The organism is Acinetobacter sp. Marseille-Q1623 (genome assembly GCF_902809895.1).
Classification (GTDB): Bacteria; Pseudomonadota; Gammaproteobacteria; order Pseudomonadales; family Moraxellaceae; genus Acinetobacter; species Acinetobacter piscicola_A.
In genome coordinates, this window is record NZ_CADDWG010000001.1 from 2,593,455 (window position 1) to 2,638,019 (window position 44,565).

Here is a 44,565-nt window from a genome sequence, read left to right on the forward strand (position 1 = left end):
AATGGGACTCTCGTGAAATGATTGATAAGATCGAAAGTGAAGTCGGTGGGGACTTGCACATGATTCGAGTCAATGGCGTGGTGGTAGGTGCTTTTATCGGTCTAACTTTAGGTGTGATTCGTGCGGTGATTGATTATTTGATTTGATGGTTTTCATTAATTCTATGGGAGATGACTTATTTTATAAGGATGGAACGTGAATCTTCATTTTAAAATCGCCATTCATCCATAATTTCTGTAGATAATGTTAATGTTAAGGATAAAATTTGAGCCTTGTAAGCCTAAACGTACAACACTTTAAGGCATTGCCGAATATACAGATCCACCGCACTTTCCTATCATGAACCCATAGCGAGCAGGATGCTCCAGACAACAATAAGAAAAGACAGCAATGGACATGCAGGTTCGACAGGAGTCAAACCAAAGCATCAAATATGTAAAAAAGCCCAACAGGATGTTGGGCTTTTTTATTTTCACCAATAAAAACCATAAGTTAAAAAATCAAAAGAGATAACTATTTAGCTCATAAAACCGACCTGCTACACTCACTGAAACACCTTAAAAATCCGCATCATCATGATCACAATCAATTCCAAACTGCCTGCACAAGGGGTCACTATTTTCAGTACGATGAGTGCGATGGCTCAGCGCTTGAATGCACTCAACCTTTCACAAGGCTTCCCTGATTTCCCTGCCCCACCTGAACTTTTATATGCCCTCAGTCAAGCCACTTTAGAGGGACATAACCAATATGCTGCTGGTGATGGATTACTGAGTTTAAGAGAACAAGTCGCAGTACAATTTCAAAAAAGAGACCAACTGAAGCTCGATCCAATCACAGAAATCACCATCACACCTGGCGCAACCATTGGCATATTTTCAGCAATCCAAGCCATCGTGCATGCAGGTGATGAAGTGATTATTTTCGACCCAAGCTATGACAGCTATGCACCTAGTGTGCAATTGGTCGGTGCGAAAGCCATTCATATTGCACTACAAACATCTGACTTTTCAGTGGATTGGAATCAGGTCAAAGCAGCAATGACCGACAAAACCCGTATGATTATTGTCAATACACCACATAATCCCACAGGAGCAATTTGGTCAAAGCAAGATTGGTTAAACCTAATTGATTTAATTCAAGATAAAAATATTGTGGTGCTGTCTGATGAAGTCTATGAACATCTCATTTTTGATGGGCAAAAACACTACTCTGCTTTGTCATTTCCTGAACTGAGGGAACGGAGTTTTGTAATTGGTTCTTTTGGAAAGACTTTTCATGTTACAGGTTGGAAAACCGGCTATTGTGTGGCTACCCCTGAACTCATGAAAGTATTTCGCCAAGTCTATCAATTTGCTAACTTTTGCGGGGTTACACCTGTACAGATTGCACTTGCCAATTTTATGCAACAGCATCCTGAACATATTGAGAATTTATCGAGTTTTTATCAACAAAAACGAGATTATTTTAATATCGGCTTACAGCGATCTCGTTTTAAATTTACGCCCTCACAAGGGACTTATTTTCAAAATATCGATTATTCCGAAATTCGCCCTGATTTAAATGATGTCGAGATGTGCAAGTTTTTAGCAGAACAACATAAAATCGTGGCGATTCCCGTATCCGTTTTTTATCAAACTGCTCCACAAGATTTACGTTTAATTCGCTTTTGTTTTGCCAAAAAGGAAGCCACCTTGACACAAGCGTGTGAAATTTTGAGCCAAGTTTAAGCACATATTTGCAGTAAAATATGAAGCCTTAGTTACTTAAAAGCTAAGGCTTTTTTTTATAATTATGATATTTTGAGGAATAAAATAATTTCAATGGATTGGACAAAATAGCAAAAATGTCAGCAAAAGATAATTTATTGCATCATCAAAAATTTTGGAAAGGTTTCCTTATTTTTTTAGTTCCTTTGATTGCAACCAATATTCTACAAAACCTCTCAGGCACGATGAATACCATCTTTGTTGGACAAATGATGGGGGTAAATGCGATTGCTGCAATTTCAGTATTTTTTCCAATTTTGTTTTTCTTGTTGGCTTTTGTGATTGGACTGTCCGCAGGCACGACTGTTTTAGTGGGACAAGCATGGGGAGCAAAAAACCTTGAAAAAGTTAAAATGGTGGTCGGTTCAACGCTGTTTATGACCTTGATTGGCGGTTGTATGATTGGTTTACTCGGGGTGATCAGTGCCAAACAAATTTTACTACTTTTAGGCACCGACCCTGATGTCATGCATTTGTCTTTGCCTTATGTACAATGGATGCTTGCAGGTAGTCCATTATTGTTTATTTATATTATCTATACCTCGATTTTACGTGGTGTAGGTGACAGTACCACACCATTGATTGCTTCTGGTCTGACCATTGTTATCGGTGTGATTGTGACACCTATTTTGATTGCAGGTTATTTTGGCTTTCCTCAACTTGGCATCATCGCTCCAGCCATTGCGACCAGTATTGGTTATATCGCCGTTTTAGGATTTTTAGCTTTTTATCTTCATTATCGTGATCATGCTTTAAAACTTGATAAAGCCTTGCTCAGCCATATTCGATATCATCCTGAACTCAGCAAAATTATTTTACGTTTAGGTATCCCAACAGGGATCCAAATGGTGACGACCTCTGCTGCAGGTCTCGTGATTATTGGGCTGGTGAATCATTATGGTTCTCATGCCACCGCTGCATACGGCGCAGTCAATCAAGTGCTCAATTACATTCAGTTCCCTGCTTTATCCATTTCAATCGCAGCATCAATTTTTGCTGCTCAAGCCATCGGTGCAGGAAAATCAGAACTACTACGTAAAGTGACACGTACGTCATTGATTATGAATGTTGTGATCACAGGCAGTTTGGTGATTTTGGCATATTTATTTTCTAAATATTTAATGGCGCTATTTATTACAGATCCAAGTGTGATCGAACTTGGACAAAGTTTATTATTTATTGTGCTATGGTCGATTCTATTTTTTGGTGCGGGTTCAATTTTTGCATCGATTATGCGTGCCAGTGGTACAGTGACTGTACCGATGATTTTAAATATCTGCGCTATTTTACTGATCGAAGTGCCTGCCGCTTATTTGTTTAGTGAATGGTGGGGCTTAAAAGGTATTTGGTATGCATATGCTTTGGCTTTTATATCATTATGTTTAATGCAAGCTCTTTATTATCAATTTGTTTGGAAGAAAAAAGCGATTCAAACGTTGATTTAATGGATTTAATCTAAAGAATCAGATCGTTATACTTCTAAAAATAAAAAATGCCCTTTCATGAGCATTTTTTATTTACTCAATTGACTTTACCATGCCAGCCCGTAACGCTCTAACTCATGCGGCTCAGATCTCACCTGCTGAGCTGTAAAATCCTGCAAAATGTCATGTTTTAAAGCTGTCAAACGATAATCCTCTCGACGTCGAGGACGCTCCAAATCAACATTCACAATACGTTTAATTCGCCCCGGATTTGGTTGCATCACCACAATACGATCACCCAACAACACAGCTTCCTCAACATCATGGGTTACTAAAATCGTGGTGACTTTTTCTGACAATAAAATACTTTGTAGTTCTTGTTGTAAATTAGAACGTGTCAATGCATCTAAAGCACCAAAGGGCTCATCCAATAATAAAATACGTGGACGATTCACTAAACTACGTGCAATTGCTACACGTTGACTCATCCCACCTGAGAGTTGACTCGGGTAGGTATGTTTAAATGCAGTGAGCTGTACAAGTGCTAAGTGATAATCGATCAACTCTTGTTTTTCAGCCGCTGTAAATGGGCTTTTTTCCAATGCTAATGCAATGTTTTGTTCAACCGTCAACCATGGAAATAAGCGGTGATCTTGAAAAACAATGCCACGATCCAAACTTGTTCCCTGAATCGGTTGATGATCAATTTCAATAGAGCCTTCAAAATCGGCATCTAGACCGACCAATAATCTCAGTAAAGTCGATTTTCCACAGCCACTATTGCCCACGATGCTGATAAATTCGCCGGCAGCAATGTCTAAATTAATATGTTCAAGTACATGTAAATCTTGCTGCTGACCGTGAAAAGATTTATTTAAATTTTGAATGCTAACCTGTCCTGCAACACTCTCTTTCTGCTTCATGTTCTATCCTCTTATTTGTGTGTGCCTTGGCGCCAACGTAAATTATAATTTTCAAAATATTGTGCAATTTTTGAAAAGACCAAACCCACCAAAGCAATGATGCTCATCCCATACAGTACGGTTTCCATTTGGAAGAGATTCTGTCCATCTAAAATAGGATTAACCACACCTGGTGCTGCCACAAAGAAATATTCTGCACCAATGGTAGCGACCCAAGAAAACACCAAGGCAATGTTTAAACCCGCAAAAATACTCGGTGCCGCCGAAGGTAAAATCACTTTAAAAAAGCGGGTCGAACGACTCAATTGAAAAATTTGTGCAACTTCTTTATTTTTTTCTGAGACATTTTTCACCCCATCATAGGTATTAAAAAATACGGGATAAAACACCACTAGTGCAATAAAAATAATTTTGGAGAGTTCACCATTACCAAACCACATGATCATCAGTGGAATCCAAGCAAAGACTGCCACATGTTTAATGGCATTTAGGGTCGGTGAAAAAAAACGATCTGCCCAAATATTTAAGCCTAAAAACAATCCCAAAGCTGCACCTAAAATGCCACCTGCAATAAAGCCCGTGGTATTACGCAGCAAACTATAGGCAATATTTTCAAACAGCTCTTTAGACTGCCAACTGTCTAAAAAAACCTGCCATACGTCTTGTGGTAAGGGCAACAAGGCACGATCCACCCAATTTTTATTGCTGACAACAGTCCAAATGAACAATAAAATGAGCGGAATCACCCATGCTCTCAAGTCTATTTTTTTCATCATTTTCTCCATTATTTTTGGGTTGTCCATGCTGAAAAACACTTCTGAATCAAACGAATAATCAAATCAAAAGCAAAACCCACTACACCAATCACAATGACGGTTGCCATCACCACATCAAGCTGAAAGATTTGTCGCCCATAGACCATGAGATAACCAATGCCCTCACTCGATGCAAGCAGCTCGACTGCAACCAATGCCCCCCATGCGCTAGCGAGAGATAAGCGTAATCCCCCGATAAAACTTAAAAATGCCCCAGGTAATACTAGATATTTAAAGCGAGACCATGTATTGAGTTGATAGACATTCGCCACCTCTGTCAGTGCAGTGGGAATATTGCGTACACCTTTAAACACATTAATGGTCATTGGCACTAAAGCAGATTTTGCAATTAAGACAATTTTTAAGGCTTCATCTATGCCAACCAATAAGATCAGCAAAGGAATCCACCCCACCACAGGAATCAAATTAATCACTTTAAATGTCGGCCATACATAGGCTTCGACTGTATGAGAAAGCCCCATGCTCAAACCTAAAATAAGCGCAATCACGATTCCTGCACTAAATCCGTAAGCGATTCTTGTCAGGCTAATACTTAAATTTGCCCATAACTCACCACTACGATACAAATCCTTCAGGGCAGTCCAAACTAAGTCGGGTGCAGGTAAAAGCAATGGATTGACCCAATTTTTTTCAACTGAAATATGCCAAAGCCACAGCACAACCAAAGGGAAAATTGCACCAACTACCCAACTCAATAGAAGTTTATTTTTCAAAAAGAAAGTCAAAGAAGTTGTTTTTGCCGATACTATTTGAGTGTTATGTACAGTGCTTTGTTTTAAAAGAATATCCTGAGACATTTTTAAATCTCCTGTCACAAAAAATACGAGGGCTTATTTAGCACTCGCACCTTGAGGTGTCCAAAATGTCTGTAAATTCAGTATTTTCAATGCATTATTAACATATTTAGGCTCAATCCAACGATCAACATCAATATTGCCACGAATCAATTTAAGGTCTTGCCCTGCTTTTAATTTTTGCTTGATCAGTGCAACGTTATAGCCATCAAAAATAGGAGAACTATGTCGTTTCAAATCTACACCTGCGTATGCTTTGTCAAAGTTGGCATAAGGCAAGCCTGATTTTGACCAGAGTTTAAAAAGCTCGGTTTTATTGGCAGGATTACTTTCCCAAGCAGCTTGTTTCACCAATACATTAACAATCCGTTGTACAGTTTCGGGGTATTTCTGTTCAAATTTTGAGTTAACTAAGACATAGCCTGAAAGCCGATTTACCGCAGGTTCTTGTTTGGTGCTATAAATAATTTTGGCAATTCCTCGATCGACAACAGGAAATAAAGTCTGATTACTCCAAATCGCATCTAAATCACCACTCGCTAAAGCTGAATAACCCACTGGCCCATCGGTATTCACAAAACGGAAGTCTTTTTCAGATAAACCTTGTCTTTTCAATGTACTAATCAAAGATAAATGGATATTTGTACCTTTAAAGAAACCAATTTTTTTACCTTTTAAATCGGTAAATGACTTCGCAGTTGAACCTGTTGGCACAGCTAAATAGGCATTGTCATTACTTCCGCCTACAGCGATTAAACGTGTATCTAAACGACTGGCTTTACCAATTAAAGACGGTAAGTCACCTAACCAAGTGATATCCACGAGACCATTGGCAAAAGACTCATTAATTGCAGGACCTGCACCCTTAAAGTTATTCCACTGAATCTTGATACCATCTTTTTGAAATTCTTTTTCAATCAAGCCTAATGTTTGTGTGGTTGAATAATAATTACTATAGCCCACAGGTCGATTACCTGTACCGACATAAGGGGTGGCTAAACGAATGACTGTTGGCTTTACTTCTGCGGCAAAAATCTGTGCGCTTGAAAATAAAGTCGTTGTTGCCAATACACTACCTACGAGTATTTTTGACCATGCTGACATTGTATATTCCTCTTTAGATTTTAAAATTTTGACTAAAAGCCATATTGGAACTGCGCAACCAGTTCGTTATATTTTTGGTTGATAATTTGATTGTCTACGTGATTAAAATTGAGCTGAAATTTAGTGGTTTCAGCAAAAAATGCATTTAAACCAATACTGTGAATATCTATCTTTTGATGATCTAGATGGGTATCTCGGTCGATGCTGTCAAAACGGTAAAAGCTTTGATAGGATTTCGGCCACCAGTCGTCATAGCGACCTTGATTACGGAAACCTTTGACAAATTGCTCACCAAAATTCCAAAATAACGTACCTGTATGTGCTTCACTTTTACGGTTATAGACACCGCCTGTGGCATTAATGAAAGTATCGTCTTCACCCTGTACATATTCATAGGTCACGCCAAAAGGATGGTGGTTGTAATAAATATCAAAACCTTTACGTAGGACATCACCTTTGCCTGCAAAGCTCGCTTCAGTACCACTTAAATCAAATAAATTGCTTTTGCCCTGATACCAAGACACGCCAAAGCTCAGTTCACGTAACCACGAGTTATATTCAGCAGGTAAGGTGTAACGTAAACGCCCAACAAAATTTTTATCATCATTGTCATCTGACTTATTTGCTCCATTACCATTGACCAAACCAAAGGCATAACTCAACATCGGTGAACGGTAGTTATAGCCATAATCTACAGTTGGAAATGCATCACCACGCACAATCAAACCCACTTCCCGCAGTGCCAAACCGTAGCCATAACCTGGTAAGCTAAACAGTGCGTTGTTAATGGTTGGTTTTAAGTCTTCAGTTGCTTGTACTTCTTGCCCAAAAGGCAAAAGTTGCTGACCCAAAGTGGCACTCAAACGTCCTGTGTCTAAACTTATGGTGGGTAATATGTTATAGATCAGCTGTGCATCTAATAAATTTAAATAACTGTTATTTGTACCTGACTGCGGTGAAGTACCAAAACGCAAATTAAAGTCTAAGTTTTTTCCCTCGTTATAATCTTTATATAAATTGCCACTAAAACCAATTTGCACCGCACCCAAATCAAAGGATGAATGACGATCATTCACCGCTGTCGTCGTATTTTTGCCATTGGGGTTGATATGTTGTGATTCATCCACATAAGCAGCTTTGGCTTGCACTACCCCATTGATCAACAACTGACGGGTTGACAACGCCGTCTTGGTGTCTCGTTCACGTTGAACTTGGTACTTATAATTTTCCAAATCACTTTGCATGCCTTGAAATTCAGCCTGCGTGACATAACGCTGATCTGCGTTTTCAGCTAAATTTTCCGTAGCAAGATCTGTAGTAGATGGTTCTATCGATTCTGCAACGGAAGTCACTGGTGAATTTTGTTCAGTCGATTGATTTTTTAAACGGTTAATTTCACTTTTTAACTGTTGTAATGAACTTTCGAGTTGTGCAACCTGCTGTTGTAACTGCTGAACATCGCTATCGGCATGGCTTAATGAAATACTGGCACTCAATAAACTCACCGTTGTGAGAACATATTTAAAATTTTTCTTCATCAAACGTATACACCTACAGCTTTGCAAGTGATACATCAGTCGATTTAATCAGCACAATCACTTGGCTTCCGACTTGTAACTCAAGTTGTTCCACAGAACGAGTCGTAATGACTGAAGTAAAAATACCTGATGCCGTAACGACATCGACCTCAGAAACGACATCACCTTTAATAATTTCTTGGATTGTACCTTTTAACTGATTTCTAACATTGATAGATTGAATGGTCATCATTAACTCCTAATTTAACTTAGAAATTAATATGTAATATTTTCATAATATTCAAAAATAATATAAAAATATTTTAATATCACTTTTAATAAAATAAAAAATTAATATTTTAAATATCATTGACTTTATATTTCAAATACTGAAGATCTTTAATAACAATATTTTCATACTGCCACTCAATAATATTTAAACCCACTAGGTTTTTTATTTCTTTATTAATTGTTTGTCTGGAAGTAGATAATAAATCGGCTAAATCATGCTGTGATATTTTTAAATAAATTTCTATCCCTAAAGGATGATGCAGACCATATTGCAATGCCAAATTTAACAAAGTCTTACAAATTTTTTGATGTAAATTAGCAACATGCAAAAACTTAATTTCGGCAATAAGGTGATGCATTCTGAGTGCAATAAGGTCAAACACATCTTGATTTAAACCATTGTTATTCTTTAATTCTTCTAAAAAAATCTGCTTTGGAATCACCAAAACACGCACTTGATTAAATGCATAATAGTCATAATCAATAATGTGCCCTTTTAAACAAGGCAGTGCATTGATTAAATTTTTTTCTGAAAAATAATTAAAAGCATGAAAACGTCCAGATGCACTTAAATATCCAATATGAATAATACCATCCATAGAATATAAAGTGCTTCCGAACAATTTTCTTTATTTAAAATTAATTCATTTTTTGATATTTTTAATATAAGCATAATCCAAAATATATTTAATATTATCTCCTGACAAACTTTTAAAAATATTTTTTAAAACATCAAAATTAGAAACAGAGTTTAAGTCATAATATTGCATAAAAGTATCCATCTAATATTTTATTTAATATTAGATGGAGAATAAAAATCGATCTAATGATTTATTCCGCTATTCAACGCTTATTTTATGCAAAGTTATTTTAAATTTTATCTGTACTTATGAAACTTTTTCATATACCCCTTCTTCACTCAAACGATAATCCTTGATATCAAATTTTTCTTCTTTCACAATTGTTTGACTTAAACGTCCATCCACGCCGACAGGAATATCACCTTCTAAGGTCACACGGCGTACTACACGGTGTTGATCACCATAATCATTGATTGCGCGATGCTGTGTTGCACGGTTGTCCCAAATTGCAACATCACCTGCTTCCCAACGCCAACGGACAATATTTTCCTGTTTTACGACATAACTTTGAAATAAATCAAATAATTTACGTGAGTCTTTGCTATTAAAACCGACAAAACGTTTGAAAAAATGCCCTAAGACCAAGGTTTTTTCACCTGTTTCAGGATGTACACGTACCAAAGGATGTTCGGTTTCATATTCTGTAGATTTAAAGAAATTTCTATACTTTGCCAACGCTTCTTTATTAATGGTCAGCTCACCACTGGCATAATCATAATCGTTACTGTGTACAGCACGAAGCGTATCAGCCAAGGCTTTTAAAGGTTCAGGTAATGATGCATATGCCGATGTAGTATTTGCCCAAACAGTATCACCACCTGCTTCAGGTGCAATCACACTACGTAAAATCGAGGCTTTAGGGTAAGCATCTAAAAAAGTAATATCGGTATGCCAACTATCTGCACGTGCACCGTGCGCTGAATCTAACTCTAAAATATGTTTAGAACCATTTTTAATGGGTACAGTAGGATGATTCAGTGGTGTTCCCAAACGTGCAGCAAATGCTTCTTGTTCTGCATCATCCAAATGCTGCTGTGCTTTAAAGAAAATCGCTTTGTATTGCAACAATGCTTGATTAATTTCAGCAATAACCTGATCCTCTAATTGTCCAGATAATTTTACACCCGAAATTTCCGCACCGATTCGACCTGTGATGGGTTTGACTTGAATGTGTTGATAGCTATAGCTCATTGTTATTTCCTCAAAATTTTATCATTAAATAAGAACAAAATTGTCTATGGCTTGATCTTGCCAAAAGTCCTTATTCCAATCTGTCAAATAAGTGACATTTTTATGCTGTATTTTGAATAAATAAAAAAATTAAAATGATTTAGCGCTCAAGCCACTCACACAATTAAGAAAATCATCTAAATTAATCTTGTCAAAAATGAATTTTGCAGCAAATTTTTTGATTATTTTGCAGTAATTTAAATCCTTTCCTGTCTTTACGTGGCGAAAAAAAAACCGTCATAAATGACGGTTTTTTTGTGGTCTAAACCTATTATTTTGGTTCAAAACGCTTGGTTAATTTGGTCAAACCCGTAGCCAGTTTCTGATAACCTGTTGGTAATAAACGTTGTGCCAAATCGACAATTACCGCATCGCCACCAATCAATAAACGGCGTTTGTCTGCTAAAACTGCATCCAAAATTTCTTGTGCAGCTTCGACCGCAGGTTTACGCAACAGTTTATTAAATGCTTTCGCTGATTTATCAGGATTCATACCCAATGATTTTAAGCTGTCGTTCATACGCGCATCATTGGCAATGTTGGTACGAATACCCCCTGGGTGTACACATAGTGCACTCACGCCACATTTTTCAATATCAAGTTCTTGGCGTAAAGACTCAGTAAAACCACGTACCGCGAACTTCGTTGCGTTATAACCTGACTGCGTTGGCTGAGCAGTTAAACCAAAGATACTTGAAGTATTGATGATATGCCCCTCACCTGTTTGCTTAATGTATGGTAAAAACTCTTTCGTACCATAAACCACGCCCCAAAAGTTAATCCCCACGATCCACTCTAATTCTTCGTATGTTTCACCCTCGACGGTTGCACCCAGCGCTACACCGGCATTATTAAAGATCATGTTGACAGAGCCATGATCTTTAACAGTTTCTTCTGCCCAAGCCTTAACTTCAGGCTGTTTTGCTACGTTTACTTTTTTTGATGTTACTCGTACATCATATGCTTTTAATAATTCAACAGTTTCGGCCAAGCCCTTTTCATTGACATCACTGATGGACAAATGACAACCTGCTTTTGCTAATAGAACTGCCAATTGTTGTCCCATACCTGAGCCTGCACCTGTAATTGCAGCGACTTTATTTTTAAAATTTTTCATTGAGTTTCCTTGTTTGAATTCTTTCTGTATGTACTTTTTCTATACATACACTCACAGCTACACTATAATTTTGACAATGACTATTGTCAATATAATATGTTAAGCTTTTCAATGTTGATGAGTTGCTCAGAAGTATGACGTAAATTTCAACTATTTTTATTGATCAAATATTGCTATTTGCACACTTAATTTGGCACAAATTCATATGACTACACACGTATTAAATGAAACGATGCAACATGCTCAGAACGAAAATACATCTAAAAAAATGGTAAAAGAAAGACAATTTAAAGGTATGTCTCTTTCTGAACGAAAGTTAGCTCGCCGTGAAAAACTGATTGAAGCGGGTATTGAAACCTATGGCACACAAGGATTTTTTTCAGTTACCGTGAAAGACGTCTGTAACGAAGCTAAACTGACTGAACGCTATTTCTATGAATCTTTTAAAAAAAGCGAAGAACTATTTCAAACCATCTTTTTACAATTGATTGATCAATTACAACACAATGTAATGCAAGGGGTCATGCAAGCTTCTCCTGAGCCTAAAAAAATGATTCATTCGGGCTTATTTGCATTATTTTCTATGCTCAAAGCTGACCCACGTATGGCACGCATCATTTATGTCGATGCGATGTTGGTGCAAGAGTTGCACAATCAGGCAACAATCCATGAAACCATGAGTCGCTTTGACCGTATGATTCAAGCTTTTGTCATGTTAATGATGCCGCAGATCAACCACAGCGAACAGGAAATTTCATTGGTCTCGACTGGCTTAAATGGCTATGTTACACAAATTGCAGTACGTTGGGTCATGGGTGGTTTTAAACTTTCTGTCGAACAAGTGGTCTTTGCCTGTGAAGCGGTATTTTTTTCATTATTAGAATCTTTTTCTGAAAAACAAAGTGCTTAAATATACCTGAACTTCTCAACCTTTAAATTTTTCATCCCGATATGAAAAATCAATGTCGACCATTATTTTATGGATTTAGCATACAAATTCAAAAGTTTTGTCACAAAGTTTTGCAAAAAATAGCCAATATGTTTTTTTTGCAATGATACTGTCATAATTAATCTTTGTAATAAGCCTGTCATAAATAATAAAACGGTACACCGTTCATACATAGGATATTGCGTTGTGAAAGATGACTATATTTTAATCGTCGATGACGAACTTCCAATTCGCGAAATGATCCATACCTCATTAGATATGGCAGGTTTCCAATGCTTACAAGCAGAAGATGCCAAACAAGCACATCAAATGATTGTCGATCAACGCCCTTCTCTAATTCTATTGGATTGGATGATGCCTGGCGGAATTAGTGGTGTGGACTTGTGCCGCCGCTTAAAACGTGATGAGAATTTAGCTGAAATCCCTGTAATTATGCTCACTGCACGAGGTGAAGAAGATCATAAAGTGCAAGGCTTAGATGCAGGGGCTGATGACTATATGACTAAACCCTTTTCAACGCGTGAATTGGTTTCTCGTATTAAAGCCGTGCTACGTCGTGCCAATGCACTTAGTGGTGAAAAATCGATTGATGCCAATGGTCTAATCCTCGACCCTGTCAGTCAACGTGTCAGCTTTGGTGACAGTATTTTAGAAATGGGACCAACAGAATACCGTTTATTGGCTTTCTTTATGACTCATCCTGAACGAGCATATACACGTGCACAGTTGCTTGACCAAGTATGGGGCGGTAACGTCTATATTGAAGACCGTACTATTGATGTACATATCCGCCGTTTGCGCAAAGTATTAGAACCCTATGCTGCAGATCGTTACGTACAAACCGTTCGTGGTACAGGCTATCGTTTTTCGACACGTGCTGATGTCGCTTTAGGCTAAATTTAGGTCAGTTTTTTTATGTATGAACCCTACCCCGTCCCAGATCTTGCACGTGAACATAAACGATTTCGTTACAGCAGTTTATGGACTTTTGCTAAACAAGATTTAAGACTGTTAGCATTTTTATTCGTCATCGGATGCTTTATCGGTTTTGGGATTGGGTACTTTTGGCTCTGTATTTCTTTGTCTTTTGCAATTTTTTTTATTTTGCAACTTCGCTCGTTATATTTGGTCAATGAGTGGATTTCTAACCGTCCTTATGATGTACCACCGAATTTAAATGGAATTTGGGGTGCATTGCTATTTAATGTGTATCGTGCCCAACGTCAAGAACGTGTTGTTCAAGCCGAAATGGTCGGGTTAATTGATCGGGCACAATCATCCTTGGTTGCGTTAGCAGAAGCTGTCGTTTTAACTGACGAGTTACATCAAATCGAATGGTGGAATCCTGCGGCTGAAAAATTACTTGGCATCCAAATGCTTGATCGTGGTCGCAATTTATTGACCATTATTCGCCAACCTGGATTTATTGAATATTTTAACAATATTGACCAATATCCTGACGGAATAAAAATAAAATCAATGGTTTACGACGAACATTATGTACAGATCAAACTCACTCGCTTCGGCAGTGAAAGTCGTTTATTGGTCGCTTATGACGTAACCCGAATTCATAACTTAGAACAAATGCGTAAAGACTTTGTCGATAATATTTCACATGAATTACGCACACCGCTCACGGTTCTCAGTGGTTATATTGAAACATTTACTGATCAAGAAGATTTAAACCCACGTTGGAAACGTGCTTTTGATCAAATGCAATCACAAACGCGACGTATGAATGCCCTAGTGAATGATTTATTGCTCTTGTCACGTCTTGAAGGCAATAAACAAATTGCTAAAAATCAAATCATTGAAATGCCAAGTTTAATGAATCAATTATTTGATGATGCACAAGCCTATAATGTCGATTATGGACATACGCTCAATTTAGACATCGACAGCCATTGTGACTTGATCGGCTCTGATACTGAACTTGCGAGTGCTTTTAGTAATTTAATTACCAATGCCATCAAATACACCCCTAAAGGGGGCTCAGTTACAATGGGATGGCATGATGATGGTTTACATGGTTATTTCACAGTACAAGATACAGGGATCGGTATTGACCCTAAACATTTACCTCGCTTAACTGAACGTTTCTATCGAGTGGACAGTGCACGTAGCCGACAAACAGGTGGCACAGGTCTAGGTTTAGCGATTGTGAAACACGTACTGATGCAACATAATGCTTATTTAGAAATTGATTCTATTGAAAATCAAGGCTCTACATTTAGAGTGGTATTCCCTAAAGAACGCTTATATAACCCTGAATAATTTTTGTTCTAATCTACGTCTTAAAATAAACAAAAGGTGAAGAATATAATCTTCTTCACCTTTACTCAAACTAAGTATTTTTAAATACTTATAGGATATGCCCTAAAGCCTCACCCATGACAACCACGGAGTTCGCTTTAAATTGTGCATCCCAATTCATTTTACCTTGTTCAAATAAAACGATCGCGGTTGAACCTAAATAGAAGCGTCCTAACTCATCACCTTTTTCAAGTTTTAACTCATGATGGTTGAGTTCCAAGCGACCCGATGGTTTCACCTTACCTGTTGCTACAGTTTCGATGCCTGCAACAATCATTGCACCCACCAAAACAACAGCCATACGACCTAATTCTGTATCAAACAAACACACCATACGTTCATTACGGGCAAACAAACCTGGCACATTTTCCGCAGTCGTTTGATTGACAGAAAATAATTCACCTGGAATATATAACGTTTCAGTTAATGTGCCTGCAAAAGGCATATGCACACGATGATAATCACGTGGTGACAAATAGACGGTCGCAAACTCACCATTTTTAAACGGTGCTGCAAGCTGCGGATCACCAATCAATTTTTCAACTGAAAAACTTTGACCTTTGGCTTGAAATACATCGCCTTCTTTCACTTGACCTAATTGGGAAATTGCACCATCCGCAGGTGAAACAATACTATTTGCATCTGTATCAATTTCACGCACACCCTCTTTTAAAGCACGGGTAAAAAACTCATTAAATGATTTATATTTTAATGCATCACTTTGCTGTGCAATCGACATATCAATGCCATATTGTGCTTTAAACGCTTGAATGACGACATTTTTAACCAATGGATTTTCACTAGCTGCAAGTTTACCCACCACACGGCTGAGTTGTTGTTGCGGTACTAAATTTTGAGCACGAATAAAAATTTGTTTTTTTAAGTTTGAGGTTAGACTCACGAAGGTGATTCTCCACTAATAATAGGACTGTCGAGGCGGTTGCCCCATTCGCTCCACGCACCATCATAAGCTTGAATGTTCCAACCGAGTAATCGACCTAAGATATACGCTAAGCCTGAACGATGATGTGATTGACAATACACCACCACAGGTTGATCTAAATGAAAGCCCAATTGTTCTAAACGTTGTTGCGTGCGTTCTAAAGGATGCAATTTTAAATGATTTTGACGATTAATTGCAGTACTCCATTCAAAATGTCGTGCATTTGGAATATGACCACCACGTCTTGCTGCTAAGCGTTGTCCTGTATATTCTTCTGTCGTACGGCAATCCCAGACTTGTACTGCGTTTTGTTGTACTTTTTCTAATAATTGATCATATTCGATTCTATATTTTTCTATATGTTGCAAATCCACCTGAACCAAATTTTCTACTTTTGTGAATGCTTCAACCTCAGATGAAGTTGGTAAGCCTGCACCTAACCATGCATGAATACCGCCATTCAGTAAACTGACATGTTCAAAGCCTAAACACTGTAAGTTCCAAATCAAACGCCCAGCCCACGCACCGCCTTCATCATCATAAACCACCACATGATGCTCAGGAGAAATGTTTAAGTAGTCTATTAAAGCAGCTAAACCTTGTTCATCAGGCAATAAACCCGAAGCATGTTCTTCTTGTCGCACTAAATACTGTGGCTTAAGATGTAGTGCATGTGGAATATGTAATTGTTCATAAACCGAGCTACGGCTTAAATCAACAATGCGTAATTTTTCATGTCCTAAGTAAGGAACAAGCTGTTCAGCTTCAACCAACAAATCAAAATTAAAAATGGGAGCAGTCATACGATTTTTTGAATTTTAGCAGGATTATTTTAACCATCTTAGCATAGTCTTTTTTACGGTTTAGCTGATTTCCTGCATTTCTTTAGCAAAAAATCAGCTATCGTTTTTCTTCTAATTGCTTGGCTCAGCAATTTCAAAAACCTGACGTAGATAGGCTAAAAAGGTATCATTATCCGTCATTGTTTTTCCTGGACTGTCAGAAATTTTTGCCACAGACTGACCATTACACTCCACCAATTTTAACACAATATTAAGCGGTGTTTGTCCCATATCATTGGTCAAGTTAGTGCCAATCCCAAAACTCACTTGAAAACGGTCTTTAAAATATTGGTAAAGTGCCCAAGCCCGCTCTAAATCTAAACCATCACTAAAAGTTAACATTTTGGTTTTGGTGTCAATTTTGAGTTTACGATAATGCCCATATGCTTTATCTCCCCACGTAAATGGATCACCACTGTCGTGACGTAAGCCATCAAATAATTTCGCAAAATATAAATCAAAATCACGTAAGAATGCATCCATTCCCACAACATCTGTGAGGGCAATACCTAAGTCACCACGATACTCTTGCACCCATGTTTCTAATGCTGATTTTTGAAAATCTCTTAAACGTACATCTAACGCTTGGAAAGCTTGTAAAAACTCATGTGCCATGGTGCCAATTGGAAAAATATTGAGTTCTTTCGCAATGAGAACATTACTGGTTCCACGGAAAATGTTTGGTGCGGCTTTATGAAAAGTTTGAATCACATGGCGTTGCCAATCTAGACTATAACGGCGACGTGTCCCAAAGTCAGAAACTAAAAATGGAGGATCATTTGGTTGAATCTGTGCTTCATATTTTTGCATCAGAACCACTTTGGCTTGTAAACGACGCTCACCTTCTGCCAAGACCTCATCTGAACGAATACGGCGAAAATAGAGTTCATTGACAATAGCCAATACAAAAATTTCAAACATCATTGCTTGAACCATGGGACCTTCTACCCAAATGTCCAAACGTCCTTCTGCATCAATACCTGCTTTAATAAAACGGCGCTTGAGTTGAAATAATTCTAAATAATCAACAAAGTCACTTTTGATAAAACGTAGCGTGCGTAGATATTGTAATTCGTCTTCTTTAAAGTTGAGCTGACAAAGATAATCTAGCTGTTCATTCAAATCATCTAAAATATCCGTCAATGGATATACGGTATCTTGTAAATTTCGGCAACGGAAATGGTATACGCTATGTGTTTGTGGAAATTTATGAAGTACCACTTGCAACATTGTAAATTTGTACAAATCCGTATCAAGCAATGACTGAATGATGGGTTGCATATTCGATCCAATTAATCTGTATCTTCTCACTATAAAAACTTAATCAAAACTTGCAAATCAAAAAATAGATGATCTTGCGTTTTTAACAAAAATCTGACGACTTTCAATTTTTAAATACCATGAAATATCCAAATAGTTATAATTATATTATAATAAAATAATATTTAATATTTTATCATTAATATATATTGAAATTAAATATTTTTTTAATTAACATTAAATAAGATATAAATGTATTTAAAAATGTCAAAATCTAAAAATACTTTTTATATTTTCAAAATAAATGGGGTCAAATTAGGAAATCCTTATGTCAAAACTTAATTTAAGTGCATTAAATGAAATTGATGGTTTTATCGCAGCAGCATTAGTCGACAGTTCAAGTGGTTTAGCACTAGGAGCTGCAGGTACAGGCTTAGATTTAGAACTTGCAGCAGCAGGAAATACTGAAGTAATTCGTGCAAAGCGCAAAGTTGCTAATGCACTAAAACTTAATGATAAAATTGAAGATATTCTAATTACTTTAGGCAAGCAATATCATTTGTTACGTCCTTTAGACCGTAATGATGAGTTATTTTTATATTTGGTTTTAGATCGTCAAAAATCTAACCTTGCGATGGCACGCCATGAATTACGTGCCTTTGAAAAAGAACTTGATTTTTCTTAAGTAGAATTAGCTACCACCACATTTCGTGGTGGTAGTTCTATCATTTTGCCAAAATAACTAAATGAACATTATTATTTAATTTATTGATTTTTATCCGCAGTATTATTTTTCAATTTGGTCGCATAATCTACGCCATGTGATTGTAAGTATTCACGGATCAGTTGACGTACAACTTGCGATGGTGTGATATCTTGTTGGTTACATAAGTCTTCAAATGCTTTCTTTTTGATCGGATCAATCAAAATAGTCAATCGTGCAGTTTTATTTTCCATGCGTCTCTCTTCTATGATTAATTATAACTAAATTATAATTTAATTATAATTCAAATTCATCTATTTTTTATGCACTTTACATTTCTTCAATATTTTTGAATAGCGAAAATTTGCAAAAAGATTTATTCAACATCATCTATGTTTGAAAATTTTCCAACTGCCCAATAACCGCTTCACAACTCTAATTCGAGCTTAAAACACCTCTTGCTTTAGTCAAAATTCAAACAACTAAAGGCTATAATTGTATAAGCTTTTCGTTAGTTCAAAAATTAGATAAAAGCATATTTTCGCAAGAGATTTATTATATAATTGCCTTTAATGGATAAATTTTTTTATTATAAAAATGACCGTATAGATAGATTGTTAAACCAATGTTCTATAATTTCTATATTTTTCAATACATTATATCTTTTCAGTCATTTCAATTATTAAGCGCATAAATTTGATAAAATTCATATGGTTAAAAAATATCAGTCATGGTTCAAATATGCGTGCGTTATTACAACGGGTTTTACAAGCAAAAGTAGTTGTTGATGGTCAAATCACAGGTGAAATTCAATCGGGTATCTTGGTTTTTTTAGGTCTAGGAAAAGATGATAATTTTGAAAAAGGCAAAAAGCTGATTGATAAAATTTTGAAATATCGTTTTTTTGATGATGAACAAGGCAAAATGGGCTGGAATGTCAGCCAAGCTGGTGGTGGCATTTTACTGGTTTCACAATTTACCCTCATGGCACAAACTCAAAAAGGCTTACGCCCTGATTTTGGTCCTGCGATGCCCCCAATTGAGGCTGAAGCACTCTATGATCAACTGGTTGAATATGCCAAGACCCAATTTGAACATATACAAACGGGTATTTTCGCTGCCGATATGAAAGTTCACTTGGTCAATGATGGACCTGTGACCTTTAATTTAGAAGTGGAATAATCCATATGATTTCGATTGCACAGAAAAATTGATTGAAATCATAACTTCCAATGTTAGGTCAATTTTCACTTGGAGTTGACCTACTTGTGCTCTTTTCAATCACAAAGTCCATATGCGTTCGATACGTCAGTCCTTGCTGATCTATTACCTCAATCATCAAGTCTGTATCTTGTGAACTTAGTCAATACTGATGCAGTGTTAAAAATGCAGGTAACTATTTATTAAAGTAAAACTGACCTTTTGATAAATCCCCCCTGACTTCAACAATGTGTGTCACGGTTTTATTCAAAATATAGAGATCAATAAAAGTTATGGCAGGTGTTGGTTGTAACTAGGCACATCCGTTGAATAGATGATTAGCAAATAAAATTAAATACGTATTTTTTATTTTCATTCTTTTATTTAGTAAGAAACTGATGCGTTTTAATCACCAGTTTCTATACGTCAAGCAAAATTAGCGACCTGTCTTTTCTTTAAGAAACTGACGCGCCAAGGCAATTTTTTCTTTCACTGGTTTTGGTACTTTAGGTGGAATCAATTTAGCCACTTGGTTAAACCAAACCAATAAGCTGAAATCACCTTCCATTTTGATGCTGCCATTTTGCATGCCTGTCATGAATGCACTTGGATCACCTTTGACTAAAGTTTTGACCCCTTGCTCACTGTCTGCAAACTGTAGAATAAAGTCAGCTTTTTCTGCATTTCCAGCAACGGATTCGATTTGACCGTTATTGACAATAATTTGACGAGCAACGCCTGTATCTGTGCCAATTTCAATACGGAATTGACGGTCATGGGTCAATTCAATAAATTTTGGACTTGTACGTGCCAGTTGTTTCATACGTAATGCTAAGCCGAGTACCAAAAGATCTAAAGGATCAGTACTTGCATCAACAATAGGTAACTTTACAACGGGTATTGAAGAAAGTTTCATGACATTTTAGCCTGTTGTTTTAATATAAAAAATCTACTCATTATCCTAGCATAACTTGTTATTTCTAAGACAAAGCTTCTAACAAAAGTATACGCAGAAAAAAGGTATATCATTCGATATACCTTTTAAATGTCTTTTATGATTATTTTATTGAACTCTAAAGTCAGTCATGCTCAGAACAGCGGCTTTTATTCATCTTCATAAACAGGCGTATGCTCAATATATTGGCGATTTTGCAATGCCTTTTGTGCCAATTTGTCTGCGCGTAACAAAACCACAATCAGTGCACTCATTGCCACAAGGATCGCTGTTAAATAACTATAAGATACCGATAATTCAAAAAAACTTTGCACATTAAACCGTATCGCCTCTAATATGCCCCAGAACACCATTCCAGCAAACATAAATCCCAACCAATGACGATAAGGAGAAAAGAACACAGTCACCAACGCTACGGCAATCAGACCAAATCCAATCAATGTTGCCCATGTCGCTGCTACCATAACAACCTCCGTCAAAATGAAGTGTCCACTTCTGAATTAAAGTGATACACCACAATTTTCATCAAGCCAATCTTTTTTCTTTGCAATTTTACCAAAGCTTATGTTGTGCATTATGGCGATTTTTTTTTAGAAGAAAATACCTGTTTTTAGGTAAAACGACATACTTTGTCGTCATATTATTTTGTCATTACATTTTTTTATTTTGTATTTTGCATGCATGCTAATCTTTGCCTGTGCTCCCGTGTCATTACAAAAAAATACAAAGCCATTTTTTGATAAAAATAACTTTTTCCTATCTGCTCAATCTATAATCTGAAGATTGAGATAATTTTTACATTCACAATAAAAAACAATATTTTTTCAATAAAAAAAGAGCAACTTTACGCTGCTCTTTTTCATCAGACTGACATATTTAAAGCCACTTAAGCACGGCTTAAATCTTTGTCATGTACACCGAGTAAATATAAAACACCATCTAAGCCGACACTTGAAATCGCTTGATTGGCATTTTGACGAACCAACGGTTTTGCACGGAAAGCAACGCCTAAACCTGCTATTGAAAGCATTGGCAAGTCATTTGCACCATCCCCTACCGCAATTGCTTGCTCAAGTGAAATACCCATTTTTTCAGCCAATTCAGTCAATAAAAGCGCCTTGCGTGCGCCATCAACAATATGACCTTTGACTTCACCTGTCACTATGCCGTCTTGCACATCTAAAATATTGGCATGCACTTCATCAATACCCAGTTTTGCTTGCAAATATTCAGCAAAATACTGGAAGCCACCAGAGAGAATAGCTGTTTTATAACCCAATGATTTTAAGGTTTTAATTAAACGCTCAGCACCTTCGGTTACAGTTAAACGTTCCGCAATTTTAGGTAAAACTGCCGCATCTAAGCCTTTCAACAAGGCGACACGAGCACGGAAACTTTGCTGAAAATCCAATTCACCTTGCATGGCACGCTCAGTAATTTCAGCCACTTGTTCACCAACACCCGCTTCGATGGCAAGTTCATCAATGACTTCTTGCTCAATTAAAGTAGAATCCATGTCAAAACAAACTAAACGGCGGTTACGACGATAAGCGTTGTCTTCTTGAACTGCGACATCGATACTCGATTCTGCAGAAAGTCGTAAACATGCTGCACGCATCGCTTGTGCATCCAACATTTGACCTTTCAAACCAAATTGGACACAAGAACGTTTAGGTTCATGATCATGTTCTTCTCTTTCAGGGCGTCCTGAAAGACGAGTGACTGTTTCAATATTAAAACCTTGACTCGACACAATATTTGTTACTGCTTGTAAATGAGCAGCCGTCAGTTCAGGCGCTAAAGCCGTCACAATATAACGGGTTCGGCCACCTTCGCTTACCCATTGATCATATTCCGCACCTGTAATTGGCTTAAATCGAACAGTGAGTCCAATATCGTGTGCTAAAATAAGGATATCTTTCATGGCTAAAGCCGTGGCGGTTTGGTCATCTGACGAAACCACAATCCCTAAAGTCAACTGGTTATGAATGACTGCCTGCCCTACATCTAATATTTGCAAAGAATGTACGGACAACACTTGCATTAATCGAGTAAACTGATTGGGTTGGTCAGGTCCTAAAAATGATATAAGAATGATTTCTCGCATGAATTGACTCGGGTCTGAGCTACAACTATTGTTAGAATCATAATCGAAATCGAATATTTTTTCTTTGGAAGTTTAAGTTGAATGCGCCAAGACAAGGGCTATTTGCTAGCCTACTCATTATAAGTTTTGCTTTACATACCTTTTTGATGGTAATTGCAACAACTCATCAACTCAATGCGAACCGCGCAAACCAAGGTCAACTCATGACCAGTCAATTGGTTGCAGATAGTCTTTCTGAGCTTGAACCTGCCAATACAGTCTCTTTAGCCCTGCTGGCAAATCGTTATGCCACGAACCCTAGTGTCGCTTCGATTCGCATTTTAGATGCGCAAAAGCAAGTACTTGCAACAAGCGGTTTAGCCAAAACACGTCAAGGTGAGGTGTTTGTACGTGATGCATTACAAAATGAGAAAAAAGTGGGTAGCATTGAAATCACCTTAATTAAACCTAGCATTGGTGAGATTTTAAGAACTCAATGGTTGGCGATTTTGGTTTCATTTATTATTCATGCTTTGATTTGGCTTGCTTATCGTGCCATTGCTCGTCCAACACGTAGTGAATTATTAGCACGTTTCAATAAAGAAGCTCGCCTAAAACATGAGATTCAACAACTTTTAGAAGCTTTAGAAGCTGAAAAAGCAGATAAAACCTTAGCCATTGCACAAGCTAAACAACAGGTAAAACCAAAACCACTAAAAGTAGAGATACCAGCTGATTTTGATCACCAACAAGCAGTAATTGCGTTAAATATCCAATACTATGATCCAAAACAGTTAATGAATACTGTTAACCAATCAGTGTCGGTACCCTATTTTAATTTATGCCAAATTTTCTTAAATAAAAGTATAGAGTTATCAGCACAACACTTTAAGCTCAACTCTAAAGACTTTGTGGTACATCAAGAGTTTAATCAACAAGGTGCTTTGCTCACTGTGGCCGCAGATAAACCAAATGCTGCACATTGTATTCTAATGATTGGATCTGTATTTCAACTTTTATCAGAGGTGTTATATAAGCGTTATCGTGAAGATAAACGTTTTGTTTTACAAACACGTTGTGCTGTAACTACCGAAGTTGAAGCTATGCAACTTGATGCCATGCAAGCCGCAGATCGTTTGACTCATCATTTAATTGCCAAAGAAATGGCACTCTATTTAAGTAATGACTTACTCAAACAGATTGGTGAAAATTATCAATTGGTGTCTATGCCAAATCCTACCAACGTACTGACACGCCATGCCTTTATGATTAATGGAATGAATGCCGAATCTGCAGAAATTGCACAAAATCTTCGCACTGAAATTTTAAAAGGTAAAAAAAGAAACGTAAGTACAGCGGTTTAAAATTCTATTTAATCAACAAATAAAAAAGCATGTTCAAAATGAATGTGCTTTTTTATGGATATTTATTTTTATAATATTCAATAATGATTTTTTGCTAAACAAATGTTGAAAGATTAAACAAATTTGCACTAAAAAGAACTGTATCTACTTTTCATTTCCCTACAGCCTTGTGTATAACTATGTTTCTCAAAGGAATGTGATAAGCATAGGCAAACTACCATAAAACACGGTAGACTATGTCACAATGAATTAAATGAAAATGTCACATAGACAGAACAAAAAGGTGAAGCTTGATGGCGCTCAATACTGTTGAAGAGCTTGTAGCAGATATTCGTGCAGGAAAAATGGTCATCCTGATGGATGATGAAGATCGTGAGAATGAAGGTGATTTGGTCATTGCTGCAACTCATGTACGTCCTGAAGACATCAACTTTATGATTACCCATGCTCGTGGATTGGTTTGTCTGACTCTAAGCCGTGACCGTTGCAAGCAATTAGACTTACCTTTAATGGTCGATAGTAATGGCGCGCAACACGGCACCAACTTTACGTTGTCCATTGAAGCTGCTGAAGGCATTACTACAGGTATTTCTGCTGCAGAACGTGCGCATACCATTCAGACGGCTGTTGCTGCACATGCCAAACCAACTGACATTGTTCAACCTGGGCATATTTTCCCGCTCATGGCGCAGCCAGGTGGCGTATTGCACCGTGCAGGACATACTGAAGCAGGTTGTGATTTGGCTCGCTTAGCTGGACTTGAACCAGCATCTGTCATTTGCGAAATTATCAATGAAGACGGTACGATGGCACGTCGTCCTGATCTTGAAGTATTTGCTGAAAAACATGGCATAAAAATGGGGACGATTGCCGATCTGATTCATTATCGTATGACCAATGAACAGACCGTTGAACATTTAGACCATCAAGAAATTGAAACCGAATACGGTACATTTAATTTGCACCGTTATCGTGAAATTGGTAATCCAGACATTCATCTTGCTTTGGTGAAAGGCGAGCCGAAAGACGGCGTAACTACAGTTCGTGTACATGGCTTTAATCCAGCTCGAGATTTGTTAAAACTCAACAAGAAAGATGGTGAGCCTGCATGGAACTTAGACAAAGCACTTAAAACCATTGCCCATAGTGAACGCGGAATTTTGGTGTGGATTGGTCAACGCCATTTGTCTGATTTAGGACCTGCGCTAGAAGCATTAAGCAAGCCAAAACCAACCAAATCCAATGCTGCACTTTCTCAACAATATCAAACCATTGGTGTCGGTGCGCAAATTTTACGTGATTTAGGTGTTGAGAAAATGAAATTGCTCAGTTCACCATTACGTTTTAACGCATTATCAGGTTTTAATTTGGAAGTGGTAGAATACGTTACCGCTGATCAAGCTTAAGCATTTTGCATATATTCAATTATTGATCTATTAAATCATCGAGGTTGCTATGGCGATTCGCCGAATTGAAGGTTTGTTACATCTCGCGAGCGAAGACCGTTACGCGATTTTAGTTGGTCGTTTTAACAGCTTTGTTGTTGAACATTTATTAGAAGGTGCAATTGATACATTGCATCGCCATGGTGTTAGCGACGATAATATCACTGTCGTTCATGCACCTGGCGCATGGGAACTACCTGTAGTCGCTAAAAAATTAGCTGCTTCTGGTAAATTCGATGCTGTAATCGCACTTGGCGCAGTGATTCGTGGGAGTACGCCACATTTTGACTTCGTTGCAGGTGAATGTGCCAAAGGTTTAGGTGTGGTTGGTCTAGAGACTGGCTTACCTGTAATCAATGGTGTATTGACTACGGACAGTATTGAACAGGCGATTGAACGCTCTGGTACAAAAGCAGGTAATAAAGGTGGTGAAGCTGCCCTTACTGCAATTGAAATGGTTAACCTGTTAAAGGCAATTTAAAGCATGTCGCAAACACTCCAAGCTACTTATGCAGCAAAACGTAAAGCACGTCGTTTTGCTGTACAAGGGATTTATGAATGGCAAATGAGCCACAACCCTGTGCATGAAATCGAAGCACGTACGCGTGCTGACAATGCGATGCATAAAGTGGATCTCAGCTATTATCATGAGTTGCTCACAGCCGTGATCGCAAACCATGAGGCATTGGATGCTTTACTTATTCCAGTTCTCGATCGTGAGATCGAGGCATTGGATGGCGTTGAACTTGCAACATTACGTTTAGGCGCATATGAACTCAAAGATCATCTTGAAGTTCCATATCGTGTTGTTTTAGACGAAGCAATTGAACTTGCAAAACACTTTGGTGGTGCAGACAGTCATAAATACATCAATGGTGTATTAGACCGTTTAGCAACAAGCCTGCGTGAAGCAGAAAAGCAACAAGCAAAATAACTTGTGGTTATGGCTGAGTTCTCAATTATCGATACCTATTTTAACCGTCAATCTACGGATGTAGATTTAGGTGTCGGTGATGACTCAGCACTGCTTTCTCCTCCATGTAATCAACAATTAGTGATTTGTACAGACACACTGGTTGCAGGTCGGCATTTTCCTTTAGACACTTCTCCTCATGCCATAGGCTGGAAATCTGTTGCTGTCAATTTATCTGACCTTGCTGCAATGGGTGCAAAACCGCATAGTATTCTGCTCGCATTGAGCCTACCCCAAATTGATCATGCTTGGCTCAAAGATTTTAGTCAGGGTTTATATGATTGTTGCGATCAATTTGGTGTACGTTTAATCGGTGGTGACACCACACAAAGTCCACATCTCACCATTACAGTTACTGCACTCGGCTGGATTGAGACAGGTCAAGCCGTGACGCGTTCAGGTGCGCAAGTCGATGATCTTGTCGTAGTCAGTGGTACTGTGGGCGATGCTGCATTTGCACTCGAGCATTTAGGGCATCCCTTACAACAACGTTTGGACTACCCCACCCCCCGCTGCGAACTGGGGATGCTGTTAAAAAATCTTGCACATAGCATGCTTGATATCTCTGATGGTTTGGCACAAGATTTAGGACATATTCTGGATGCATCAGGTGTTGGCGCAAGCTTAAACTTAGACCAACTCCCTATAAATGCAGCACTTTACAGCTTGGCCTTAGAAAAACAGTGGGAATATGCGCTTTCGGGTGGCGATGACTATGAGTTATGCTTTACAATAAGTCAGCAAAACTATCAAAAACTTTTGCAATTACAACCCAATGTTAAGACTACAATCATCGGGAAAATTAAGGCACAACACGGACTCACATTTGAAAAAGATGGCTTAGATCATCCTCTTCACTTTCATGGATATCAACACTTTGCATAAACCTCCTATTATCTTTAAAGAGATGACTTGGTCTGAACGCTTTATTGTGTTCTGCGGTGTTGGTTTTGGCTCAGGCCTAGCCCCCAAAGCACCCGGTACTTTCGGTTCAGCCTTTGCCTTATTATTCATTCCTCTTTGGCTTATGCTTGGCTTTTATGCTTCTGTAGCTGTCATCATTCTCATGTCATTCATTGGTATTTATATTTGTGGGCAAACTGCAAAGATTATTCACGTGCATGATGATGGACGCATTGTTTGGGATGAATTTGCAGGGCAATCAATTACTTTTCTTCCTCTGATTTATTTAGGGGAAATGAATTGGTTATGGGCATTGATTGGTTTTGCTTTATTCCGTTTGTTTGATGTGTGGAAACCTTGGCCGATTCGTGTCATTGACCAGCGAGTTGATGGCGGCTTTGGCATCATGTTTGATGACATCATTGCTGGAATTTGGGCTGCGTTGTGTATTGCGATTTATTTTTATTTTATTTGATTTAAATTTATTATCAGGTGTTATATGTCAACAACTGTAATCATTCTTGCTGCTGGTAAAGGAACACGTATGCGTTCTAGCCTACCTAAAGTATTACAACCTTTAGCTGGACGTCCTTTACTGGGTCATGTGATTGAAACAGCGAAACAGTTACAAGCAAAAAATATAATTACAATTTTTGGGCATGGTGGACATTTAGTTCAAAATGCATTTGCTGATGAAAATGTGCAATGGGTTGAACAAACTGAACAACTCGGTACAGGACATGCGGTAAAAGTCACTTTACCCGTACTTCCTACAGAAGGGATGTCTTTAATTTTGTCAGGTGATGTACCTTGTGTACAACACAGCACTTTGCAACGTCTAATTGACGCCTCTTATACATCTGGCATTGGTTTAGTCACGCTCACTTTAGATGATTCTACAGGCTATGGTCGTATTGTTCGTAAAGATGGAAAAATTCAAGCCATTGTTGAACATAAAGATGCATCTGATGAGCAACGCCAAATCAAGGAAATTAACACAGGTATTTACTGTGTCAGCAATGCTAAATTGCATGAATGGTTACCAAAACTGAGTAACGACAATGCCCAAGGTGAATATTACCTCACCGACATCGTTGCTATGGCATTGGCTGATGGCATGGAAATCGCCTCAATTCAACCTGAACTCGCTTTTGAAGTTGAAGGCGTGAATGACCGTCTACAACTTGCTGCATTAGAACGTGAATTCCAAAATCACCAAGCAAAATTGTTGATGCAACAAGGTGTGCATATTATTGATCCACAACGTTTTGACCTTCGTGGAAAACTCAAAACAGGCAATGATGTTCGTATTGATATCAATGTGATCATTGAAGGTGACTGTGAGTTTGGCGATCATGTCGAAATTGGCGCAGGTTGTATTATTAAAAATACTAAAATTGCTGCTGGCACCAAAGTTCAACCTTATAGCATTTTTGACAATGCCATTGTTGGAGAACAAGTTCAAATTGGACCATTTGCACGTTTACGCCCAGGTGCAAAATTAGCCAATGAAGTACATATTGGCAACTTTGTTGAAGTGAAAAATACGTCTATTGGTTTTGCATCTAAAGCCAATCATTTTGCTTATCTTGGTGACGCTGAAATTGGCACTGAATCCAATATTGGTGCAGGGACAATCACGTGTAACTATGACGGTGCCAACAAACATAAAACCATTATTGGTAATCATGCCTTTGTCGGTACAAATAACTCATTGGTTGCACCTGTAACGATTGGCAACGGTGCAACAACCGGTGCAGGCTCAGTGATCACGCATGATGTTGCAGACAACAGCCTTGCATTTGAACGAGCAAAACAAATTTCTAAAGAAAATTATCAGCGTCCCCAAAAGGTCAAGAAATAAGAGGATATAACTATGTGTGGTATTGTTGGTGGCGTTGCAGAACGTAGTATTACAAATATTTTAATCGAAGGTCTAAAACGCCTCGAATATCGTGGTTATGACTCTGCGGGTGTTGCACTCGTTGATCACGGTCAAATTTTACGTGAACGTCGTGTAGGTAAAGTTGCAAACCTTGAACAAGCCGTGAATGAAGCAGATATTATCGGTTCACTTGGGATTGCTCATACACGTTGGGCAACGCATGGTAAACCAACTGAAAACAATGCGCATCCGCATATTTCTGGTGATGTAGCTGTTGTTCATAATGGTATTATTGAAAATTATCAAGAACTTAAAAATAACTTAGAAGCTTTAGGTTATGTATTTACCTCACAAACAGATACTGAGGTTGTTGCTCATTTAGTCCATGAAGCACTCAAAACAATTCCAGATTTATTGAAAGCGGTAGAGAGCATCGTACCTCAACTTAAAGGTGCCTATGCCTTAGGTATTGTACATACTGCACATCCTGATGAATTGATCACAGTTCGTGAAGGTTCACCACTTGTGATTGGTGTCGGTATTGGTGAAAACTTTATTAGCTCTGATCAATTGGCATTACTTCCGATTACCAATCGCTTTATGTACCTTGAAGAAGGTGATATTGCACGTTTAACACGCAATAGCATTGAAGTATTTGTAAATGGACAGTTGGTTGAACGCCCAATTAAAGAACTAGATGCAACGGTCAGTAATGCATCAAAAGGTGAATACAAGCACTACATGCTCAAAGAAATTTATGAGCAACCCGAAGCGATTCAGCAAACCATTTCTCAAGCACTCAATGGCAATGCGCTACGTGATGATTTCTTAAAAAATGCGGAAGCGCATTTCAATACCATTCAACAAGTTCAAATCATCGCTTGTGGTACCAGTTACCATGCAGGCATGATTGCCAAATATTGGTTCGAGCAAATTATTGATTTACCTTGCCAAGTTGAAATTGCAAGTGAATTCCGCTATCGCTCACCTGTCATTGTAGGCAATACATTATATGTATGTATTTCTCAATCAGGCGAAACAGCGGATACTTTAGCCGCATTACGTGATACGCAAAAACGTGCAGCAGCGAAAAATCTATCTATTTCAACCATGACGATTTGTAACGTTGCAACATCATCAATGGTCCGTGAAACCAATCATCACTTACTTACACTTGCTGGTCCTGAAATTGGGGTTGCTTCAACAAAAGCATTTACCACTCAGCTTGCTGCGTTAATGTTGTTGATCTTAAAAATTGGTCAAGTGAAAAATTCAATTTCTGCTGAAAATATGGCGGAAATTACAACCGCTTTATGGCATACACCAAAAGTTATTTTAGATACTTTACAAGGTGACAAAGCAATTTTACGCTTGTCAGAACTCTTTAAAGAAAAACAACATTGTTTATTCTTAGGGCGCGGCACGGAGTTCCCTATTGCGCTTGAAGGTGCTTTAAAGCTCAAAGAAATTTCATATATTCATGCTGAAGGTTATGCTGCTGGCGAACTTAAACATGGTCCACTGGCTTTAGTGGATAATGATATGCCTGTGGTTATTCTCGCGCCAAACGATGATATGTTAGATAAGTTAAAATCTAATATGGAAGAAGTTCAAGCACGTGGTGGTGAACTCTTTGTCTTTGCAGATGAAAACAGTGGTATTGTAGAAAAAGATCGCCAACATGTTGTGCATATTCCAACCACAAATCATTGGTTAGCCCCTATTGTTTATAGTATTCCAGTACAGCTTTTGTCGTATCATGTTGCTGTATTACGTGGTACAGATGTCGATCAACCTCGTAACTTGGCAAAATCTGTCACTGTAGAATAATTAAGTAATAGTGAAAAATTACTCTGATATAGGCTGGATATAAACCAGCCTTTTCTTTATCAAACGAGAGAAGATATGAGCCAACTCACTTGCTTTAAAGCTTATGATATCCGTGGAAAACTCGGCACAGAACTCAATAACGATATTGCATATAAAATCGGTCGTGCTTATGGGCAAATTTATCAACCTAAAACTGTAGTTGTCGGTTGTGATGTTCGCTTAACCAGTGAAGCACTCAAACAAGCCACCATCCGTGGTTTAAATGATGCAGGTGTTGATGTTCTTGATTTAGGTATGACAGGTACAGAAGAAGTTTATTTCGGTGCTTTTCACTTAGATGTTCAAGGTGGGATTGAAATCACAGCCAGTCATAATCCGATGGATTATAATGGCATGAAATTAGTGCGTGAAAATGCACGACCAATCAGTGCAGATACTGGCTTAAAAGACATTCAAGCTTTGGCTGAAACAGAACAATTTAAAGACGTTGCCAAAAAAGGAACCACTCAAAAATATAATATTTTGCCTGAGTTCATCGAGCATTTAATTACCTATATTGATCCAAGTAAAATTCGTCCATTAAAATTAGTCATGAATGCAGGCAATGGTGCAGCAGGTCATGTTGTTGATGCTATTGAAGAAAAATTCAAACAGCTGAGTATTCCTGTTGAATTCATTAAAATTCACAATGATGCAGATGGTCACTTTCCAAATGGGATTCCTAACCCAATTTTAGTGGAAAACCGCGATAGTACCCGTAATGCTGTACTTGAACATCAGGCAGATATGGGGATCGCATGGGATGGTGACTTTGACCGCTGCTTCCTTTTTGATGAAAAAGGTCAATTTATCGAAGGCTATTATATTGTAGGTCTACTTGCCCAAGCATTTTTACTGAAACAGTCAGGCGAAAAAATTGTGCACGATCCTCGTTTAGTGTGGAATACGTTTGATATTGTTGAAAAATATCAGGGAACAGCAATTCAATCTAAATCAGGGCATGCTTTTATTAAAGATGTGATGCGTGAACATAATGCGGTTTATGGTGGAGAAATGAGTGCACACCACTATTTCCGCGATTTTTCATATTGTGACAGCGGTATGATTCCTTGGTTATTGGCAATTTCAGTGCTTTCAGAGACCCATCTATCTTTATCTACACTGGTCGAAGATATGATTGAAAAATTCCCTTGTAGTGGTGAAATCAACTTTAAAGTCGCTGATACTCAACAGACGATTCAAAAGATATTTGACTATTTTGCAGATCAAAATCCAAAAATTGACCAAACTGACGGTGTGAGTTTAGATTTTGGCGCTTGGCGTTTAAATGTTCGTGCTTCAAATACAGAGCCTTTATTACGCCTCAATATTGAAAGTCGTCAGGATAAAAATCCAAAACCAATGCAAGCTTATGTCGATGAATTAACAGATTTAATTCAAGGATAATCTGATTTTCATCAGAAATTTTGATAAAAATGGGAGCAATTAGCTCCCATTTTTAAATAGTTAGAAAATTATTTTTTATACCCTTCCGGATTTTGCTTTTGCCAATTCCAACTATCAGCAAGCATATCTTCAAGTTTATATTGCGGTTTCCAACCTAACTCTGCAACAGCACGCGCATTGTCTGCAAATGAAGTTGCAACATCTCCTTCACGACGTGGAGCAAATTCAAATGCAATAGCCACACCATTTACTTGTTCAAATGTGTTTTTGACTTCAAGTACAGATGAACCATTACCTGTACCAATATTCCATGCACGGCAGCCTTCAGCATCTAGGCGATTATTTAATGCACATAAATGTGCATTCGCTAAATCTACGACATGAATATAATCACGTACACCCGTACCATCGACCGTATCGTAGTCTTGACCAAAAATAGACAGCTTTTCACGGCGACCTACAGCGACTTGCGTTACATAAGGCATTAGATTATTAGGAATCCCTTGCGGATCTTCACCAATACGACCACTTTTATGTGCACCCACAGGATTGAAATAACGCAATAATGCAATTGACCAACGTGCATCAGCAATCGCTAATTTTTGCAGCATTTGCTCAACAATGAGTTTGGTATACCCATAATTATTGCTTGGCATACCTGTAGGCATATTTTCATTCAGCGGTGAAATATTGGCTTCATCATACACCGTTGCAGATGAACTAAAGACCAAATGAAAGACTTCAGCACGTTGCATGGCTTGAACCAAGCTAATCGAACCCGCAATATTATTATCAAAATAAGTCAATGGAATTTGCTGACTTTCACCTACAGCTTTTAAACCTGCAAAATGGATCACTGCATCAATTTGATGTGCTGCAAACACTTGATCTAAAGCAGAGGCATCCCGAATATCCCCCTCAACAAAAGTCAAACTTTTTGCTGTGAGCTCTTGCACACGGAGTAGCGCTTCTTCAGAACTGTTAGATAAATTATCGAGTACAACAACAGAATGACCCGCATTTAGTAGCTCTACACAAGTATGTGAACCGATGTATCCTGCACCACCTGTCACTAAAATGTTTGCCATAATAAAACTCTGTTATTTTTGAAGAAGGATTTTAATTAAACCTTGTGTTGATGCATCCAAGGCAGATAAGTCATGTTGCTGCTGATTTAAAATAGGCAATAATTGATTGGCAATTTCCTTACCTTTCTCAACCCCCCACTGATCAAAAGGATTAATATTCCATATCACAGATTGTACAAACACTTTATGTTCATATAAAGCAATGAGCATGCCCAAACTGTAAGGACTTAATTCTTTCATGAGAAGTGTGGTACTCGGTTGATTCCCTGTATATTGTTTATATTTAGGTAAATCGGTCAGCTCTTTTTGATCCAGTGCTTGATTACCGAAGGCCAATAAACGTGACTGTGCTAAACAATTCGATAATGCTAAATGATGTTGTTCAATCAATGCTTCTGCATTTTGAGCATAAGTAAATTGATTGGCATTGTAACGATGAACAGGTGCAATAAAATCACAGCTCACTGAATGCGTGCCTTGATGCAATAATTGATAAAAGGCATGCTGTGCATTTGGCCCCACTTCGCCCCATAAAATCGGACAAGTATCATATTCTACCTGTTCATTATTACGCTGAATGGATTTCCCATTCGATTCCATTTCTAATTGTTGTAAATAAGCTGCAAAGTATTTTAAACGCCCATCATAGGGCAACACAGCATGGGTCTGGATGTTTAAAAAGTTATTATTCCAAACACCAAGCATACCCATCAACACAGGTAAATTTTCTGAAAATTCAGCATTTTGGAAATGCTCGTCGATCGCATACGCACCCGCAAGGAGTTGTTTAAAACTATCTACACCAATCGTCAATGCAATCGGTAAACCAATGCATGACCACAGCGAATAACGACCACCCACCCAATCCCACAGCAGCAACTGATTCTCAGGCGCGATCCCCCATGCCGTCATTTTTTCAGGTTTGGTCGAAACACCAATAAAGTGATTTTTTAAAACTCCTTCACACTGCCCTAAAGACTTTTCTAACCATTGGCGTACCGTTTGTGCATTCGATAATGTATCGATCGTACCAAAAGACTTGGAAGAAATAATAAATAACGTCGTTTCAGGACGTAACTGATGCAACAGTTCTGAAAGCTGACTGCCATCCATGGTTGAAACAAAATGAACATGCAGAGGCTTGGTCGTATGTACCTGATAATCAGATAGTGCATGTGTAACCATTAAAGGTCCTAAATCTGAGCCACCTACACCAATATTCACCACATCTTGGATTACTTCACCGGTTACTCCACGATATTGTCCCGCATGAATTTTTTCAACAATGCGATACATGCGCTCTAACTGTTCATGTACAGCCTGTACAATTTTACTATTTTTTTTATTTTCAGATGGTTGTCGCAAAGCCCAATGCATTGCAGCACGCTGCTCTGTATAATTAATCGGCTCTTCCGAAAATAAACGCTGAATCCATTGCGCTAATTTTTTTGATTCAGCAAATTGTATTAAATTTTTAAAAATCGCCTGATCAATGCGATGCTTACTGAAATCAAAAGTTAAATCTTGATACTGTACAGAATACTGTTCGAAACGCTGTGTTTCTTTTTCAAACAATTCATTTAAATGGATATTTTTTTGTGCTTCAGCCAATTCGCTCAGTTGTTCTTTAAGCTCTGTCACTACAGAAAATTGTTCAATATGACTCATGAACGCCCTACTCCTTGGTATGCAAAGCCTTGTGATTTCACATAAGCGGGATCATAAATATTACGACCATCTAAAATCAAAGGATGCCGCATTTTCTGCTTGAGTTGCAGGTAATCTGGACTCCAATATTGCGCCCAAGCGGTCATTAAACACAGTGCATCTGCATGCTCAACGGCTTGGTATTGATCTTCACATAAAATCAGATCAGCACGCATGCCATACATATTTTCAATTTCTTTTAATGCTTGCGGGTCATGTAATTTTACGATTACACCTTGTGCCCATAAAGCTTGTAGCATCGCATGAATCGGTGCATTTTGAATACTTGAGGTATTTTCTTTAAAAGAAGCACCCCAAATAGCAACTGTTTTGCCTTTTAAATGGCTATGGTAATAATTCCATAACTTTCTAAATAAAACTTCTTTTTGTTGCTCGTTAATTGCCCAGACTTGTTCCAATAAATGACTATGAACCCCCATATCCGCCACAGTATTCGACAAGGTTAAGATATCATGCGAAAAATTCTCACCACCAAAACCTGCACCGGGGGATAAGTACGTCGCCCCAATGCGCGTATCAGCGGCTAAGCCTTGACGTACATTACTAATATCTATACCCAACTTTTCAGAGACGACAGCCAAGTCATTCATATAACTAATACGTGTTGCCAACATGCCCGAAATACTGAGTTTGGTAAATTCAGCATCTAAAATTGGCATAAATAAAAATTGATGTTGTAGCTGAAAAATAGGACGGAGTAATTCAGACATCAGATTTTGAGTTTCTTCTTGCTCCACACCCACAATCACTTGTTTAAGCTGCGTAAAACTCTGAATTGCATTACCTTCTTGAATGACATCAGGTAAATATGCCCAATAATCCTGAGATAAAATACTTTTTAATTTTTCAGTGCCCTGCAACCCAAAGGTTGAACCATTAATCATTAATTTAGGATGAATGAACGGAGATAAGCTAATCTTTTTTGCAATATTTAAAGCAATATCAACTTCTGTCGGTGTAAATGAAAATAAATAAACATCTTGATCTAAATTCAGTTGATCTACATCAACAATATTTAAAAAACCAAGCTGAGCTTGGCGTTCAATCAACTGGTTGACTTGCTCATCCTGATAATTCAGTGTTTTTTGTGAATTTAAACACCACGAGACTTGATGACCAAATTCAGCCATCAAACCTGCCAGTACGCCTGCTTGTAAAGTCGTACCAAAAACACTAATTTTCATTAATCACCTAATTTTGAATCTTTATAAATCTAATTCTTGAATGAGCTGTTTGAACTCTGCACCCAATTTTGGATGTTCAATGCCATAGTGTAATACAGCTTTTAAATAACCAATTTTACTGCCACAGTCAAAGGTTTGACCTTTCATACGATAAGCTTCAACGGTTGCTGTATTTTGTAATGCAGCAATCGCATCGGTCAACTGAATCTCATTACCTGCACCTTTGGGTGTATTTGCTAAAAGTTGCATAATTTCAGCAGGTAAAACATAACGCCCCACAACCGATAAATTTGAAGGTGCAGTACCTACTGCAGGTTTTTCTACAATCCCTTGCATTATGATGCTTTCACCTTCATTCGGTGATTGAGCAACATCAACAATACCGTATTGATCGACTAAATGATCAGGCACAGCTTCAACCATAATCTGTGACGCATTTGATACTTCAAAACGCTCAATCATTAAAGCCAGATCATTCTTTGTATCTGCATCTTTCACTAATACATCAGGTAATAAAACGGCAAAAGGTTCATTTCCAACAATATCTTTAGCACACAGTACAGCATGTCCTAAACCTAAAGGTTGAGGTTGACGCACGCTCACAACACTGACATTTTTAGGCAAAATATCGGTAATTTCTTTGAGTAAATCAAATTTCTTTTTATTTTCTAAGGTCGTTTCTAACTCAAAATTACGATCAAAATAATTTTCAATGGATGCTTTAGATGAGTGTGTTACAAGAATAATTTGTTCGATTCCTGCAGCAACCGCCTCTTTTACGACATATTCAATCGCAGGACGGTCTACCACTGTGACCATTTCTTTAGGAATAGACTTACTTGCAGGTAAGAAACGTGTGCCTAAACCTGCCACAGGGAGAATTGCTTTTTTGATCATAATTTAATTAACTAACGCTTTTAAATTTACTGATGAGAGTGTGGTTTGGTATTTGTTGAAGTGTTGTTACCAGAAAATCGTTCTGCACCCACTTCTTGGTCAGGTGCATTAATACCTTCTTTCTTCAGCATCACTTCAACTGTTTTAAACATAATTTTAAAATCAAGTAAAGTAGATTGTTTTTCAACATATTCTACATCTAAATCAAATTTTTCTTCCCAAGACAAATTATTACGACCGCTGACTTGAGCCAGCCCTGTCATCCCTGGTTTTACCTCATGGCGACGCATTTGATGAGGTGTGTAGTGATCTAGAAATTCTTTCATTTGTGGACGAGGACCCACAATACTCATATCACCTTTCAGTACATTAATAAGTTGAGGCATCTCGTCTAAACTTGTAGAACGCAATTTTTGCCCAAATGGTGTAATACGTTGATCATCAGGTAAAGGATGACCATCTTTATCAAACGCATCCTTCATTGAACGAAATTTAATCATTTTAAATAATTGACCATCTTTACCTGGGCGTTCTTGATAAAAGAAAATTGGAGAGCCTAGATTTTTACGAACTTTATTTGCCACTAATAGAAAAATAGGTGACAAAATGATTAATGCAATCAAAGAAATAATAATATCAACTAAGCGCTTCATTCACTCTTACATCCTATAAATATAATTAGTCTTAGCTATCTAAGTTTAATTAATAATTCAATCAAAAAAATTAAAGTTGCATTTCCGTTATCATATGATCATTGACTTTAATGACATCATACTTATCAACTGCCATATTTCTAGAGTTAAGACCCATTACATTCATTAGTTCGGGATGCTCTATGAATTTTAGCATTGCTGATACCAATGCATCAACAGATTGTACGTCTACCAAAAAACCATTTATATTGTCCACAACAGTTTCTTTACAGCCTGGAGCATTTGTTGTGATCACACTACGCCCCATTGACATCGCCTCTAAAGTAGATCTTGGCACACCTTCTCTATAAGATGGTAAAACAAAAATATTACTCTGAACAATAGCACTTCTTACATCTGACAACTTACCAAGATAATTGATTACTTTAGCATTCACAACAACATCTAAATCATCTTTAGATATCGCGGTAGGATTTTCATCAAGCCCTCCGGCTAAATTAAAAATAACCTCTGGATATTGTTTTTTAATTATTTTTGCAGCCTCAAAATATTCACGAATTCCTTTATCTTTTAGTAGTCGTGCAACCATTAAAAAACTAATTTCAAATTGTCCATTTTCATTTTTATTAAGAGGCGCATGGTAGTAATATTCTGTATTTACTCCAGAACCATTCACAACAACGGAAGGGATATTTGAAGTTAAAATTCCTAACTTTGTTAATAAAGCTTGATCATCTGTATTTTGAAAAAAAACTTTCGTGGTTTTCTTCAACGCTATTTTATATAAATTATTAATAATTTGGGTAATTAAACCTGATTTTTTTGCATCGGCATGATCTTGAAAGGCAAAACCTAGACCACTAATTAAAGCAAATTTTTTCGGTACTTGTGCTAAATAAGCGGCTATAGTTCCATAAATCACAGGCTTAATCGTATAGCTTAATACTATATCCGCTTGAATACTTTTCAAGATTTGATAAATATTCAGTAAAGTTGTGAAATCTGAAATTGGATTTGTTCCAGTTCGACTTAATTTAATTTCATGTAAAATAAAACCTCTATTTTCCAAAAAATCTTTATCTGCTGTAAAATTTAAAAAATCTGGCGCAAGGATATGAACTTCATACCCTTTCTTTTGAATATCCAACAATAAATCACAACGAAAATTTTTAACAGAAGTTAAATTATTTGAAACTAGAACAAATTTCATTTTTAACCTTTTAAATTCTTAACATACCACGGCATTGCTTTTTCTATACCTTCATGAATTAAATATTCAGGCTCATAGCCTAATCGTATTTTAATCTTACTAATGTCTGCCTGTGAATGCATCACATCACCTGGACGAAAATCTCTGTATACCGCTTCCTTATGATACGCAACACCATTTTTTTGTAATGTATCTTGTAACATGCTATATAACGTTTTTAAATCTGTACGTCCACCAACTGCAACATTGTAAATCTGATTCAATGAATCTTCATGAATGGCTGTTGCTGCTAAAATATTTGCCTGAACTGCATTTTCAATAAAGTTAAAATCACGACTAGTTGTACCATCACCGTTAATGAAAACAGTATCATCTTGGATCATTGCACTCGTCCATTTTGGAATAACTGCTGCATACGCTCCTGTAGGCGTTTGACGTTTTCCAAAAATATTAAAGTAACGTAACCCAATACTATTAAAATCATATACTCTTTTAAAAACGCTCGCATACAATTCATTGACATATTTTGTAACAGCATACGGAGACAATGGATTTCCAATAATATCCTCTTGCTTTGGTAAACCAGGATGATCACCATATGTAGAACTACTTGCTGCATAAGTAAAACTTTTGACACCAGCATCACGGCTAGCAACTAACATATTTACAAAACCGCTAATGTTCGCCTGATTGGTTGCAATAGGATCTTGAATTGAACGTGGTACAGAACCTAGAGCTGCCTGATGTAAAACATAATCCACACCTAAACAAGCTTGTTTACAGTCATCTAAATGACAGATATCACCTTTATGAAAGGTAAAATTTTCCCATTGCTCAGGTGCAACACTCTGTTTTACTTCATCTAGGTTTTCTTGAAATCCTGTAGAAAAATTATCTAGTCCAATAACTTTTTGATTTAATAATAATAATTTTTCTAAAAGATTTGAGCCAACAAAACCCGCAACACCCGTTACAAGCCATACTTTCGGATTACTTAATAATTCTTCGCATACTTCATAATATTTTGACATTATACTTTCCTCAACTATCAACTTTTATAAACTTTTAACCACTGTGTTACCATCGCATCTAAAGAATAATGATCAACCACACGCTGTCTGTTTATTTTACCAATTTGACCACAGTCTAGGTCATTTAATTGCATCACATGAAGCATTTTTTCTGCTAGCTTTATTGGATTTTGAGGTTCAACAAGAAAATCTGCTGCCCCTAAAACTTCTTTAACACCACCACAGTCCGTTGCAATTACTACTCTTTCTGTCGCCATTGCTTCTGCAATAACTAAACCAAAACCTTCCCATGCCGACGATAAAACAAAAAAATCGGCCATACTCAATAATTGAGGAATATCATGTCGAATGCCTAATAAAATAATCTGATCAGATAAATGTGTATCAATAATTAAATTTTCTATTGATCGTCTAAGCTCACCATCTCCAATAATCAATAATTTAGATTCAACATTACTTTTTTCCCTAAATAAATTAAAAGCATTGATTAAATTTGGATAGTCTTTAGCTTCATTAAAACGACCGATCGCAATAAAAACTTTTTCATTATCTGCTATTTTAAATTGTGTTCTATAGGCTATTCGATCAGCAAAATTAAAAATAAATTTTTCTGTATCAACACCATTAGTAATTGTTAATGAGTTATTTTTTTTAAAAATTTTATGTTTTATAAAATTTTCAGTTGCTTCATAACTTACATTGGTATTTATATCTGAACAACGGTCGGTCATTTTATAGATCAATGCGCGAAACTTCCCCCCAAAAGCTTTACTATGAGCAGTACAAATTAATTTTTTAATTGGTGTCATAATTCTTAATATTCTTGCTACAACAATTGCATGAAACATATGAGCATGAACAATATCAGGTTGATCATTTAATATAATTGTTTTAATACCTTTTAATATAGAAGATAGATTAGACAAACTATCAAAGTTCAAACTCACAATTTCTACTTTATCAGACTGTGGTTTAACTAAAACTTCACCTTTTAAACAGATAATTTTTACCTCACAACCTCGTTGCACTAAACCATCCGTAAGATTAGCCAAGACATTTTCAGCCCCACCCATGCCTAGACTTGTAATTATAAATAAAATTTTCATAATTACCACCCAAAATAATGTCTTATTTGATCAGGTGATGCCTCAAATATCATATATTGTCCACCTGTTAACCATACATACCCATAAGTAAGAAATATAAATAAAATTACTATTAAATCAACAGGACGAAATTTATTTACAAGTAATAAGATAAATGCAGGAAAAATAGATTCCAATAACCGTGCAGATACACTTGAATTTGCAAAAAAATAAAAAATCATAAACAATAAGAAACCTTGTAAAACAAAATTATACATATACGTATATCTAGTAATACCATATTTAAAATATATATAGAGTGTCAAAGAAAAGACAACGACAAAACCCCCACCCCCTACAGCACCTGAATAAGATGAATATAATTCAGCCTGCCTAAAACCTAAATAATTACCAATCACTAAATAACTTAATGCTAAAAATAATATTAAAAGAAAATTTAAAATAAATCTTTTTATTTTATCAAAGCGACAAAAAATATAATTATCCATATAAAATAAGAAAAAAAACAGAAAAAAAGAACTGTGAATTAAAGATGCTATCAAAAATATAATTAAAATTTTATTTTTATCAGAATAATAACTTAAAGACAATAAAACCAAACAAGTAGCTAAAAACTGACGGATAGCCACAACCTCTAGATGAAGAATAGGTACTATCAATATTGAAAATATAACTCCAATAGTAAAAGTCAAAGAGTTAACAGAAAATTTATTTATCAAAAAGTAAAAAATTAAAAAACAAATTGAAACTAAAAAAACAACTAAATTTTCTGGAGATAATACATATGACAAAAGCTGATTAATTTTAAGGAAAAAATAATCATTAAATAAAACTTCCTGTAAATCACCATAGCTTTGTAATATTTTTTCTGAATTTTCAGCATAATTTAGGTAGTTGTCGCGATCCCACAAGTATTGACTAGGCAACAGTTGAACTAAATAAATTACTAATAAACCAAGTAATAAATTATAAATTTTTGATATCACGTTCAATCAAATAATTCCTTTCCAAAGAGGTAAAATATTACCAATTTCATATTTAATAACATTCATTTTACAAGCTTTTCTAAAACTTTCTTTCTGTTCATTCCCTACTAAAACTAGCTGTTGGATACGGAGTGCAAACTCATCTACATCATAAGGATTAACTAAAAATCCTGTATCAGTTGTTACTATCTCTTTAGGCCCTGTATCAATATTAAATGCAATAGTAGGTAATCCAAAGTAATGAGCTTCTATAAGTACCATGCCAAAACCCTCAACCCTAGAAGGAAGACATAAAAAAGATGACTTTTCATAATACTCTTGCACATTAGTTGTACGTGGAACAAATTTTACACTTTCAGTTAGTTTCAACCTTTGAGTTAATTGTTTTAAATTATCCAATTCTGGGCCACTACCAACAATAAACAAAGTCCATTGATTTTTTATTTTTACTTTAGACCAAGCTTCCAATAGTAAATCAAATCCTTTCTCATAATTTAAACGCCCTACAGATAATAAATTTTTAGAATTAGAATTAGAATTAGAATTAGAATTAGAATTAGAATTAAAATTAAAAGGTAAAGGATTTGATATAACTTGTATATTTTTTTTTGCTTTAGGATATTTTTCAATCCACATATTTTTATCAGTTTCAGTTAATACAATTATTTTATCACAAAAAATAGTAGATAATTTACGTCCCCAATTTCTAAATTTTGAACCTAGATTAATACTAAAATTAAAATGCTCCCAACAAATATGGTTTTTTTTCAAGCCTAACAAAGCAGGTACACTAAAAATACAAGAAATACTATCCACTACAATAAATGTATCTATTTTATTACTATTTACAAATTGGCGAATTTTCAAAATTGCATGAAAAATATTTACCTTCATAGAAACTTTCTTATCAAAAATTTTTGCAATAGTTATATTTTCATCAATATCAAATTTAATCTCACCATCCATAAATAAGCTTAAAATAGTCACATCAAATCCATCATTTGCTAATGCCGAACTAATGAGTGAAGTTACTCTTTCTGTACCACCAACCAAGCTTATATCACCAATAAAAAAACAAATTTTTTTCATTTTATTTAGTCTCGTCCTATAATTTTAGTAAAAATAGTAAAAATAGGACCAAAATTATAAAATAGAATATTCCCACGCTTTTCTAAATATTTTTTATTAACTTTAGTGCTCTTAATATTTATACGATGATATTCTTTAAAAGCAACTAAAATACCACGATGTTTTAGTAAAAAACTAACATATGCTTGTGTCAACGAAACCAAACTTGGACTATACTCTTCCTGATTTTTTATATTATTTAAATAAATATTAATCACATAATCAAAACTTTTAATATGCTTTTGAATATTTGTTTCTGACATATTCATTAAACTTCCTGTTGGATTATACCTGTATCCATATAAGATATCTGATAAGAATAAAACAGTTTTTGCGTTTGAATACAATATTGGAACAAGTGCGGCATCTTCATAGTAAATACCTACAGGAAATCTATCCCCATTCTCAAATAGAGTCCTCTTATACACATTCAACCATGGAAACCAAGCACTCTGATTAAAAACATGCTTTTTGACACTAAAACTATTTTCATGCAACCCTTTTAATTTTGCACCAACATGAAAATCATTTTTACCAAGTTGCTCTGAAAATCTAAAGCTTTTAAACTGTATAAAATCAGGTTGAAATAAGTTGATTTTTTCTTTAATTACTGCAAAATAATTAAACTCAAGAATATCATCTGAATCTAAAAAAGCAATATATTCTCCAGTTGCAACTTTTAAAGCATTATTTCTTGCAACACTTTGTCCTTGGTTAACCTGCTCAAGTACTTTAAAACAAATTTTTATTTTTTCTGGCAAAGACTCAATTATATCTTTTGCTATAATCATTGAGTCATCAGGTGTTCCAT

Annotated in this window: 44 protein-coding genes (1 of these 44 cut by a window edge); 17 read left to right on the forward strand and 27 right to left on the reverse strand. The window is 36.6% G+C overall.

Annotated elements, in window-relative coordinates; all coding sequences use genetic code 11:
• The 3 genes from HUV91_RS12360 to HUV91_RS12370 all read left to right on the forward strand — a co-directional run.
• Positions 1-146 carry the 3' end of a DUF445 domain-containing protein gene (locus HUV91_RS12360; RefSeq protein WP_174493534.1) on the forward strand. Its footprint begins 1,162 nt before the window's first position, so only the last 146 of its 1,308 coding nucleotides appear in the window; its start codon lies off the left edge, out of view; its stop codon occupies positions 144-146.
• 429 nt (positions 147-575) lie between these two features.
• Entirely contained in the window at positions 576-1,730 is a 1,155-nt protein-coding gene (locus tag HUV91_RS12365; protein ID WP_174493535.1) for a methionine aminotransferase, read from the forward strand.
• Positions 1,731-1,846: 116 nt separating this feature from the next.
• Positions 1,847-3,214: an MATE family efflux transporter gene (locus HUV91_RS12370; RefSeq protein ID WP_174493536.1), complete on the forward strand. Its 1,368-nt coding sequence runs from the start codon at positions 1,847-1,849 to the stop codon at positions 3,212-3,214.
• An 86-nt stretch (positions 3,215-3,300) separates the two neighbouring features.
• Here HUV91_RS12370 and HUV91_RS12375 read toward each other — a convergent pair whose 3' ends face one another.
• From HUV91_RS12375 to HUV91_RS12415, 9 genes are all read right to left on the reverse strand, one after another.
• Entirely contained in the window at positions 3,301-4,116 is an 816-nt protein-coding gene (locus tag HUV91_RS12375; RefSeq protein ID WP_174493537.1) for an ABC transporter ATP-binding protein, read from the reverse strand.
• Positions 4,117-4,127: 11 nt separating this feature from the next.
• The gene (locus HUV91_RS12380; protein WP_130074855.1) at positions 4,128-4,889 is read right to left on the reverse strand and encodes an ABC transporter permease; all 762 of its coding nucleotides are present in this window, start codon (positions 4,887-4,889) and stop codon (positions 4,128-4,130) included.
• Positions 4,890-4,900: 11 nt separating this feature from the next.
• Positions 4,901-5,749, reverse strand: coding sequence for an ABC transporter permease (locus tag HUV91_RS12385; protein ID WP_174493538.1), 849 nt, complete (start codon positions 5,747-5,749; stop codon positions 4,901-4,903).
• A gap of 33 nt (positions 5,750-5,782) precedes the next feature.
• Entirely contained in the window at positions 5,783-6,850 is a 1,068-nt protein-coding gene (locus HUV91_RS12390; RefSeq protein WP_174493539.1) for an ABC transporter substrate-binding protein, read from the reverse strand.
• 32 nt (positions 6,851-6,882) lie between these two features.
• Positions 6,883-8,388: a hypothetical protein gene (locus HUV91_RS12395; RefSeq protein ID WP_174493540.1), complete on the reverse strand. Its 1,506-nt coding sequence runs from the start codon at positions 8,386-8,388 to the stop codon at positions 6,883-6,885.
• A 13-nt stretch (positions 8,389-8,401) separates the two neighbouring features.
• Positions 8,402-8,617 carry a TOBE domain-containing protein gene (locus tag HUV91_RS12400; protein WP_130074859.1) on the reverse strand — a complete coding sequence of 72 codons (216 nt, stop codon included), beginning with the start codon at positions 8,615-8,617 and terminating at the stop codon, positions 8,402-8,404.
• Between the two features lie 109 nt (positions 8,618-8,726).
• Positions 8,727-9,257, reverse strand: coding sequence for a Crp/Fnr family transcriptional regulator (locus tag HUV91_RS12405; protein ID WP_228721857.1), 531 nt, complete (start codon positions 9,255-9,257; stop codon positions 8,727-8,729).
• Positions 9,258-9,545: 288 nt separating this feature from the next.
• Positions 9,546-10,490 (reverse strand): TauD/TfdA dioxygenase family protein, encoded by a 945-nt coding sequence (locus tag HUV91_RS12410; protein ID WP_174493541.1) that lies wholly within the window; start codon positions 10,488-10,490, stop codon positions 9,546-9,548.
• Positions 10,491-10,800: 310 nt separating this feature from the next.
• On the reverse strand, positions 10,801-11,646 hold the full coding sequence (locus HUV91_RS12415) for an SDR family NAD(P)-dependent oxidoreductase (protein WP_130074862.1): 846 nt from the start codon (positions 11,644-11,646) through the stop codon (positions 10,801-10,803).
• A gap of 232 nt (positions 11,647-11,878) precedes the next feature.
• Between HUV91_RS12415 and HUV91_RS12420 the strand changes: the two genes are divergently transcribed.
• From HUV91_RS12420 to phoR, 3 genes are all read left to right on the forward strand, one after another.
• Positions 11,879-12,556 (forward strand): TetR/AcrR family transcriptional regulator, encoded by a 678-nt coding sequence (locus HUV91_RS12420; protein ID WP_227554801.1) that lies wholly within the window; start codon positions 11,879-11,881, stop codon positions 12,554-12,556.
• A gap of 225 nt (positions 12,557-12,781) precedes the next feature.
• On the forward strand, positions 12,782-13,492 hold the full coding sequence (phoB, locus tag HUV91_RS12425; RefSeq protein WP_130074864.1) for a phosphate regulon transcriptional regulator PhoB: 711 nt from the start codon (positions 12,782-12,784) through the stop codon (positions 13,490-13,492).
• An 18-nt stretch (positions 13,493-13,510) separates the two neighbouring features.
• On the forward strand, positions 13,511-14,869 hold the full coding sequence (phoR, locus tag HUV91_RS12430) for a phosphate regulon sensor histidine kinase PhoR (protein ID WP_174493542.1): 1,359 nt from the start codon (positions 13,511-13,513) through the stop codon (positions 14,867-14,869).
• Positions 14,870-14,957: 88 nt separating this feature from the next.
• On the opposite strand, the gene asd is transcribed toward phoR, so the two are convergent.
• From asd to pncB, 3 genes are all read right to left on the reverse strand, one after another.
• Positions 14,958-15,809: an archaetidylserine decarboxylase gene (asd, locus tag HUV91_RS12435; protein ID WP_174493543.1), complete on the reverse strand. Its 852-nt coding sequence runs from the start codon at positions 15,807-15,809 to the stop codon at positions 14,958-14,960.
• Positions 15,806-16,654 carry a sulfurtransferase gene (locus tag HUV91_RS12440; protein WP_174493544.1) on the reverse strand — a complete coding sequence of 283 codons (849 nt, stop codon included), beginning with the start codon at positions 16,652-16,654 and terminating at the stop codon, positions 15,806-15,808. The genes asd and HUV91_RS12440 overlap by 4 nt, the downstream gene beginning before the upstream one ends.
• Before the next feature lie 111 nt (positions 16,655-16,765).
• Positions 16,766-17,974 (reverse strand): nicotinate phosphoribosyltransferase, encoded by a 1,209-nt coding sequence (gene pncB / locus HUV91_RS12445; protein ID WP_174493545.1) that lies wholly within the window; start codon positions 17,972-17,974, stop codon positions 16,766-16,768.
• 307 nt (positions 17,975-18,281) lie between these two features.
• On the opposite strand from pncB, the gene HUV91_RS12450 reads away from it, so the two are divergent.
• The gene (locus HUV91_RS12450) at positions 18,282-18,638 is read left to right on the forward strand and encodes a roadblock/LC7 domain-containing protein (RefSeq protein ID WP_174493546.1); all 357 of its coding nucleotides are present in this window, start codon (positions 18,282-18,284) and stop codon (positions 18,636-18,638) included.
• 80 nt (positions 18,639-18,718) lie between these two features.
• Here the strand turns inward: HUV91_RS12450 and HUV91_RS12455 are convergent, their stop codons facing one another.
• A complete protein-coding gene (locus tag HUV91_RS12455) occupies positions 18,719-18,910 on the reverse strand; it encodes a CopG family transcriptional regulator (protein WP_130074870.1) in 192 nt (63 codons plus the stop codon).
• Between the two features lie 487 nt (positions 18,911-19,397).
• Here HUV91_RS12455 and dtd point away from each other — a divergent pair, with 487 nt between their 5' ends.
• Positions 19,398-19,838, forward strand: coding sequence for a D-aminoacyl-tRNA deacylase (dtd, locus tag HUV91_RS12460; protein ID WP_174493547.1), 441 nt, complete (start codon positions 19,398-19,400; stop codon positions 19,836-19,838).
• A gap of 454 nt (positions 19,839-20,292) precedes the next feature.
• Here the strand turns inward: dtd and HUV91_RS12465 are convergent, their stop codons facing one another.
• The 3 genes from HUV91_RS12465 to serB all read right to left on the reverse strand — a co-directional run bounded on the left by HUV91_RS12465 (position 20,293) and on the right by serB (position 22,918).
• Positions 20,293-20,772 (reverse strand): SCP-2 sterol transfer family protein, encoded by a 480-nt coding sequence (locus tag HUV91_RS12465; RefSeq protein WP_174493548.1) that lies wholly within the window; start codon positions 20,770-20,772, stop codon positions 20,293-20,295.
• Positions 20,773-20,960: 188 nt separating this feature from the next.
• Positions 20,961-21,275 (reverse strand): ciprofloxacin tolerance protein AciT, encoded by a 315-nt coding sequence (gene aciT, locus HUV91_RS12470; RefSeq protein ID WP_130074873.1) that lies wholly within the window; start codon positions 21,273-21,275, stop codon positions 20,961-20,963.
• A 422-nt stretch (positions 21,276-21,697) separates the two neighbouring features.
• Positions 21,698-22,918 carry a phosphoserine phosphatase SerB gene (gene serB, locus HUV91_RS12475; protein WP_130074874.1) on the reverse strand — a complete coding sequence of 407 codons (1,221 nt, stop codon included), beginning with the start codon at positions 22,916-22,918 and terminating at the stop codon, positions 21,698-21,700.
• 77 nt (positions 22,919-22,995) lie between these two features.
• Here serB and HUV91_RS12480 point away from each other — a divergent pair, with 77 nt between their 5' ends.
• The 9 genes from HUV91_RS12480 to HUV91_RS12520 all read left to right on the forward strand — a co-directional run bounded on the left by HUV91_RS12480 (position 22,996) and on the right by HUV91_RS12520 (position 32,743).
• Complete coding sequence (locus tag HUV91_RS12480) at positions 22,996-24,261, forward strand: hypothetical protein (protein ID WP_130074875.1); 1,266 nt, start codon at positions 22,996-22,998, stop codon at positions 24,259-24,261.
• Positions 24,262-24,554: 293 nt separating this feature from the next.
• Entirely contained in the window at positions 24,555-25,667 is a 1,113-nt protein-coding gene (gene ribBA, locus HUV91_RS12485; RefSeq protein WP_130074876.1) for a bifunctional 3,4-dihydroxy-2-butanone-4-phosphate synthase/GTP cyclohydrolase II, read from the forward strand.
• A 49-nt stretch (positions 25,668-25,716) separates the two neighbouring features.
• Positions 25,717-26,187 carry a 6,7-dimethyl-8-ribityllumazine synthase gene (ribE, locus tag HUV91_RS12490; RefSeq protein WP_130074877.1) on the forward strand — a complete coding sequence of 157 codons (471 nt, stop codon included), beginning with the start codon at positions 25,717-25,719 and terminating at the stop codon, positions 26,185-26,187.
• A 3-nt stretch (positions 26,188-26,190) separates the two neighbouring features.
• The gene (nusB, locus tag HUV91_RS12495) at positions 26,191-26,640 is read left to right on the forward strand and encodes a transcription antitermination factor NusB (protein ID WP_130074878.1); all 450 of its coding nucleotides are present in this window, start codon (positions 26,191-26,193) and stop codon (positions 26,638-26,640) included.
• Positions 26,641-26,649: 9 nt separating this feature from the next.
• Positions 26,650-27,564: a thiamine-phosphate kinase gene (gene thiL, locus HUV91_RS12500; RefSeq protein ID WP_174493549.1), complete on the forward strand. Its 915-nt coding sequence runs from the start codon at positions 26,650-26,652 to the stop codon at positions 27,562-27,564.
• On the forward strand, positions 27,542-28,057 hold the full coding sequence (locus tag HUV91_RS12505) for a phosphatidylglycerophosphatase A (protein ID WP_130074880.1): 516 nt from the start codon (positions 27,542-27,544) through the stop codon (positions 28,055-28,057). Before thiL ends, HUV91_RS12505 begins: the two co-directional genes overlap by 23 nt.
• A 24-nt stretch (positions 28,058-28,081) precedes the next feature.
• Positions 28,082-29,446, forward strand: coding sequence for a bifunctional UDP-N-acetylglucosamine diphosphorylase/glucosamine-1-phosphate N-acetyltransferase GlmU (gene glmU / locus HUV91_RS12510; protein ID WP_174493550.1), 1,365 nt, complete (start codon positions 28,082-28,084; stop codon positions 29,444-29,446).
• Positions 29,447-29,458: 12 nt separating this feature from the next.
• Positions 29,459-31,297, forward strand: a complete 1,839-nt coding sequence (glmS, locus tag HUV91_RS12515; RefSeq protein ID WP_174493551.1) for a glutamine--fructose-6-phosphate transaminase (isomerizing) — start codon at positions 29,459-29,461, stop codon at positions 31,295-31,297.
• A gap of 75 nt (positions 31,298-31,372) precedes the next feature.
• Positions 31,373-32,743, forward strand: a complete 1,371-nt coding sequence (locus HUV91_RS12520; protein ID WP_174493552.1) for a phosphomannomutase CpsG — start codon at positions 31,373-31,375, stop codon at positions 32,741-32,743.
• Positions 32,744-32,811: 68 nt separating this feature from the next.
• Here the strand turns inward: HUV91_RS12520 and galE are convergent, their stop codons facing one another.
• The 11 genes from galE to HUV91_RS12575 all read right to left on the reverse strand — a co-directional run.
• Positions 32,812-33,831 carry a UDP-glucose 4-epimerase GalE gene (gene galE, locus HUV91_RS12525; protein WP_174493553.1) on the reverse strand — a complete coding sequence of 340 codons (1,020 nt, stop codon included), beginning with the start codon at positions 33,829-33,831 and terminating at the stop codon, positions 32,812-32,814.
• 12 nt (positions 33,832-33,843) lie between these two features.
• On the reverse strand, positions 33,844-35,499 hold the full coding sequence (gene pgi, locus HUV91_RS12530) for a glucose-6-phosphate isomerase (protein WP_174493554.1): 1,656 nt from the start codon (positions 35,497-35,499) through the stop codon (positions 33,844-33,846).
• Positions 35,496-36,743: a nucleotide sugar dehydrogenase gene (locus tag HUV91_RS12535; RefSeq protein WP_174493555.1), complete on the reverse strand. Its 1,248-nt coding sequence runs from the start codon at positions 36,741-36,743 to the stop codon at positions 35,496-35,498. Before HUV91_RS12535 ends, pgi begins: the two co-directional genes overlap by 4 nt.
• 21 nt (positions 36,744-36,764) lie before the next feature.
• Positions 36,765-37,640: a UTP--glucose-1-phosphate uridylyltransferase GalU gene (galU, locus tag HUV91_RS12540; RefSeq protein ID WP_174493556.1), complete on the reverse strand. Its 876-nt coding sequence runs from the start codon at positions 37,638-37,640 to the stop codon at positions 36,765-36,767.
• A 26-nt stretch (positions 37,641-37,666) separates the two neighbouring features.
• Positions 37,667-38,293 carry a sugar transferase gene (locus HUV91_RS12545; protein ID WP_111860664.1) on the reverse strand — a complete coding sequence of 209 codons (627 nt, stop codon included), beginning with the start codon at positions 38,291-38,293 and terminating at the stop codon, positions 37,667-37,669.
• A gap of 70 nt (positions 38,294-38,363) precedes the next feature.
• Positions 38,364-39,503 carry a glycosyltransferase family 4 protein gene (locus HUV91_RS12550; protein ID WP_111860663.1) on the reverse strand — a complete coding sequence of 380 codons (1,140 nt, stop codon included), beginning with the start codon at positions 39,501-39,503 and terminating at the stop codon, positions 38,364-38,366.
• Positions 39,504-39,505: 2 nt separating this feature from the next.
• Positions 39,506-40,534 (reverse strand): NAD-dependent epimerase/dehydratase family protein, encoded by a 1,029-nt coding sequence (locus HUV91_RS12555; RefSeq protein ID WP_111860662.1) that lies wholly within the window; start codon positions 40,532-40,534, stop codon positions 39,506-39,508.
• Positions 40,535-40,551: 17 nt separating this feature from the next.
• Positions 40,552-41,640 (reverse strand): glycosyltransferase, encoded by a 1,089-nt coding sequence (locus HUV91_RS12560; RefSeq protein WP_174493557.1) that lies wholly within the window; start codon positions 41,638-41,640, stop codon positions 40,552-40,554.
• A gap of 2 nt (positions 41,641-41,642) precedes the next feature.
• Complete coding sequence (locus tag HUV91_RS12565) at positions 41,643-42,626, reverse strand: EpsG family protein (RefSeq protein WP_228721872.1); 984 nt, start codon at positions 42,624-42,626, stop codon at positions 41,643-41,645.
• A 6-nt stretch (positions 42,627-42,632) separates the two neighbouring features.
• A complete protein-coding gene (locus HUV91_RS12570; protein ID WP_174493559.1) occupies positions 42,633-43,715 on the reverse strand; it encodes a glycosyltransferase family 4 protein in 1,083 nt (360 codons plus the stop codon).
• A gap of 5 nt (positions 43,716-43,720) precedes the next feature.
• Positions 43,721-44,565: glycosyltransferase family 2 protein (locus tag HUV91_RS12575; RefSeq protein WP_174493560.1), on the reverse strand; the 845-nt coding region annotated here is incomplete at its 5' end.

What these genes read in the sequence shown, in the direction of transcription:
- dtd (WP_174493547.1), top strand. Translation starts at nt 19,398, where the DNA reads ATGCGTGCGTTATTACAACGGGTTTTACAAGCAAAAGTAGTTGTTGAT.
- HUV91_RS12450 (WP_174493546.1), top strand. Translation starts at nt 18,282, where the DNA reads ATGTCAAAACTTAATTTAAGTGCATTAAATGAAATTGATGGTTTTATC.
- HUV91_RS12410 (WP_174493541.1), bottom strand. Translation starts at nt 10,490, where the DNA reads ATGAGCTATAGCTATCAACACATTCAAGTCAAACCCATCACAGGTCGA.
- HUV91_RS12370 (WP_174493536.1), top strand. Translation starts at nt 1,847, where the DNA reads ATGTCAGCAAAAGATAATTTATTGCATCATCAAAAATTTTGGAAAGGT.
- HUV91_RS12385 (WP_174493538.1), bottom strand. Translation starts at nt 5,749, where the DNA reads ATGTCTCAGGATATTCTTTTAAAACAAAGCACTGTACATAACACTCAA.
- HUV91_RS12440 (WP_174493544.1), bottom strand. Translation starts at nt 16,654, where the DNA reads ATGACTGCTCCCATTTTTAATTTTGATTTGTTGGTTGAAGCTGAACAG.
- HUV91_RS12420 (WP_227554801.1), top strand. Translation starts at nt 11,879, where the DNA reads ATGCAACATGCTCAGAACGAAAATACATCTAAAAAAATGGTAAAAGAA.
- HUV91_RS12550 (WP_111860663.1), bottom strand. Translation starts at nt 39,503, where the DNA reads ATGAAATTTGTTCTAGTTTCAAATAATTTAACTTCTGTTAAAAATTTT.
- HUV91_RS12380 (WP_130074855.1), bottom strand. Translation starts at nt 4,889, where the DNA reads ATGAAAAAAATAGACTTGAGAGCATGGGTGATTCCGCTCATTTTATTG.
- HUV91_RS12545 (WP_111860664.1), bottom strand. Translation starts at nt 38,293, where the DNA reads ATGAAGCGCTTAGTTGATATTATTATTTCTTTGATTGCATTAATCATT.
- glmS (WP_174493551.1), top strand. Translation starts at nt 29,459, where the DNA reads ATGTGTGGTATTGTTGGTGGCGTTGCAGAACGTAGTATTACAAATATT.
- HUV91_RS12555 (WP_111860662.1), bottom strand. Translation starts at nt 40,534, where the DNA reads ATGTCAAAATATTATGAAGTATGCGAAGAATTATTAAGTAATCCGAAA.
- phoR (WP_174493542.1), top strand. Translation starts at nt 13,511, where the DNA reads ATGTATGAACCCTACCCCGTCCCAGATCTTGCACGTGAACATAAACGA.
- HUV91_RS12390 (WP_174493539.1), bottom strand. Translation starts at nt 6,850, where the DNA reads ATGTCAGCATGGTCAAAAATACTCGTAGGTAGTGTATTGGCAACAACG.
- HUV91_RS12560 (WP_174493557.1), bottom strand. Translation starts at nt 41,640, where the DNA reads ATGAAAATTTTATTTATAATTACAAGTCTAGGCATGGGTGGGGCTGAA.
- HUV91_RS12505 (WP_130074880.1), top strand. Translation starts at nt 27,542, where the DNA reads ATGGATATCAACACTTTGCATAAACCTCCTATTATCTTTAAAGAGATG.
- HUV91_RS12405 (WP_228721857.1), bottom strand. Translation starts at nt 9,257, where the DNA reads ATGGATGGTATTATTCATATTGGATATTTAAGTGCATCTGGACGTTTT.
- HUV91_RS12365 (WP_174493535.1), top strand. Translation starts at nt 576, where the DNA reads ATGATCACAATCAATTCCAAACTGCCTGCACAAGGGGTCACTATTTTC.
- HUV91_RS12520 (WP_174493552.1), top strand. Translation starts at nt 31,373, where the DNA reads ATGAGCCAACTCACTTGCTTTAAAGCTTATGATATCCGTGGAAAACTC.
- HUV91_RS12400 (WP_130074859.1), bottom strand. Translation starts at nt 8,617, where the DNA reads ATGACCATTCAATCTATCAATGTTAGAAATCAGTTAAAAGGTACAATC.
- HUV91_RS12395 (WP_174493540.1), bottom strand. Translation starts at nt 8,388, where the DNA reads ATGAAGAAAAATTTTAAATATGTTCTCACAACGGTGAGTTTATTGAGT.
- pncB (WP_174493545.1), bottom strand. Translation starts at nt 17,974, where the DNA reads ATGCAACCCATCATTCAGTCATTGCTTGATACGGATTTGTACAAATTT.
- HUV91_RS12455 (WP_130074870.1), bottom strand. Translation starts at nt 18,910, where the DNA reads ATGGAAAATAAAACTGCACGATTGACTATTTTGATTGATCCGATCAAA.
- thiL (WP_174493549.1), top strand. Translation starts at nt 26,650, where the DNA reads ATGGCTGAGTTCTCAATTATCGATACCTATTTTAACCGTCAATCTACG.
- glmU (WP_174493550.1), top strand. Translation starts at nt 28,082, where the DNA reads ATGTCAACAACTGTAATCATTCTTGCTGCTGGTAAAGGAACACGTATG.
- HUV91_RS12465 (WP_174493548.1), bottom strand. Translation starts at nt 20,772, where the DNA reads ATGAAACTTTCTTCAATACCCGTTGTAAAGTTACCTATTGTTGATGCA.
- serB (WP_130074874.1), bottom strand. Translation starts at nt 22,918, where the DNA reads ATGCGAGAAATCATTCTTATATCATTTTTAGGACCTGACCAACCCAAT.
- nusB (WP_130074878.1), top strand. Translation starts at nt 26,191, where the DNA reads ATGTCGCAAACACTCCAAGCTACTTATGCAGCAAAACGTAAAGCACGT.
- galE (WP_174493553.1), bottom strand. Translation starts at nt 33,831, where the DNA reads ATGGCAAACATTTTAGTGACAGGTGGTGCAGGATACATCGGTTCACAT.
- HUV91_RS12535 (WP_174493555.1), bottom strand. Translation starts at nt 36,743, where the DNA reads ATGAAAATTAGTGTTTTTGGTACGACTTTACAAGCAGGCGTACTGGCA.
- aciT (WP_130074873.1), bottom strand. Translation starts at nt 21,275, where the DNA reads ATGGTAGCAGCGACATGGGCAACATTGATTGGATTTGGTCTGATTGCC.
- galU (WP_174493556.1), bottom strand. Translation starts at nt 37,640, where the DNA reads ATGATCAAAAAAGCAATTCTCCCTGTGGCAGGTTTAGGCACACGTTTC.
- HUV91_RS12570 (WP_174493559.1), bottom strand. Translation starts at nt 43,715, where the DNA reads ATGAAAAAAATTTGTTTTTTTATTGGTGATATAAGCTTGGTTGGTGGT.
- HUV91_RS12375 (WP_174493537.1), bottom strand. Translation starts at nt 4,116, where the DNA reads ATGAAGCAGAAAGAGAGTGTTGCAGGACAGGTTAGCATTCAAAATTTA.
- pgi (WP_174493554.1), bottom strand. Translation starts at nt 35,499, where the DNA reads ATGAGTCATATTGAACAATTTTCTGTAGTGACAGAGCTTAAAGAACAA.
- HUV91_RS12415 (WP_130074862.1), bottom strand. Translation starts at nt 11,646, where the DNA reads ATGAAAAATTTTAAAAATAAAGTCGCTGCAATTACAGGTGCAGGCTCA.
- ribE (WP_130074877.1), top strand. Translation starts at nt 25,717, where the DNA reads ATGGCGATTCGCCGAATTGAAGGTTTGTTACATCTCGCGAGCGAAGAC.
- ribBA (WP_130074876.1), top strand. Translation starts at nt 24,555, where the DNA reads ATGGCGCTCAATACTGTTGAAGAGCTTGTAGCAGATATTCGTGCAGGA.